This is a genomic window from Psychrobacter sp. TB55-MNA-CIBAN-0194 (genome assembly GCF_040309505.1).
Taxonomy (GTDB): domain Bacteria; phylum Pseudomonadota; class Gammaproteobacteria; order Pseudomonadales; family Moraxellaceae; genus Psychrobacter; species Psychrobacter fozii.
This window is the reverse complement of sequence record NZ_JBEOOW010000002.1, coordinates 288,358-346,028: the sequence shown is the minus strand read 5'-3', so window position 1 is coordinate 346,028 and position 57,671 is coordinate 288,358. Positions and strand designations below refer to the sequence as shown.

Sequence of the window (57,671 nt, the reverse complement as noted above, 5' to 3'; positions counted from 1 at the left end):
TATTTTTTGGGAAGTTTGTAAGTAATGCTGATAATTCGGCTTATTAATATGCTTAAATATCAAAGTCTTTGGATTAGTATCTGAGAATACGATATTAAGCGCTGTCCCTAGAACATCGTTATCCCCCCAGTTAAATATGTCTTTGCCTTTAAACTCAGTCGTCTTTATACTTGATTTTTCAAGATTTTTTATAATCAAAGCATTAATAAGTTTACGACTATAATCCCTTTCTTCGGATATTTCACTGAGCTGGCTAATTAAGTAATTACGTTTCTCCGCGGCTGCGATGACTTCGCCTACAGGGTCATATAGAGCAACCATCATAGGTTTAGTATCTTTGAAAATTTTCAATTGATGCTTGTCAGACTCTTCGAATAATTTATCATCCTCGCTATCCCCGTAGCCACTATCTATATATTTCTCGAACTCGCTTATCTTATTATTAATACCCCTTTTCATATTTTTGTATAGCTGAGAAGCCGAACTCATAGCACCATTAGCATCCTTTTTAATGAAATCTTCATCTTCATCTTCATCTTCATTAACAATTTCTTTTGCATATTTTTCATGTACTGTAAGTTTATCACCGATGTCACCGCCCTGCTCTAGCTGCTTTCGTTGATGAAAACTATTTATATAATCTATTTCAGGTGAAAGGAAAGATATCCCATCAGTATTATCGTTATCTGTTAAACGATCAGCAACGAACTGCTGCATACGCTTATTACGTAATGCTGCATCGTAAAAATATTTTTTTAATGTTGCTTTACTTAGCTTGGCATGACTGACCATAAGCCATACTACCTGACCTGGCTCTAAGGTAATATATTTACTATCTAACGTACTATGACTATCTCGATCGCAGGTAGCTGGCTGTACTATTTCATCAAGTGTGTCATCGTCAGACTCATCTATATTTGTTACATCTATCTTATTAGTATCTTCTTTTTTTTCTACAAAGTCCTCTTTGGAATATGTTTTGATATACCTTAGCGCACCATCTTCACCGGTAAATATCTCTATAATCGACCACACAGGATTTTTATGTAGATCGATGCTTTTAGATATGTAGTATAAATAGGCCTGTGTAGGTAGACTCGCGATAGCATCATGTTTGGCTGATTCTGAAGACAGCCCATCCCCAAAATAACGCTTGTCCTTGCCACTTACTCTATAATCATCTCGACTAAATACCACAGGTAAAATAGGTATACCTGTCTGTCCACATCCATAGCTACACGCGTCACTTGAGGCAACTACTGTGATTGTGTCTAATGTGGCAGTAGGCGTGCCACCTTCACTTTCCGGTATTTGCTCTGCAGGTGCTGACTCTGCAGGTCTTTCTGGTACATCTAGTACATCTGCTACATCGTCGTTCATTCCTAGAGCACTTGTTATAGAATCCCACAAACCATCACTCATGCCTGTACTCCTTTATTTTTAATTCGCTCTAAGCTTTTGACAATATTTTTAATGGCTTGCTGCTGCGACATTTTACGCTGAGCAATCAGTAGGGCTTGACTGATGATAATCTCATAAACTCGATCATTGATTACCACTTGACCCTTTAATTGCCGTAGTATCATATTTATCCACTCTGTTTGCTCAAGCAGTGCCCACTGCTGCTGACTGAAGCGAAAAGGTAACTGCTTAAGCTGCTCTAGTGCCACTTTCGTATTAGACGGATAGACCTCATTGGGTGCCGGCAACGCTACCTCTGTAAAGGTGTTATTCCAATCTACATAGTGAATACGAGGTAATCGCAATTGATATACTTGCAGCTTTTGTTGATCAGTCCACAGGTGTGTTAATAGCGCTAATACTCTAGGATCCCAATAGCGCAAATAACGACGCTTGTTTGTCCCCATTCCATACGCCTGTCCTATCAGATAGATACTATGTTTTAGCGTTTCAGTGATTGGTTGGTCAAACAGCCATAGACAGACGCTACGTGGGTGCGGGTGACCAGATATATCATAGGTGTTTTCATATAGTGCCAATGCCAGTAGCTGCTCAAGTAGCCGTTGACCTTTACTACTATCTAGTAACATCTCAATAAGTGCCAAATCATCGCTAAAGCTATGATGAATGCGTTTGATGCGCTCAAATGGCAAATCTATGCCGCAGTCTAATAAATCAAAAACGGCTGTGCCGTAAGTATTTAGATCAATAAGGACTGTCAGCGTTTTATATTGATGATCAAAGACTGTTAAATATAAAGCCTTAAGTTGCTGTTGATACTCGTCGGTCGCTTGAATGTCATCGAGAAACTCTACTTTTGGTATTAGCATACCTAAACCGCTCCACCTTTATTGCCAGCACTACCAGTCTTGGCAGCACAGTCGGCAAGCTCGTCTTGAGGCATGGTAATCGTTGGGCTACTACCACCCCCACTACCCCGATCCACCTTACTCGCCTTATATCCCACTTGAGCAGGCGTAATAAACGTCACATTGCCACCTGTTATCTCAATACCACTGCCTGCCGCTTTTAGGGTCAATGTATCAGGCGCGATAATCTCTATACTGTCTCGGCTGTGGATGCGTAGTACTTGCTCACTGTCGAGTCGCATCTCACTTTGATGCGCTTGTATCGTCACATCACCATGAGCGGCGGTATGGGTCTGGGCTTTGTTTGAGTAGTAATGGATGTCCCCTGCCACCAGCTGATTCATCTGCGTTTGACTGTGATGATGGGTGCTATCGGTGGCGTGGCTATGTGTGTTTTCAGTACTGGTATGTTGACTGTGTTGTCCTGTGAGCATGGCAAGGTGGCGCTGAGAGTCGATGAGCAGGTTGGACTGTTGCCATTGTCCGGCATCATCTAGCGCACTGTCATTGGTGTCTTTGCTAAATTGACCAAATGGCGTTTGCTGCTCTCCTCCTTTGCTACTACTTTGACTGCTGCCATCTATGCCGACAGGTTGATGGGTTTCTGCTAGGCTTTGATAGGCTATTTGATGTTGGTCAGCGGTTTGTAGTTTGCTATGACTGTCATGGCTCATGTGAGGGTTTGATGAGGGATCTGACTGGCTACTGCTGATATGAATACCGGTGCTGCCTTGGATGTTGGCAGCCGCTTGGGTCTCGATACTGATACCTTGTCCACGTGCTTGACCACGGGTATGGTCGGTGTGCTGGTAGAGATGACCAATGGTTAGGCTGGACTGATGGCTGCTGCTATAGACGTTGATCTGTGGGCTATCAGGATGGGCGTCAAACATGAGCTGGTTGTAGCCATTAGTGATGCTGTCTTTGGTGGCATCGCCTGTACGACTGCTGTCGATACTTTGGGTTTTGATACCGTCTATGGGGTAAGCATGGCTTTGGTTGATGAACCAAGCTGGACTGGTGGCGTCGATGCTACCTGAGTCGCTAACGATACTATTGTGCTGAGCATCAGAATTGCCTTGTCCGTTATGGGTACTGCCGATGATGATGGGATGGGTTAAGTCACCACCGATGAAGTCGATGAGTACATGCTGTCCATGACGCAAGGGATGGGTCTGTCCCATGTGATCGGCGACGAGGTGACTGGCGATGGGTATCCAGTGGGCATTGTCATGACTATTGTCGCTATTATTATCGCTGCCATTACTGTCATCAGATTGCCAGTGATATCTGATATGAGCGCGGTGGTTACGGTCATGAGTAATAGCACTGCTGTCTGTGTCTATGATGCTGGCACTCATGAGACCTGTGAGACTCGGATGTGGTTGCCCAAGCTCGCTCAGTTGCTGACCAAAGGGAATATGGTGATGATGTGGAAACGGTAGATAGCAGGCATTAACATAATGGACGTTGTTATTATTATCACTGTCGTCATCATTGTCATGACTGGCATTCGGCTGCAAGGTAATAGGATCAAAGGCAACTGCGCCCAACCAGTCTGCAGGTATGTGGTTATTAATGTGCTGATGTATGGAGACCAGACTGAGCGGATCAGTTAAATAAGGATTACCATCGATATAATGGGCACTTGGCAGATTCAGGTGACGGATGTTGCCAGTTAGGCTACCAAGACTGGCAAGCTGCTGTGCGTTCTGCTGGTAGCGGGTGGCAAGCGCGGTGAGTCCGTCATCATTTAGGTGACTATGACTGTGCAAGAAACGACTGTGACCATTGGGGCTGTCCGAGTCAATAGGTTGCTCACTGGTGCTACTGCCAGTATAAGTACCAATTAAGCGGTTGTCATAACGATATAGATCACTCTGCTGAGTATGTTGGGCAACTTGCGGACGAACGGCGGTGATACGGTCTTGTCTGTCAGCGAGGCTCGCTGGGTTTTGACTGAGAATGCTTTGGATATCGTTTGTGTCTGGTCGCAATGCTTCGCCATCATGAGGTAGTAACACCAGCGTGTGACTGTCGGCTTCGTGACGGTAATAGCCAGTAATGCCGTAAAGGGTTAGATACTGCGTTAAGTAAGCCAGATCGGTTTGGTTGTATTGCACGCTGTGCTGAATATGATAGACACTGTCATCACTGAGACGCTCGTCAATCTCAACCTCCATGTCGTATGGGCTAAAAATATCGGTGATCAGCTCGCTTAGACTGAGATGATGATGACGGCGGTTATGACTAGATAGGCGTAATTGATTCAAAGCGGGTTCGCAGATGATACGATAGGCCGCCATACCACTGTTGCTACCTAGAGCGACGACTTCGGTGATGATGCCGTGACGGATCTGACTGGTTAACAGCGCATCGCCAGTATTCCAGTGAATTGTTAAACTCTGCCCTATCCAATCTTTGGTAGCCAGTCCTGCTTGCGGATGCAGTAGCGTAATGCTAATACGATAGCCGCAATAGAGGGCCAGCTGACGCTGCTGATAGGACTGCGCTCGTTGATCTTGATGATAAGGGCTTGGGTAAGCATCAGGCGTTGGCATCAGCGCGGGCTTACTCCACACGCTATCAGGCAGCGGCAAACCAAGCAAACTCTCTATAAGGTCAGCTTGTTGAATAAGGCTAGTAGCAATATCAGGATGGGCACTACTAATTTGCAGATGCCGCTTCGTTTGAGTCCATACCATGACAAGCCCTTCTCTATCAGTCCAAAGGTGTAAACATACATTAAAAATGGCACACAAATTGCCAGTTAAGCCGCAGCCAAATTGACTATTTAGTTATAACTGTCTTCTTAGCTATAACTGTCATCAGATGATTCACGTTTTGGCTGAATACCAATCATGTCTGAAAGATTAGCAAGCTGGTCTTCATTTTTGATGATATGTGTGAGCCATTGATCTAGCGGCATATCAGCCCAATTGATCGCTCGACCGAGTAAAAATGTCACTGGACTGTGCGGCTCATTGGTCGCAAAGTAATCTTGGATTTGACCCAATAATTTAAGCGCTTGCCGGCGATTGCTTTGATGATCGCGATTGTTTGGATTAAAGCTGGTTGATGCGCTTGTTTTTGCACCAATTGCTTGTCCATCATTTAGCACTGCATTCTCAGTAGAAAAACCTTCTTCCATATCGTCAATGCCTTCTTGACTATTACTGTCTACCATATCAGCCTGCTCTGGTATCAATGAGTGCAGGTGTTGCTTCAGTCCAGCCAGCAGCTCTGTCACTGGCGCGAAGACAGGCGCATCGATACCCATGAGGTCATTAAGCTGGTCAGACAATGCCTGCCACTGCTCGGTAACGGTACTCAGAGTCGTCATCAATGCGCGTTGCCATGATTCGCTACTGCTTTTGATGGCTTGGTTATAATCACTAAGCGTCAATTGGCTGGACGATTCGCTATCAGGATTCTGCTGACGCTGCTTGTCATGGTCACGAGCGGTTAGATAATAGTTATAATTATATTTTTCTGTTTTTGTATCAGAGAGCGATAGCTGTTTTAGGTCATCAGTGAGCGCTTTTACAAACCATGACAGTAGCCCTGCCCTAATATCCATGCTGTCTTCTTCACCATCCAATGGCGGATACATGGTGAGCCAGTACTCGTCATTGAATGCTTGCAATACGCTTAGCCCATGACTAATACCTGCCAGATGATTCGTATGACTCAAGGCATCAACGTACCAAAGCGCCAACTTCATGTCCTTACTGGTATGGCTCAGCAACTCTGCACACTGGTTTTTGACAAAATCCCAATCAGCGACTTTTAATTCAGTGACCCAGTTGCCTTGTGCCAGCAGTGGATCGTCCTCTTGACGAGCAGCAACGATGGCATCGATACGTAAATCAAAAGTCAGGTCTTCGCCGACACCATGATGACTGCCATCAATAGGAGCGATAAGGGCATCCATATTGGTGGCTAAAGAGTTATTAGTGTTCATTATAGTAATTCCTCTTTAGCAGGTTTTTTGCGTGCTGTTTTTTTAACTGTTGGCTTTTTAGCAGCAGGCTTTTTGGCCGAAACTGGTTTGCTTGCCGACTTTTTAACCTTATCCTCAGTCTCATCTTCACTGTATTGCGCCATTTGATTCAGTGGCACAACCGCATCAGTATCAAGACGATACGCAAAATTATCTTCATCATCGACGAATACAGTAATTTTCTTTAGCACACTCTGACTGTCATCGTGAGCCAGTAGCTGACCTGCCAGCTGCGGTAGCAAGGTATGACTGATGATGGCATCGGCATTACGTGCACCAGAGTCGACCTCATGACAGCGCGATAAAATGAGCTCAATGACTTCAGGATCAATGACACAAGGCACATCATAATTGTCACGGATGCGGCCAGTAATTTTGTCCAGTTTTAGGCGAATGATTTCTGCGAGCGCGTCATCCGTCAATGGATAGTAAGGAATGACCGTTAGACGACCCAAAAAGGCAGGCTTGAAGGCTTTGTATAAATGCGGATTGATCACCTGCTTTAGGCTATCACTGTCGGGCAAACTAAAATCAGTAACGGCTGGATCAGTATTGATACACGCTTGCATAATCTGCGATGAACCAACGTTACTGGTCAATAAAATAAGCGTGTTTTTGAAATCAATTAAGCGCCCTTCGCTGTCTTCCATCACCCCTTTGTCAAAGACCTGATAAAACAAATCCAACACGTCTGGATGGGCTTTTTCTACTTCGTCAAGCAACAGCACACTATAGGGACGACGGCGGATAGCCTCCGTTAACACGCCACCCTCACCATAGCCAACATAACCTGGAGGCGAGCCTTTTAAGGAGGCAACACTATGCGCTTCCTGATACTCTGATAGATTGATGGTAATAAGATTACGCTCACCACCATACAATACCTCTGATAGCGCCAATGCGGTTTCTGTCTTGCCCACACCACTTGGCCCGACGAGCATAAACACCCCTTGCGGGCGATTGGGGTCATCTAACCGTGCTTTTGCAGTATGAATCCGCTTCACGATAGCAGCCACAGAATGGTCTTGGCCAATGACGCGCGTCTGTAAGGTATCAGCCAAATTCAAGATATGGTCTTTCTCATTCCCCGCCATATCGTTGAGTGGAATACCAGTCCAATCTGAGATAACTTGCTTAATAACTTGTCTGTCTAATACAGGATGAATGAGACGATGTGTCTCTTGTATTTGTTTTAGCGACTGCTCAATGCTTTGGTATTCAGATTGTTTGTCTAAGCGCTCTTTTGCACTGAGCGTATCAGCACCATCAGCCTTACCATTCAACTGCTGATTGAGTGCATCAAGCTGATCATTAAGCTGACGTTGCTCATACCAGCGACTGGTCATGTCAGCGATACTTTGCTGATTGGTTTGACGCTGTTCATCAAGCACGGCAATTTTTTGGCTGACTTTTTCTTTTTCGTCCACACCGCCGATACGCTCAAGCTGTTGACTGAGATTATTGATATGCTGCTCTAATTGCACACCTTTGGCTTGTAATCTATCCAGCTGATTGGGCATGGCTGTCTTCGATAAGCTCACCCGTGCGGCCGCCGTATCTAATACGCTGACCGCTTTATCAGGCAGCTGTCTATCGCTGATATAGCGTGCTGATAGCTCAACGGCTGCTTGCAGTGCATCATCATCTATCAATATGCCAAAGTGCGCCTGCATCTTGGCACTCAAACCACGAATCATCGCCACTGCCGTATCAATATCAGGCTCATCAACTTTAACTACCTGAAAGCGACGTGACAATGCAGCGTCTTTTTCAAAGTATTTCTTATACTCTGACCACGTCGTCGCAGCAATGGTTCTCAGCTCACCACGAGCCAGCGCAGGCTTAAGCAAATTCGCCGCATCATTTTGACCTGCTTGCCCGCCAGCGCCAATCAAGGTATGCGCTTCATCGATGAACAAGATAATCGGCTGTACCGAGGCTTGTACTTCTTCGATGACTTGCTTTAGACGATTCTCAAATTCACCTTTGACACTCGCTCCAGCTTGCAATAGCCCCATATCGAGACTACGTATCGTCACGTCTTTGAGCTGATCAGGTACTTGACCAGCAACTATCTTTTGCGCCAAGCCCTCCACCACAGCAGTTTTACCTACCCCTGCCTCACCTGTCAAAATAGGATTGTTTTGACGACGACGAATCAAAATATCGATCAGCTGATGAATCTCAAACTCACGGCCTATCACTGGATCTATTTGATCGGCACTGGCCTTTGCGGTCAAATCGTAAGTATATTTATCCAACGCAGGGGTTGGCTTAGCTTCAGTTTGCTTAGCGTCTAAAGACGCCTGACTGTCCGTACTATCATCTACACTACCCTCAGCATCTTTATTGATGCCTTTATGATTGGTCGAGCTACTACCCTCGGTGCTGCCGAGACACTGACGCTCATAATCATCTTTTAGCGTAAAACGATCAATATACTGCAGCTGCTCAGGGAGAGTTTTTAATAATGACTGATAACGCTCATACGCCAATAACACCAGTAATATGTGCCCAGAGCGGATTTCTAGTGGACTGTTATTATCAGCGCTTTGATTATGCTGGCTACTCGCTAGCTCCCACGCATCTTCTAACAACGCCATCAACCCTTGGCTAAACACAGGCGTTGAGCCTGTTGCCTGACCAAAAGTATGTAGCAAGTCTGTGATGTCTGCTAATAATGACTGCTGATTAATCTTATTGAATTTCAGTATTTGAGCCACATCATTGTGCGGCGTCGCTATCAATTCATGTAGCAAATGAACAGTATCAACTTCGCGATGACCATTATTGATACAAAGCCTAGCTGCCTGCTGCAAACACTGTCGGCAACTCGGACTCAAGCGGGTAATTACAGCTTTTAACTGGCTCATAAACCTTTTCCTTTGGCATTCTGATTAGACTTAACATTATTTTTATAAAACTGGTGTATGGCTCTTAGGGCGTGTCTTCAATTCACTCGATAGTCATCTAAATGAGCAAGCAACTTATCTATCTATTAACCATAAAACATTTACTGAATAGGCAACGCGTAGCGAGTGTCATCATAATGATGAGTGGCGGGCTGCGATACCAAGAAACCACCTTGCCCCAAGCCGCCAAAACCACTTTCAGACAACGACAAAGGGGTAATATATTGCTTGTCTAACTCCAGTTGCATCTCGACTGCCAAGCAAACACCGCACCATCTACGAATAAAATCAATGATGACTTGATACATATCGCCGGCTGGCAATAGTCTCAAATAACGCTTGGCATCCAACTGGTGAAATACGATTCTAATTTTGCTATCGAACTGTACGACGCGCGCACCGCAAAATGCAGATAAGCCAAGTGCTGCATGTTGTCCACCAAGCGCGGTCTGCTCACTAGCTGGCAAGTCAAACCATTCTGGTACGAACTGCTCCACACTCACCGTGCTATCCAAAAAGTGCGACAGTACATGTGCTAACTGATCAGCGGTCAGACGTCCGGGGGCAATCATGCCAGCATAGGCAATCAAGCTGTCGATGGCAGTCAACTTTTTGGGCTGACGTGCCAGTGCCCGCAAGCTCAACAGGTAGCTGTCTTTTTTATCCTTTAACTCATACTGTAATGGCAAGTTATAAAACCAGCTCGCTTCGACATACAAATCAGTTAAACGATGGTTAAATAAATCTAAGAATGCCGGTGCCGCTTTGTCTTTTGCATGATTGACTCGCGATGCTAGATGGTCGGTATACATAGCGGGCAAAGCCGATAATGGGCCCGTAAGTCCGATAACTGCTGGGCAAACCTCTATCTGTCTGACCATTAACGAACTGGCCTTTATTTGATCATCCTCTACTAAATTGTCACTGCCTTCCATATTGTCTTGGGCAATGAGCGCCATTGACTCAATTTCAGCTTGCGGATATGCCAATGACAACGAGGCACGGTAACGCACTTCGATAGGCGCATGCCCCATGCTAACTTCATGCTGAACCAAGCGCAGCGCTTGCAAGAGCTCATAAGATTGCGGCGCCGCCAGTAAATCCGTTAGATAAGAGGACTGAGACCGCTGCGTGGCTGACATCTGTATATCTCCTCTTTCGTAACGGCATCACTAATGGCAACCTCAACGAAGCTATTCAAGCTAGCGTGATAGCCAAAGACATGAGCCAATAAATGGGCAAACTGGCGGATACTCACTCCAGCAAAATTCTTTTGGTTAATTTGAATATCAATGACCGTACCACGCACAAACCCAGGTTGCGGTAAGCGCTGAATACGCCTAGCCGCAATACTGGTTTCGACAGAAACGATGCCTTCAACTAGCAGCTTATTAGATGCTGATTGGGTAATATCATAAAGCGACAGATACTCTTTCATCAGCTCCGCATCTTGGGCTGCCAATGATAAAAAATTTAGACTAATCAGCGATATCAATCGCCAACGCTCTTCACCTGTGTATTCAAATCGTGCCGTTCTGGTTGGCTGCTTTAATAGTGACAAACTGCTAAATCCTGTCATACCTTCACTAAACAGATCGCCACGGCTTTGACCAAATATTACTTGGGCGGGCAAGTCTCTATTGGTACATAACAAAGAAGCACTCATGCTCACCGCGCCTGACAAGTCTTCACGGTTTTTTTCTACAAACATAATCTGGTATTCAAAACCTTGCTTAAACTCAGCCATGTCTTTATCACGTTTAATATGATAATAACGGCCTTCATCTTGCTGCTCATAGTGATTGAGCGCATAAAACGGATGGTATTCGCGTTGTATCAGACGATTGTCGCTTTGCTTAGACTCTATGACTTTATTGACCTCATAGATTTCATGCTGAAAAAGTGCGCGCGTATCTGGCACCAAATCATAATAGACAGAACGATGGGTCACTTGGATAGGCTTGGCAGCAGCTTTGAATAGATTGACAACAGGCGTGCAAAACAACTTGATACTGCTAGCGCTTAGCTGCTGCAAGTTTTTTAGGCGAATGGTGTTTTTTTTATCAAACTTAAAATAACAGCGAATCTCAAAGCCAGTGCTATCGATTTTTAAATTTGGACAAGCACGGCCAAGATTTAGGCGTAAAAAGTTGAATTTTTCAGGGAAATAAAAATACTCTTTTAATAAAGCAGAGGCGGCATTACTCACACGGTGACTGGGGAGCACTTGCTGTTCAGGGTCAAAACCTATAATCTCAAACGGACTACCCGTTATCTTGTTAACCTGCCTACCATGAAGGTGCGTTTGCTTGACATCACACCATAATAAATCCCAGAGACTGGTGCCCTGACTGGCATCTTCGTCTATATACAAATCTAACGAATGACTTAATAACGCCTGATAGTCAAAGCTTGGGTTCAGAGCCTTAAACTTAATACTGATACAACCATTTAGCAGACCATGCTGATTGTCATAGATTTCTTGGCGAGTCTCAAAGCTGACGCTATCTATCTCTATCGGTAACAACGTCACGTCTTGGGTTGACTGAAACTGGCAAGGCGTCCCATTTATCTTTTGGGTGGCAAATGTGCTCTGTTTCGGTGCCAAGACCGCTTCACTCATCGCGTTGCCCTGCACGCCTAGATTGAACTGTGCGATAGAGACGGATGGAAAGGGTTTGAGATAATCAGGATAAACAACTTCTAATAACGATTCTGTAAAGTCAGAATACGAGTCATCTAGTTTTTTATTGATACGTGCGCTAATGAGAGAAAAAGCCTGTATCAACCGTTCAATATGTGGATCATCTACGGTATCGTGCCCCATCAATAACCGATTGGCTATTTTTGGGTACTTTTTGGCAAACTCTTTTGACTGTTTATTAAACAGGCTAAGCTCATGCTCAAAATAAGGAAGTAGACTGTCCATGATGCCTCAATACGGTTATCGCTGCCAACTCTGTCGGTTAAGCATTGATATGGGTTATTTTATTAAGTAACGTTGAGAGCTTGGCTCAAAGAACGCATCGAAGCTAACAAGCTCTTGTGCTGGATACACTTTCAGTAACGCTTCAATCGAAAAACACAGCTGATTGACATCAACCGCGCCAATATCTAGCGATACTCGAACATTTTTTAGCCGGGTATCTTGCTGTTCAACGGTTGTTGCGATTTGTCGACAGATATAATCGCAGTCAGCAGGGTTAGCACTACTGAGTCCTACAAAATCCAATATGCCAAAATTCAATATTGATGAGCGCACGTGCTGATACTCTTGCAGCTTGCTAGAAACCACACAGCGCGTATTCAATAAAGCCTCAAGATCTCGCGCGACAGAAGACTTTAACTCATCAATATTAAGGCGACGCACCACGAGCTCATGCGCCAAATGACGAGGCTGATCATCAAATAACTGTTCGAACAAATTTGGGCGAAACCCAAGTTCTTTGTTAGAGGCATTAGTAGCGTAGTTCATCGATACGATCATTCCTATTTAGAAAAGTAAAAAAGAAAGGCCTAGATATAAACCTTTCTTTTTCGGTACGATAAGATAGAAAACACCTGATACAGCCTGACTTAGGCAGTATAAGTAGCAGTGTTATTGGCTAGTGACCATTTCTTAGTCACAGCGCCTTTAGCAGTACCATCGATATCTTGCTGGGTGTAAGTCCACTCAACAGCAGCATACTTGATACCGACTTTTTCGATTGGTACGCCTTCTGAACGTACGGTTGGCTCAACACTTGCGATAAGCGCATGCTTAAGCTTCACTTCAAGATATTTAACGCGCTTGTCACCGTTGGCACGATAAAAATCAATTTGAATTTCATCGAACGTGTAACCGGCAGAACAGGCTTCCCATAGCTTAGGACTGGTCGAATCCAAATCTTTCATAAACGTCATGTCAGCATGCTCACAACGCTCAGAAGTGTGACCACCAACGCTACTTGCTGTCGCTGATTTTGGCTGACGGATCAAGTGATCCCAAGTGTTTACTTCAAGCCAACCTTTATGCTCGCTATCACGAGACTCGCCATCAATTTTATATTTACCACGGAACTGAATATAAATATCTTTCATGTCACATACCTTGTTTTGAAAAATTAAATTTAACGTTAGTTTTTAATAAACGATTAGCTGTTGCTAGACTGCGGCAGTTGAGTAACCAGACGCAAAGAAACAGACAATTCGTCAAGTTGAAAGTGTGGTCTCAAAAAGACCACTGACTTGTAGACACCAGGCTTACCCGGTACTTCTACAACTTGTACAGAAGCTTCGCGCAGTGGGTACTGGGCTTTTGCTTCCTGTGAGGCTCCGTCATCTAACAAGACATAACGTGAAATCCAGTCGTTCAAAAACGTCTCAACATTACCAGGTGCTAAGAAACTACCAACCTTATCGCGCATCATCGCTTTTAGATAATGGGCAATACGTGACACAGCCATAATGTATTGAATCTGCGTCGATAGCGCAGCATTGGCATTGGCATCATCGTTTTGATAAGTTTTGGCTTTTTGTACTGATTGCGCCCCAAAAAAAGCAGCGTAATTGGTATTTTTGCAATGGACTAATGGAATGAAACCTAAATCGCTGAGCTCTTTCTCACGGCGATCTGTAATAGATATCTCAGTTGGACACTTGAGTGCCAAATCCCCTTCATCTGTCTTAAAGGTATGGACAGGTAAACCTTCAACCAAACCACCGCCCTCTACACCACGAATAGCAGCACACCAACGGTAATCAGAAAAGGCAGCCGTCAAGCGTGAGGCAAATGCATAAGCTGCGTTCACCCATAGATAATCACTATGGTCGCTACCTGAAACGTCTTCGGTAAAGTTAAATCCTTCGACCACCGTGCCATCTTTAGGATCATAAGGCAGGCGCCCTAAGAATCTAGGCGCAGTCAGTGCGACGTAACGAGCATCCTCTGACTGTCTAAACGCGCGCCAGCGTATATATTCAGCAGTTTCAAATATCTTCGATAGATCACGAGGACGACCGATATCGGTGAACGAATCCAGACCAAACATCTCAGCAGATGCTGCTGATACGAAAGGCGCATGAGCCGCAGCAGCGACATGAGACAGTTGCTCGAGTAGGTACATGTCTGAATTTTGACGAGTAAACTCAAAATCACCAACGATGGCAGCGTAAGGTTCGCCACCGAAGCTACCAAACTCTTCTTCGTAGATCTTTTTGAACAATGTGCTTTGGTCAAAATCGATTGAAGACTGAAAGTCTTTGGTGAGCTCACGCTTGGTGGTATTCATCATGCGGATTTTCAGCATAGACTCTGAGGGCGTTTGACTACATAGATAGTGCAAACCACGCCAGCTAGACTCTAGCTTTTGAAACTCAGGCGCATGCATGACGGTCGTCAACTGCTTAGATATCAGCGCATCAATTTGTGCAATACGAGCATCAATCGAGGCAGCCAAGTTATCTGATAACGTCACAGTACCTTGCATGACTTCGTTGGCAAGCTCGGCGATTTGTGACTTCGCACGATTTTTTTCATCATCGGATTTGGCAACGTTACTTTTATTGACGATTTCTTCAAGCAAGTCGTAGCTTTCACTATTTACTGAATCCGTTGCTATATTCTGCTGGGCTTGGGCACTCATCGTTTAATCCTCACCGTCAATTTGGTTTTGTTCAGCCATTTTTTTGACTTGCTCAGTATTTTTGAGCACATCATCCAATAGATCTTCGAGTTTTTCGTTGGCTGATATCTTATTACGTAGATCTGCTAAGCGATCTCGTGCTTGTACCAATTGCTTTAACGGTTCAATCTGGTCAGCGACAGCTTCAGGGCGAAAGTCATCGATACTATTGAATGCCAAGTCAACGGCAAACTCACCGCCTTTATCACTCAAGTCATTACCGACACGGAAAGTCGCACGAGGTGCTAGACCTGACATCACCTCATCAAAGGTATCCAAGTCCACTTCGACGAACTTTTTGTCTTTGAAGCGAGGTTGCTCAAGTTTAGAATCTCCTGAGAACTCTCCTAGCACACCGACCACGAAAGGGATTTCTTTCGTTTCGATCGCATCACCAACTTCGACGTCATAGGTAAGATGTACACGAGGAGCACGTACTTTTGCGAGTTTCTTTTGCACACTGTCTTGCTTTGCCATAATTAATTACCTCAGCAGTTTCTGGTTTCAACGCAATATATCAAATGGATCAGTAGATACAGGAGTATTGCTTCTAGTAGGGGTAGGCTTTTGAATAACTGGTTTAACGTAAGTTCTTTTTGGTTTCACTACTGTTTTTTTCTTAACAGGAGCAGCTGATTTCTTTGTGCTGCTTGTTTTTTTAGGGACGCTACGTCTTACAACCTTCGGTGGTTTTGGCAAAGACTCATCGTAATTAAACCCGTAAACATCACCAGCTATCTTACTCAAAGCGTGCTGATACTCTTTTTTAAATGCCGCATCGACATTATTTAAGTAACCAGACTGCAATTGTTTTTGAGCAATAATGAGACTGCTATTCAACAAAATATTTTTGAGCTCAGCCGTGCTCTTACCTTGATCAATTACTTCACTAGCAGCATAGACCGCATAGTCATGATAGCCATTGTTATAGTAAATCTGTGCCAAGACTTCCCATGCCAAAGAGTCATTGGGATTAACAGCCAGCCTTTGATTTAAATTTGCAATTAATTGATGCAGCTGTGGTGATTTGGCATCTGCATTTTTAAGCGTGGCGAATTGATTGACAATACTAGAGCCTGGATCTTTTTCTTGAATCACAAGCTCACTGTGTGCAGCACTCATCGCTGAACCCATGATAAACAAACCCGCCAAGAGTGCTTTCGGTAGCTTAAAGCTGACGTTAATACTGCGTTGGATACTGGTCATCGTAAGTCGGTGCTCGTCGTTATTGGTATTAAGTGCGTAAGTACTAGATGGATACTTTTTTACTTTGAGTGTCTTTGCTCTAAAGCTTTTTAATCAAACCAGAGGCTTTAATTAGAAGCTCTAATTAGAGTTTTGTATCAAGGTTGTAATATTGGTTAGCTTGTTCTTAAGCATGGCTTTATCACTACTATCCATTAATGAATCGTTGTGATAAACACTGATATTATTCTCTGTTAATTTGATAGATGAGAGCATGGCTATTTGACGCGCCTCAACTGCTTGCTTATCAAACTTAAGGGCTTCGTTAGCCGCTCTTAATGCCCGCGCATAACTTTTTGAGTCATAGTTGCTTTTAGCGACAGTCATCCATGCTTCAAAATCACTTGGATTGGCATCTGCTAAATACACAAGTGATGGCTGACTCAATGCCTTGACAGTGGCACTTTTTCCTTCTTTAGCAGTCGTGTTACAACCAGTTATTACCATCGAAGCGCTCAGTACTATAGATAGCAAACCCATCGTTTTTAGGTTGGTACGATAAATATGATTCATAGGTGCGGTATCATCACTTAAGTATAAAAGGAAGTATGTTGACGTAAAAATCTAACTAAAGTCTATCAAGTAGAAGAATTAGGTGAGATTGATTATACATACACTTGACAATATTTCAATAAACTCTATACTTTTATTGACAAATAATTCAGCAACAATCCAATTCGGGCCATTTCCTTGGTATAAAGCCAGTAGTAACGGTACCCCTCTCATGCCTTCTAATACCAGTCGCCTACATACAATTACCGTTCATGCCGACAGCTTCACAACCAATGCTTTCTATCCTATTGCATTTTTTGGGGCTAGCGGTGTCAATAAAACCGATATCATTGACATACTAGTGTTCAGTTACGATTTTTTGGACTCGGACGCTTGTTTATCGTTGGTCGGTACGCCTATCTGCTTGACCACGCTATCCTCTAATCGTACGCCTACTTGCCGTACTGGCCTCATACGAGGTATCAGTTATCAGCAGTCTGATGGCGCGATGCATTTTTATGCGTTAGAGGTCGTGAGCCCTGATTGGCAATTGACGCAGTCGATACATACTCGCAGTTTTATCAATCAATCCACCCTCGATATCCTGACCGCTATCCTCGGTGATTATGATATAAAGTGGCAAATTTCTGAGTCTCTTTTGTCATCAGACAGTGCCTACTCAGAGCGCTTGTCTCTACCCTTACCTATACGCACGCAGTCGGATGTCAGTGACTATGAGTTTGTCACTGGTCTGCTAGCGGATATTGGTGTCTCTACTTTGTGGGTATCAGGAGAGTCAGTTGATGACTTGGGGACGTGGTGGTTGGTCAGTGGTTTCGATGAAAATGAGCGACTGCCTCTAACCTATAGCTATGCCCAATCATCAGTACAGTCCGGTCAAGACAGCGTCAATGCACTGCAAATGACTACGCAGCAGCTAGGCAGTCATCTGGTTATGGTACGAGCAGATGGCCTTGCGGCTGATACCATTTATGAAGGTCAAGCCGTCGATGAATCACCGCTTGCGATAGAGGATGCAACTGTATTAATCGGTGCACCATCACGTGTGCACAGCGATGATGCGGCGACTGCGATTGCTGAACAGTGGATCGCGGCCAATCGCTGTCAGCGTGAGACGTATCAAGCGACTGGCGCCATGCGTGGTCTAAGTGTCGGTAGTCCAGTGAGTATCAACAACCTACCCTCCATTGGCAGCTTATCGACGCATTGTACCGCAGTGATATTGATCGGCATTGAACCTGACAACGATAGCGTGTCTTATCACCATCAGGCCTTTATCAAACAGTGGTTACAGCAAACTGTACATCTCATACAACGCCGTACCACAAGCTCGAACCTATTATCAATGCCCGATCATGGCTTTAATATCGCTCGTGATACTGGGGTTTGGGTATCAGCTACGCTACTTGAAGCTACCATCCCCTATCGTCCTTATCCAAGCAGCTTGTCTTTTGCCAGTAGTACTTATCACGGCCTGACGCAAGCGCGTACGGGAGATACGAGTAGCTCGCCTTCTCCTAGTTATGCCTCTAGTATCACTAACGACAATCTACAACAAACCATTACTACACCTGTCTGGTCAGGACTGAGTCCTCATGATGATGGCACTACCCCGCCATTACGCTCATTGCAGTTGTCATCAGGTAGCACTCATGGTTGGCAGTTCGCCCCGCGTATCGGACAGTCCGTACTCCTTAACCACTGGTATGGTGATATTGACAGTCCCGTGATCAGCCGTGCGCTCTTTGACGGTATCGGTATGGGTGATGTGGACGAGAAAGACATCACCACTCAGGATGCAGGTTTATCTAATCGACATAACCTCAAAGGCGGTGCTTCCCCTAGATGGCATGGCGGTGGGCTTGGTCACTCGCAAATCAGTGACGATGATACTCATAGCGGCTGGATCTCTGGTATTGCTCAATACGGGCTGACGGCTGAGTCTGAAGTGGCGATGAGTTTTGATGATACGCCTAACAAGGTCGGTCTACAGTGGACGGCAAATACTGGCACACGCGCCAATGCCGAGACACCAACCATCACTTCTAGCGCTACCTTTGCCCCTGATGAGCATATCGTCGCATTGGGCACGCTACGCCATCGCTTTAGCAATCATCAATCAAGTGATAGTGGTCAAGGCATCAATGTTGCCACCGATCATGGGCTACAAATCACTGGTGATACGGGCGTTCTACTCTCTACCTTTGATATCAGACACACGCAAACCGAGCATGAGTCTGCGTGGGTCAATGATGCAGGACAGCAGCAGCTTAAGTTGGGCGCTGAGCTGAGTGAGACGTTAGCGGAGGCCAAACATGCACATCTGCAATCGACCAAGGCGCTTACTAATGCCCGAGCGTCAATAGAAGGCTTTAAGAGTACAGCACAAATCATTGATGAGACGCTAAACACCGAAGTGCTTGGCGCAGCAGATGTACTGCTAGTAAGCAAATATAGTATCCTCGCATCAAGTAGCAATACGCTGTGGACGGCGAAAACCATCGTCAGGCAATCAGGCAGCACGCAATCAGATATGGTCGCAGGCAATTATGCGCTGACGGCAAATACGATTGACTCACTCTCAGGGGTTGGCGGTCAAGCGGCTCAGTCAGGATTACATATCAGTGCCAATACCAAACCTGTGGCGATACAGGCACAGGGCGGTGAGTTGCAGCTGCACAGTCAGCAAAGTATGACAATCGGTAGTGAGTCGGGACAGGTCAATGTGTCGAGTCCTAAGCGTATTAAGCTGCAAACGTCAGCTGGGGCTTCTATTACGATCGATGACAGTGGTATTAAGCTGGTGTGTCCAGGCACGGTTAAGATTAAAGCGGTGAAGAAGGAGATGGTTGCGGGGGCTAAAATAAATGCGCCAATGATTGCTTTGCCAACTTCAGGGTTGTTTAGTAAAGCGTTTGATCTCAAGAAATTGCTACCGCAAGATTTAATAGATCAGGGTGTAAGCTATAAGCTCATCAATCACTCTAAAGGAACAGATTTTGAAGGAAAACTTAATAAAGATGGTCAGACATTAAGAGTGTTCGGTGATAAAGTTGAGAAGGTTGAGTTGATATTGGATAGTATTTTTATCAGAGAAAATGATAATTTTGAATTAATACCTTTAGATAGCGAATATGATCATGATCACGGTGACTGTGGTTGCTAATCTCTAATAATTAACTATTTAGGAAAAGAACATGCACACTTTTAGTAGCTACAAAAATATTAATATCGAAATTACCATGCCTAAGATAATTGCAAGTTTAGTGTTTCTTACACTTATGCTCCCAATGTATAAAGCCCATGCTCAATTAAATACAACTTTCAATAACTATGTTTTAAATAACTCAGGCAACGTAAAGTTTTTTGAAGTCCAAGCTACAACTTGTTCCAAAAACACTTGGGATTATTGTTTCACACCTGTTTCAGTTACAATAAAAGATAATTTTGATCCTAATTGGCATCAGATGATAAATATTAGTACAGCTACCCCTTCTTTACAAGAAATTAACAAAAGGCTATCTTCAGATACTCGTACTAACAAATATTCTAAATATGAAAGATATACATTTATATTCGGTGATTTTAATTTTGATGGTTATAGTGATTTTGCATATATATCAGGTTTATTAGGGATTTACGGAAGTCCGTCTTATACTTTCTATCTATACAATAAAGATAAAAACACTTATGAACCTAATTTGCAATTTTCTAAATTAACCACTCAAGGTAAATCAGTTCCAGATTTCAATTATCTTCAAAAGGAAATAGTATCCTCTGAAAAAATCGGATCTGGAAACCTTTCAAACTATTACCATGTAAAATCCAACAAACTACAGTTATTTAAAGTTATTAGTCGAGATTATATTAATAAAGCTGATAAAGTTTATTTAAAAACCACCATCAAAATTTTGAATAATAATTACAAATGGACAACTACTAGACGTTACGATGAATATACTGAATAACACTAATTAGGCTAAAAAATGGCTACTAAAAAATTTGAAATCTCAAAATCCGAATCTGTAAGACTTCTTATTAAGACTTGCTTTGAAAATAACGTAACCCAGCATGCTCAGATTGCATGTGTATTAGCTAATTGCCAACATGAGACTCAAAATTTTTTGTATTCAGAGGAAATTGATGGTAGAGAACAAGCGAAGTTATTGGGTTATCGAGGTGGCATTGAATATTTTGGAAGAGGATATATACATCTAACTCACATAGATAATTATGAAAAGGCTGATAGCAAACTTGGTCTCGGTGGAAGATTAACTCGTGATTTAGACTATGCTACTAATCCTAATATAGCAGTTAAAACAGCTGTAATAGGTATGCGAGATGGTTGGTTTACTGGGCTAGGACTCAAACGATGGATTGATGGTGATAAAGGTTGGATTACTGGAGATGGCCTTTCTTACTACTATGCAAGACAAATTGTTAATGGAGATTTTAAAACAACAAGCACTTCAGAAATTGCTAAAGAATGGAGTTTAAAACTTCCTTCAGTTATCAATGATATAGATGGATATTCAGTGTTATCAGTTAACTTAGTTGACATTAGAGAAGCTTCAGTTCCTGGTTCAATAATTGAAATAACAGTTACTGAAAATTCAAGCTTTTCACAAAAATACACAACTAATAAGGAGGGAGTAATTCCATATATATATGCTCCCCTTAATTCCACTTTAGAATTTAAAATTGACAATCGAACTTGTATAAATAAATTAGTAATGGATAAAAAATTAAAATCTATTACTTTGGTTGACTCTAACTGTAATTTTAATACCGACACCAAACCGCATCAAATAGTTAGCAATACAAATGATCAAAAATCTAGTCAGTCAGATAAAGGTAATACTACTTCTAGTAAAGTAATTGAAACTGCAAGTAGTAGCCAATCAAAAGTTGATAGTGTAACTTTCAACATAAAGCTAGTTGAAGGCGATACTGGCAAGCCATTACCAAATACAACCTATCATCTCGAATATAAAAATAATATTAAACCCCATAAAACTGACAACTCAGGTGTCGAATCAGGTATCAAAGCAGATATCAGCCAATCTATCAGCGTCTATCTTGATGATGACGGTGGTAAGAAACAATCTATTTATAGCATGGCATTCCCCGTTACTGGTGATTTAAATGGACAGACTAAAGTACTCAAAGTCCCTGCCGTTACGCTGCAACTGAAATTCGTTGATAAGACTAAAAAGCCTATACCTAACTATCAATTCAAAACAGTGTATCGCGGTCGTACTTCTGAAATTAGAAAAGCGAATGCTAGAGGCATAGCCACTGTCAAAGCACTAGCAGGACAGCAACTAAAAATCATTCATGTAACAGCAAATAAATTTACGAGAAACATTGTCACTGACGGTGCAACTGAATGGACATACAGTACTGACAAGCTAATTGAAGATCCTAGCGGTACTACTAGCCCTACTAGTAATGTGCCATCCAGTACAAACTCTCCTTCGCAAAAACCCAATAATACAAGCGCTACTGACAAAGGTAACGTTATACGCAATGATAAAATCACGCCAAAAGGCCCAACACAAGAAGTTGGTTTAGATAAAGCAAAAATTACTATAAAGTTCGTTGATGAAGTAACCAATAAGCCCCTATCAGGACTGACATATTGGACTCAATCAACTAAGTATGGTAAAAACGCTTCTACTACAGGGAGTAATGGCACAAGAGGTCGTACGCATGACTCAGATGTCGGTATCAGCATTGCGGTGATAGTCAATGAGAATGGTAAGGAAATTAAGAAAGGACCTATCATCGCTAATAGTGATAAGAATGGTATTGCTTATGTTTATAAGGCTAAGAAGCCTGAATTTGAAAAAGATATAATCACCTACAATATCTATGAAGATTATCAAATTATTAAGTACATTCCAAAAAATATATCTCCAAGCAATAAACAAAAATATAAGTATATATATTACGAAAAAAACGGTAAAAAACATAATATTTGTACTGTTAATTGGAATACCACTAAAGAAAAGAGTAAAGGAGAAAAACGCAGTAGCAAACCAGCTAATGCATCTATTTTGTATGATAAAAAAGTTAATCAAGGTCAGACGTCTAGACGAGTTAAGTATAAAAATGGAGATATCGCAGAGTACGGAGTTAACAATGGCGAATATTTTTGGAGGCTATTCAAAGCTTTAGCTGGAGATGTTACTTTAGTTAGAATGCCTGACTCATTGAAGTATAATAATGGTAATGTAAAAATATCGTACACATTTTCAAATACTCAGAGAAGATATACTAGTCCAGGGCATTTAGCATGTTTTATCGGTGCATTAGCTACTACTGGTTTAGCGATACAATCTACAGGTAGTTGTTTTGAGGAAGGAACTGGTTTTCCAAGTACTTCACATAACAACGGTAGAAGTGTAGATACTATTTATTTGACGAATCAAGACCATGAACAAAAATATATTACAGCAATGAAAAATTTTGGTTGCCATACACAGTATCGTGGCCATAGCAAGCCTAAATATAAATGGACTACACCAGCAGCCTATCATAACAGCCATTTACATTCAATGTTCGATGAAAAACGCGTAATAATAAGTAGAGAATAATATGTTTAAATATAGCTTAATACTCGTAATGGCCACACTTTGCTCCTGTAGTGTAGATACAAGTGAAACAAAAACTTCGTCTCCTTTAAATGAAACATTATCTAAAGAACTTAGTTCTACAGATTTACACTCTACAGGTATGGGTATCAGACAAATTTCTGATAAAGAATTTATACCTCTACTAGAAAAATCATGTACAGCTGAAAATCTTTCTTACCCCGAAAAATGCTTATATTACGACAAAGTTAGTAATTATAGTTTTGATAGTATAAACCTTGATAGTTTCTCAGGTGCTAACAGTAAAGTCATGCTAAATACTAGACTGCTCTTAGGGTCAAAGAATGATGATGGTGATTATTCTACTAAAACACTTGAGTTAAATACGAATATTGATGGGTTAGAGGTTGATTCTATCAATATTTATGAATATGAATTTAATGAGTATTCATATAATGAACGTATTTTCTATATGAATCAGGATTTTGAACTATGGATTCTTAATTCAATCATGTTTGAAGGTGTCTTATATATCGTATCTTGGGAAAAATATAATATCGATCCCAAAACTGGGAAAATATCAATTGACTCTACAGTACATTACACTTCAATTCACGAATCGGAATCAATTTACAAAGGGTTGATAATGTAAGTGGTCAAAATAGAATATCAACGTTAAAATTCTATTTATCATAGGATAAACTTTCAATTGAATAAAACTTTATCACCGCTACGTCTCCAACATGCTCAGTCCTCACGATGATGGTACTACCCCGCCCCTACGCGCATTACAACTATCATCAGGGGCAACGCATGTTTGACAGTTCGCTCCTCGCATCAAGTAGCAATACACTGTGGACGGCGAAAACAATCGTACGGCAATCAGGCAGCACGCAATCAATGACAATCGGCAGTGAGTAAGGACAGGTCAATGTGTCGAGTCCGAAGCGGATTAAGCTGCAAACGTCAGGCGGAGCGTCGATTACGATCGATGACAGTGGTATTAAGCTAGTATGCCCAGAGACGATTAAGATAAAAGCGGTGAAGAAAGGGCTAGTTGCGGGGGCTAAGGTTAGTGCGCCAGTAATTGCTTTACCGACTTCAGGGTTGTTTAGTAAAGCGTTTGATCTCAAGAAATTGCTACCGCAAGATTTAATAGATCAAGGTATCAGCTACAGGCTTATCAATCACACAAGCGGTACGGAGATCAAAGGGAGGCTTGATGAAGACGGTCAGACATTAAGAGTGTTTAGTGAGAAGGCTGAATTGTAGATTATTGGCAACGTGAACCATAAAGGAGAGATTAAAGCTATTGAGGTATCAGATCAAACAGAGTGTGATAATCACTCTATTGAAGATTTATTTTTAGATAGTGATAACGACGATAGCTGTGGCTGTTAAACCTCTTAATAAGATTAATTTATAGGACAAGCTATGGACTTATTTAATAATAATAAAATATGCTTTTTTTCAATACTCCTCTTCACGACACCGTTCATCAGTGTAGCTCAAACCACAAACGAAGAAGATTATCAAAGTTATATAGATAGCATACCAGTTGTTCAGCTCAAAATGATTCCTAACTCAAAAAAAGAAGAAGCAGACGAATCTTCTATACAAACGCATGAACTAGATTCAATGAACTATACCGATAAATTAAATAAAGAATTAGCAGATAATAAGGTGCCTTTTCAGTACTTAACTCATGAGTATGGCGATGGAAAATTTACTACATATCCATTTGAGTTAGTGAATGAGAAATTACCAACCGTAGAGGGTATTAACTCTAATTACGATAGTAGATATGACAAAGCATTTCAAAAAATGATTTCTAAACTTGTTAGCCCTATCGATCTTACTAAAAAAGAAATCTATGCAATGGGAACACAACGAGAAGGAATGTACATACAAGATATAGATACTAACAAAAAGTATGTATTTAATAAAATTTGCTTTGATAGTAAATGTGCTATAGGTCAAGTGTTCTATATTTTTGATCCGCAAAACTATGAAATGACAGGGATGCTCTATGATGGTTGTTCGTTTGTTAAAGATAACATAACAGGTAAGGATCAACGCACTAGAGAGCTATTAAAAAAATATATTAATACACAAGACCCTCTAAGTTATAGCTATGCTTCTGGTGCTTGTTGACCTATGCTGTCAAATCCGTACGGTCAAATTTGGGAGATTGTAGTTACGCAGCCTGACGATAAAAACCTTGTTTTGCAATTTTGATGATATGTCAATTCATTAGTGATACCATCAAAAAAGGGCTGCCAATATGGTAGCCCTTTTTTAGTCAATGTTTAACTGGGGATAAGGTAATCAACCAAGACTCCAACGCACATAGGTGCGTATTAAAGTATCGGTCCGTCCCGAGTTAGAAAAGATAAATAAAGTGCAGAGCCACGGTTTCCGCCTGCCCCTATATTATACAGAAGATGCAGCTCATGGCAAAATAAGAGTAATAAAGGGCTGATTTAAATAAGTTATTATTCTGTGCCAATAAATAATTGGCAAAAAGTATCATAATCTATTATTTCAATTCCCGCATATCTTCTTCTTGCTTGAACAACTTCCTCAGGTGATGAGTTTTCCCAACTTCCAACGACTAGTACTAATTTAGGGTTTTTAACTTCAATCCCATACTTTTTTTTTGCAAAATCTGAATTTTTTTGATATGTAAAATACTCTTCATAATTAGCAAGTTGTGCAACACCTTCCTCAACATAATCAATAAACCTACGTCTTTTTCTTCCACCTTTAGTAATATTTTTCTTTGCTAACGCTGCAGTTTTCAAATCATATATATCATAATATCCATCAGAGCGTTTAATCAGCAAGTCAGGATTTATTGCAGTATCATCACATGTCCCATCATGTTCAAGCCACTTTAAATAAGGCTCATATTCAAAGTGTTCTGTTTTAAATGCTTTTTTTATTATTTCAGGGTGTAATTTTAAGAACTCTCCAATTGTAGTTTCATGTATTCCGGGAAGCAAATACATACTTTGCAATTGACCTGCAACAATAAGTTGCTCTTCGCTTTTTCCTTTAACGGTATGAATACCTTTAACTTCTTTTTCACTTAAATTTTTATCAAAAAAATCGATTAATTTCGATTTCATTATAGAGCTTTTGAAAATATATGCTGCCAATATGTTTTTGCAGCGATATAAGTTATCTGACCTATTTACAAGAATACAGTTCTCAATTAAACAAGACTCGAAGTTAGAGCCAAAAGAAATAACACTTCCTTTTCCTCCTGTCCTGCTCAATTTCGAACCATATAGCTCTATAGAAGGAAATCTCTCTTCTACAGCTTTAAAATCAGCCTCTTGTGCCAAACACAAAAATTTAAAACCATTCTCTTTACCATCAAGGTGTACACAAGAATCTGGCTCAGAATCATCAAACTGACTTAAGTAACGATAAATCGATTTCTCTTTATGTATTTTAACTATCAGACCACTGTACTTTTTAACCGCCCCCACAAGTTCTGCTACATAGAATCCAGAACAATTGGTGACTAGTAAAATGTTGGGATATAGGACACTGCCATCGTTTGACTCTAAGTGTCCATTTTCTTGCATTTCAAGAACATATTCAAAATAACTTTCAAATATGTTCTTGACCTCTAAGATATATTTATCAAATAACATCGGGATTTCCACAGATAAAGAATAAGCTAATATTTTATATCGGGCTGACACGTGCTTGTAAGGAAGCAAGCATAACATGAGTAGAAATTTATAAAGCAACATTATTTAGAGCCTAAAAACTAACTATAATTTACAACTGCAAAAAAAAACCCGCATCATAAGATACGGGGTTTTCTTTATTTAAAAACGTTTAGCTTAAATTTCAACCAAGACTAGGTCAACTGAGCGACATTAATTTTATCCGCTTCTTCAGTGTATTCTGACATACGGTCGAAGTTCATGTATTGATACACTTCCTCGCCCATGCTGTCTAGCATACCAGCATACTGCTGATATTCGTCGTTGGTTGGCAATTTACCAAGTACCGCTGCTACTGCTGCAAGCTCTGCAGAAGCTAGGTATACGTTAGCACCTTGACCTAGACGGTTCGGGAAGTTACGCGTAGAAGTAGATACCGCAGTAGACTTCGGTGCGATACGTGCTTGGTTACCCATACATAGTGAGCAACCTGGCATCTCAGTACGAGCACCGGCTTGAGCGTAGATATTGTAGTAACCCTCTTCCATCAACTGACGCGCATCCATTTTAGTTGGTGGCGCAATCCATAGACGAGTTTTTAGACTTCCTGCTGGTACATCTTTTAGCAGTTTACCAGCGGCACGGAAATGACCGATGTTGGTCATACATGAACCAATGAATACTTCATCAATGGTATCACCAGCGACGTCAGCTAGTGTTTTAGCATCATCTGGATCGTTCGGGCAGCATAGGATAGGCTCTTTGATGTCAGACATATCGATAGTCATATCGATCGTGTATTCTGCATCTTCATCAGCACGCAATAGACTTGGGTTCGCGAGCCAATCTTGCATCTGCTCGATACGACGACTGATGGTACGTGCATCGCCATAGCCTTCTGAGATCATCCACTTAAGTAGCGTGATGTTTGAGTTTAAGTACTCAGTCACTGACGCTTCAGATAGAGTGATAGTACAACCAGCAGCACTACGCTCAGCTGAGGCATCAGATAATTCAAACGCTTGCTCAGCAGTCAAGTCTTCTAGACCTTCGATTTCAAGAATACGGCCATTGAATTCGTTGATTTTACCTTTCTTATCGACAGTCAATAGACCTTCTTTGATTGCTTGATAAGGAATCGCATGTACTAAGTCACGTAGTGTGATACCAGGCTGACGTTCGCCAACGAAGCGTACACGGACAGACTCAGGCATATCAAGTGGCATAACACCAGTTGCGGCGGCAAATGCAACTAGACCAGAACCCGCTGGGAACGAAATACCCATTGGGAAACGAGTATGCGAGTCACCACCAGTACCAACGGTATCTGGAAGTAGCATACGGTTCAACCATGAGTGAATGATACCATCGCCTGGACGTAAGCTTACGCCGCCACGGTTCATGATAAAGTCAGGTAGTGTGTGCTGAGTTTCAACGTCAACTGGCTTTGGATAAGCTGCGGTGTGACAGAATGACTGCATCACGAGATCCGCTTGGAAACCTAGGCAAGCCAAATCTTTTAGCTCATCACGAGTCATCGGACCAGTAGTATCCTGAGAACCGACTGTCGTCATTTTAGGCTCACAGTACATACCAGGACGTACGCCTTCTAGACCACAAGCTTTACCAACCATTTTTTGCGCTAAGGTAAAGCCTTTACCAGTGTCTACTGGCTCTTCTGGCTTAGCAAAGATGTCTGAATGGCCAAGACCCATGTATTCACGAGCACGATTGGTCAAACCACGACCAACGATCAATGGAATACGGCCACCGGCACGAACTTCGTCAAGCAAAGTTGGCGAGTTTAACTCAAACGTTGACAATACTTCGTCAGAGTCATGCTTAGTGATTTTGCCTTCATACGGATAGATGTCAAACACATCACCCATGTTTAGGTTATCAACATTCACTTTCTCAATTGGCAATGCACCAGAGTCTTCCATCGTGTTGAAGAAGATAGGCGCGATGTTGTTACCCAATACTAGACCGCCGCCACGTTTGTTTGGCACGTTAGGGATATCATCACCCATTAACCAAAGTACTGAGTTGGTCGCAGACTTACGGCTAGAACCAGTACCAACGACATCACCAACATAAGCCAATTGATGGCCTATTTTTTTCAGCTCTTCGATTTGCTTCATTGGACCAACAACGCCTTCGTCATCAGCATTGATGCCGTCACGAGAGTTTTTGTGCATGGCTAATGAATGCAATGGGATGTCTGGACGGCTCCATGCGTCTTGCGCAGGTGACAAGTCATCGGTATTGGTTTCGCCAGTTACTTTAAACGTTGTATAAGTTGTTTTTTCTGGTACTGCAGCGCGGTTCAAGAACCATTCTGCATCTGCCCAAGATTGAACGACTTCTTTTGCAATAGTGTTGCCCGCTTCTGCCTTTTCAGTCACGTCATTGAACGCGTCAAATACTAGCAAAGTCTTTTTCAATGCTTCAGCTGCGTCTTGTGCAACATCGCTATCATCTAATGCAGCAACCAATGGCTGAACGTTGTAGCCACCTTGCATAGTGCCTAAGATTTGAATGGCTTTTTGCTTGCTGATAAGTGGTGATGATGTTTCACCCTTAAGGATCGCAGCTAAAAATGCAGCTTTAACGTAAGCAGCTTGGTCAACACCAGCAGGAATACGATTTTCTAGCAAGTTCATCAAGAATGCATCTTCGCCTGCAGGTGGCGTTTTTAATAGCTCAACCAACTCTGCTACTTGTTTTTCATTCAGTGGTAGCGGAACCGTTCCTAGCTCAGCACGTTCTTCGACATGTTTACGATAAGCTTCTAACACAATAGTCGTCCTCGTCAGTTGGTGTTTAGCACATTACGTTGGGTAGTCAGTATGACAGCCTGCGTCCATGTACTAGATGGAATAATTATCTGTGCAATCATAGCTCAAAACGCTCTAAATGTTAATGGCTCAGCTTGGAAAAGGCTTAGAATAAGGCCATATTGGACATTTATTATAAAAATAGTACCGTCAACAATACGCTTGAACGGTTATTTATATCTTATATGTCGCTCGCTATGCTCATTGACTGCTTTATGATTTTCAGTTAAATAGAAACTGTGTGACTGCTATACTCTTTTGTAAGATATTATTTTTCAAACATACCTTTTTTCAAATGCGCTTTAGTCATTTAATGCACTCTAGCACAGCAGCTTAATAAAGTAGCACATATCATTAGCATACATATATCATTAGCATACATAGCTAGCACATATAAACCGCCAGTGAGGATAATAAAATGAATGATAAAAAAAACAATGCCAATTATGACAACGGTCTAAAAGTTCGCACCGAGGTAATGGGTGAACAACATGTCAAACGCTCACTTGATAGCGCAACTGGGTTCACTCAGCCATTACAGGATTGGATCATTGAGCATGCGTGGGGTAGTACGTGGCAAGATGACTCAGTACTGCCGCGCAAATATCGCTCATTAATCACTATCGCTTTTTTAATTGCCCAAAAAAGCCCCAATGAGCTAAAAGGACATATTCGAGGCGCTATCAATAATGGTGCTAGTGTCGCTGAGATTCGAGAAGTGCTCATGCACAGCTTACCCTACTGCGGCGCACCCGCTACCCAAGAAGCGTTTCGTGCTGCCATAGAAATCCTGAATGAGTTAGATATTGACATAGATATTTAAAACTATGGTAAAGAGACAAGTCGTAGTAATCTTAACAAGATTGATTAAAAGCTACCCCTTGAATTTCTGTTATAATGTCCTCACTCACAACACATTCTAATAATTCCATAAACCCTTATAAGATAAAGGGTTAAGAGATAATTTTATTATGACAACTGCCGTACAAACCTATGTACCTGCTGCTAAGGCCAAACCCAAAAAAGCCATTCAAGGCGAAAAGCTGCGTGGCTACGATAAAGTTGCCCGTATCCCAATTAAAGTGATCCCGACCGTCGAGGCAAAGAAAAAGCCAGATTGGATTCGGGTCAAGATGTCATCGCCTGCTGAAGTAGCCCGTATCAAAGCCACGTTGCGTGAGCAAAAGCTTTATACCGTCTGTGAAGAAGCGGCCTGCCCTAACCTGCCACAGTGCTTCGCTGACGGTACGGCGACCTTTATGATCATGGGTGATATCTGTACGCGTCGCTGCCCGTTCTGTGATGTCGGCCATGGTCGTCCAAACAAGCTAGATGCTGATGAACCACGCCATACTGCTGAGACGATTGAAGGTCTAAAACTCAAGTATGCAGTCATTACTTCTGTGGATCGTGATGATCTAAAAGATGGTGGTGCCATGCATTTCGTTGAAGTACTCAACGAATCACGTGCGCTTAGCCCGAACTGCTTAATTGAAATATTGGTACCTGATTTCCGTGGTCGTATGGATATTGCGTTGGATTTGCTAACGGAAACGCCGCCAGACGTCTTTAACCATAATATTGAAACGGTACCGCGCCTATATAAAGCGTTCCGTCCGGGTTCTGATTATCAGCATTCACTCGACTTGCTCAAACTATATAAAGAGCGCCGTCCTGATATCGCGACCAAATGCGGCTTTATGGTCGGCCTTGGTGAGACCGAAGAAGAGATTTATGCGCTACTTGATGATCTAAAGGCACATAATGTGGATATGATTACGGTTGGTCAGTATCTACAACCTAGTAAAAACCATGCGCCTGTTGATCGTTATGTCCATCCAGATGAGTTCCAACGTTATATGGACTATGGCAAAAAAATCGGCTTCTTTAATATCTGGGCAGGCCCAATGGTACGCTCAAGCTACTTTGCAGATCGTCAATATTATGGTGAAGACTGCCCTGCACCAATCCGTAGCAAAAAGGCATTGGCGGCAGAAGGCAAGCTTGGCTGCTAATCTGAACATACAGCGAATGTGAAAGCATTCGCTAAGAAAAGCTATTAAGCATACAAAAAGGGTGAATAACAAATTTGTTATTCACCCTTTTTTTGTGACTTGATTAAATATATCGATGTAATAGATATGAATGCCTAAAACTTAGACATTCATATCATTCACAAAAATTTGAGTAGTAAGGAAAACAAGTGCAAGTACTACGTATTGTAGACTAAACGAGTTTGACACAACTAATCAACTTTTTGGGGTTGATACTAGACACTTAACGTCGGTGTCGGTGCTTCACTCGTCTTAATATTAAACACAGCAATACCAAGAACGATGACGGCGCCTGCAACACCAGTGATGATCTCAGGGTAAATCAATAACAATGCGCCAACCACCAAGATGACACGGGTAAGCGTATTCATTCCGCCTCTGAAATATCCTTCAAGCGCAGCGCTTAAGGCGATCACACCAGTGATTGACGTTACTACCACGGTGATAATATCCACAATAGGAGGCAGTGGGAAATCTTTCGCCGTGACTGCCAAACCTGTTGGATCGATCATTAGCATCGTTGGGTTATAAATAAACATAAACGGCACGATGAATCCAGCCAGTGCAAGTTTCAATGACAAGAAACCTGTCTTCATCGGATCACCGCCGGATATACCAGCACCAGCAAAGGCTGCCAGACACACAGGCGGTGTAATATTGGCAAAGATACCAAAATAGAATACAAACATATGCGCTGATAAAATTGGAATATCAAAGCCAGCTAATGCTGGAGCCGCCATTGTCGCCGTAATGATATAGGCAGGAATAGACGGTAACCCCATACCTAAAACCATCGATGCTAGCATGGTTAAAATGAGCGTAAAGAATAATGACCCTGCGCCTAATGTGACAATAGATGAGGTCATCACCGTACCAAAGCTAGTCAAACTCACGACCCCGATGATAATACCGACGACCGCACACGCTGCCATTACCGCTAGCGACTGGCGAGCACCATCTTCTAGTGCGCCTAAGATATCAGACAACCCCATGCGAGTCTCAGCACGTAACATACTGATTACGACGGTGAACCCAATGGTATAAGCCGCTGCATAGCCAACAGGAACATTTTTGATTAATAAGAAAACCAAAAATACAATCGGTAGTAGCATATGACCACGGGCTTTTAATACTTCTTTTACCGCTGGCAAGTTTTCTTTAGCAATGCCTTTTAGATCACGGCGTCCAGCACGGAAATGCACCTGTGCAATCACACCCAGATAATACAAAATCGCGGGCAATAATGCGGCCAACGCAATCGTGCTATAAGGTAAGCCTGTTGTCTCCGCCATAATGAATGCACTCGCACCCATAATTGGCGGTAATATCTGCCCGCCAACTGAGGCACTTGCCTCAACTGCACCGGCAAAATCTTTGTGATAGCCGACCTTTTTCATCAACGGAATGGTGAAGGCACCTGTACTGACCACGTTTGATAACGCAGAGCCGTTGATACTGCCCATAAAGCCACTAGAGATGACCGCTACTTTTGCAGGGCCGCCTTTTTTGTGACCAGCGATGGCCAATGCCAAATCATTAAACAGCTGTCCCATTCCCGAGCGTGCTAAGAACGCGCCAAAGAGAATGAATAGGAAAATGAACGTTACCGACGCGCCAATCGCAACAGAGTATAAGCCTTCAGTTTTTAAAAATAATTGACCAAATATATCACCCATGTCATAAGGACGAGTCAATAATCTATCAGGCATAAAGTCCAAATGACTGACAAATGGATACGCCAAAAATATCCCTGCTAAGATCGGTAAAATCCAACCAGTGATACGGCGACTGCCTTCTAGCACGCAGACCACGGTAATCAGAGAAAATATCACATCGACCTGATTTGCCATGCCGCCACGCGAGGTCACAATATCTTGATATTCATAGATTAGATAGCCCATGCCAGATAACGACAGCGCAAACCAAATCCAGTCATACCATGCCACACTTTTTCGGCTACTTTTTTTGCTAGCAGGGAAAATCAAGAATATTAATGCAAAACCAACACCCACGTGTACAGAGCGTTGTAGCAATGCTGGCATTGGATTAAAGGTGATATAAAGGTGAAATAGCGAATAGAGTATACAAATTCCAGCGATCAAATACTTCACTGGTCCTTGGGTAATATGACGCGTGATTGACTCTCGGTCATATTTTTCCAATACTGCTTTGTTGATTGCCGCAGCTTCAGCGTCGGTATCAACATGAGCGTCTGGCTTGGTAGTTACGCTACCGTGATCCGTCACTTGGGATGTCATGACAAAGGTCCTTGTTAAATCTATCAATGAAACCATACATTTTCGGCATGATCGTTACTTCAGAATAATCTGGCACCAACTGGTGAATTAAAACACGATGGTCGCCATAATCAATCTCACCTTTGGTCAGTCTGGATACCACCCAATTGAGATTAGGTAAACTCTCATTGATTTGGTAACCCAGATAGCCAGGTTTTTGTACAGGAGCAAGCATTTCGGTGGAAGGAGTACCTGCACCGAAAGCTTCAAAATAGGTTGTGGTCAGTAGCAGCTCAGCGGCTTCTGTACTACTGCCGTCTATGCGTTGATACTGCTCCTCCCACCATTGTTTTTCTACAGAATGTATCCATCGCAGTTGAAAGTCAGGCTCAACGAAATAACAAACCGTATCATCAGCGCCCTCTACTTCTGCGACACGCACTTCAACAACAGGCTGGAGAATAACCCCCATCCATAACGTAAAAAAAACCAGCGCGGCAATAAATGCTGCGCCAGCTGTTAGCCCTAATGAATTACTTGGCTGCTTGTTCGTCATAGTATTTTTTAGCACCAGGATGGATTGGAGCGACCATACCTTCACGAGCGGTTGCTAGGCTGATGTCATTGGCTGCTTGGTGAGCGGTTTTTAGACCCTCTAAATTATCAAATAACGTTTTGGTTAACTTATAACCATCAGCTTCAGATAGATCAGAACTAACCAATAGCGCATTCATAATTGCTGCCGTTGGGATAGCGGCTTCGTTACCATACGTGCCAGCAGGAATCTCAAAGGTTTTGAAATAAGGCTTGCTTGCGATGATTTCTTTTAGCTTGTCTTGGTCGATGCTGACAATCTGTAAGTCTAAGCCCTGCTCTAACTCCATCAGAGATGAGTTTGGAAGACCACTACTGAAGAAGGCCGCTTCAATTTTACCTGCTTTCATACCATCAGCGGCTTCTGCAAAGCCTAGATAATCAACGGTGACATCGTCATACGTGATACCAAACCCTTCCAATAACGTGCGAGCATTGACCTCTGTGCCAGAGCCTTGATCGCCAACAGCGATACGCTTGCCTCTTAAATCTTCAATAGTTTTGATGCCAGATTTTTTTGACGTGACGATTTGCACCACGTTAGGGTATAAAACAGCAATCTGTTGAATGTTAGTAATTGGCTTCTCAAAGTTGTTTTTACCTTCGATTGCATCGGTGACCACGTCACTGAGTGCCAATACCATGTCGACTTTACCTTGGGTCAATAGATTGACGTTCTCAACTGAAGCACCCGTGGTTTGTGTCTTTGAGTTTACACCGAAGGTTTTGACATAAACTTCAGATAATGACGTACCAATGATGTTGTAAGGGCCTGACGCACCGCCAGTAGCGATGGTAAGGAACTTGGTATCTAGCTTATTATCAGCAGTGTCAGTCGCAGCGCCATCTGTTGCGGTACTATCGGTGGCTGTAGTATCACTACTTTCTGAACATGCTGCTAGGCCTAACGTAGCGCTTAGCATCGCTGATAATAATAATGGAGACTTGAAAGAGTTGAGCATGGAATTCATCCTTGAAATAATCAATTTAATACATAGAGTCGCATTAACTTACGCTTATTAATGCGTTACAGACTTGTAATAATATAGCAATTTTTACAATAAATAAACCACAGACTGTTTTCTCTTTTGCTTTCAATACCTTATATTTGAAGCTGTTTGAAGGCATGCTAGCGTTTTATCATCAAATCTGAATATACACATAGTTCCTCTATATAGAACCGAGTTCCTATCATCAACTATCTAAGCAAGGTTTGAAGGTATTACAAACCTTTATCAAAACCAGCTATAGATGGCACATACTGCCTATTTGAGGCAGCATCTACTTTAATTGTGACAATATCTCGTTATAGGTAACACATAAAATCTGACCCAGTACTTATTTTTGATTGCTTTCTATTACCACTCAGTTTCTACTATATTTTCTTTGAATATTAATAAGCGCCAATAACAAGAAAATTCTTCTATATTAGCAAGGTTCTCTTTGACAACTAAAATTGGATAATACTTATGACAACCTCTATAGAACAAGCACCACTATCTGCGGATATCGCTATCATTGGAGGCAGTGGGTTGTATCAAATGGATGCCCTCATCAACAAGCGTCATATCACTATTGACACGCCCTTTGGCAGCCCCTCTGATGATATTGTCTTGGGCGAGCTAGAAGGAGTGACGGTTGCTTTTTTAACACGGCATGGTCAAGGTCATAGACTGACGCCGTCTGAAGTGCCTTATCGTGCCAATATTTATGCGTTAAAAACGCTTGGGGTGCGCTACATCGTATCCGTGTCAGCAGTAGGCTCTCTACGAGAATCGCTTAAGCCACTAGATATGGTCATTCCAGATCAAATGATTGATATGACCAAGCAGCGAGTGAGTACTTTTTTTGGCGCGGGTGCGGTCGCTCATGTATCAATGGCCGACCCGCTTTGTCCTGCCCTAGCAGAACTCTTGACGCGTGCCTATGACAATGCAGATATTGCAGAAGGCACCAGTCACTCAAAAGCGACCTATGTCTGTATCGAAGGTCCACAGTTTTCAACCCGTGCAGAGTCCCAGTGGTATCGTCAGATGCAGGCAGACATCATCGGTATGACCAATATGCCAGAAGCCAAATTGGCACGTGAAGCCAGTATTGCTTATGCGACCTTGGCACTGGTGACAGATTTTGATTGTTGGCATCCGACTGAAGAAGCCGTCAGTGCAGACTATGCGATAAAAAATCTTATGAAAAATGCAGATAATGCTCAAAAAGTGATTAAGGAAGCGGTCGCTTTGATTGCCGCTGAATCGCCTGACTCAATTGCACATAATGCGCTTGCTCAGGCACTGGTGACATCAGTAGATATGATGGATGATGCAACCAAAACTCGATTGGCAGCACTACTTCCTAAATATTAATAGACATGTCGATAAATGAGTATCTAACCGAAAATAAATCGATCAAACAGTAAAACGCTATTTCTATAGTTTCTGCCAATACACAAACATCAGCAACGAATGACTCATAAAAAAGGCCATTAAGTGAATTAATGGCCTTTACTAATGTCAATATCTTAGTTTTAACAACAACTACCTAACCCAGAGGTTGGTATCACAGAATGGTTAAATGGCATCAGCTCACCGCAGCCGGCAAAAATACCGTAGTGACGACTGTCATCACCGATAAACTCAAAATGTGGTGCAAAGCGAGACTCTTTTAGCATTCTAAACGTGTTGCCACAGACTGGAAATACTCGACCAGCCTCAATAGCATGATGCTTATCGAGATCAAAACGGTGCGGTGACTGAGCAATAGAGCCTTTGTATATAACCGCTTGACCATGATCTTCGCAAGCATCCTCAAGCGATGCTATTTTAAACAAACGATAAGTGGCAGAGAAAAACTGGATATCGCCAATTTTGGCAGCCAAGGCAGGATCCGTAATTTCAAGCGGACAATCCTCGACTAAACGTACGTCTAAAAACCCTGCGTCTCGTGACAGACGGGTAAAGTCTTTCCAGTACAATGCGCCGCTCAAGCATTCGCCATACAAAACTGGATCATCTATCAGATGTTGAGGGATACGGCGGTCAGCATACACATCAGAAAAATAAAACTCGCCGCCAGGCTTAAGTAAACGCTGCACACTGGCCATGACGGCTGCTTTGTCTGGTGAGAGATTAATCACGCAGTTTGAGACAATAATATCGAAGCTGCCATCTGCAAGATTAAGATCATCTAGCTTTTCGATATAGCCATGTAAAAAAGTCACATTGTCATAACCAAACTTGTCGATGTGATATTGCTGATGCTCTTTGGCAACGGCCAGCTGCTCATCGGTCATATCGACGCCGACCACATGCCCACTCTCGCCCACCAATTGCGCCAATGCATAGACGTCACGGCCTGAACCACTGCCCAAGTCTAAAATTCGGCAACCCTCGAGCAGTGCAGGACACACCAGCCCGCATCCATAATAGCGACTCAGCACTTCATCATGGATATTGGCCAATAATGGCTTGAGCCACTCTGGCATATTGCTCACATCGCAACACGCTGAGGTTTTTAGATCATCGGTACTTTGTAACTCTTTACCATAGTAATTTTGCACGACGTCATGCATAACAATATCCTTATTGAGAGTAAAACCTGGTTAAAATCTGAGTAAACATCATAAAAAATAAAGCAATACGGTATAAATACATCCATGACAAGCGGGTGCCGACCGTCATCTAGTTGTTCGTATGGTCATAGCTATTGAGCAAACTTAAGCCAATCTGATGGCAGATGCTCTAAATCTGCAGGTTCGTCAATATCATGTAGCGGCGCTAACAATGCCAATGTCCAACCCAAATCCGCCACACGCTGCCGGGTCACAGTTGCCACACTAGCTGTACTCCAGACGATATCTGAAAACAGACTGCCATCAACTTGCTTAAACCCGAATAACACATAGCCACCATCAGTCGCTGGGGTCATAACCGCATCATGGTCATCGAGCTGCTGTACTGCTGTCTGAATACGCTCTGCCGTCAGACTGGGACAGTCAGAGCCTATCAATACGATTTTTTGGTGTTTTTTCAGTGCATCTTGACTTGCTGTGATTAAACGCGTGCCCAAGTCGCCATCTGCTTGAGTCGACCACTGCAGTGAGTCAGGCAAATTAAGGGTTTGCCAGCAAGGGTCTGTCACTGCTGGACTGACACATAACTCAACGGTAAAACCAGTAGCGACCGCTTGTTCGATACTATGCAACAACAGCTGCCTTGCCATACGGGCAGCACCCTCTATGCCTAGAGCTGGTTGCAGGCGGGTCTTTGCCATATCACGCGCTGGATATTTGGCAAACAATATGACACAGGTGTCTGGGTGTTGTGCTTGTGCATCAGTTATCGTAAGGGTTGCGTGAGGGCTTGAATGCTCAGTCATGCTAGGGCACATCCTTAATCTAAGGGGTATTAATGTTTATATCGTTGATTCGGTTTAAACGAGCATCAAGGCAATCGAGTGCAAATGTATAGCTTGCACTCGGCTTCCTTTTATCGAAGTCATTTGGATTCAACGATAGTAGCGCTGCCTTAATACTTCAGGGGATACACCGCGCCAATAATCAAATCGTAAATGCCACATCAAAAAAATGGTGCGCCATGTGCCATGCTGTTGCCAACGCCGCGCTGAGGTCGTCACTTTGCTATTCAGACAAACAGGCCTAGCAATACTTTTTAGACGTTTGCATAGCTCAATATCTTCCATCAATGGCTGATCGGCATAGCCATTCATCTGCTCAAACAAAGATCTTTTGATAAAAATGGCTTGATCACCTGTTGCGATACTTACCAGACGTGAGCGTTTATTGATCATCATGGCGACTATTTTTAATAATGGATCACGGCTATTCAGACGCACATCGAAACGTCCCCAGTCATACTGGGTCATTGCCTGTTGAATACTATCTATCGCATCCATTGGCAACAGGGTATCAGCGTGTAAAAAGAGCAAAGCATCCCCTGTTGCTTGCTGAACGCCCGTATTCATCTGTCGAGCACGTCCTGCTACGGATTCAATCACTTGCCAGTCTATAGCAGTCTGCGCCACACTTGATAAATCATTTAATAAACGTCTAGCAATACCAACCGAATCATCCGTCGAGCCACCATCCACCACTATCACTTGTGATGGCGGTGGATATAGACCATTAATATGAGCAATGAGCTGCGGCATATTGTCCGCTTCATTGAGCAACGGAATGATGATAGAGATGTTCAATAAATGCACCATTTTGATGAATCATCATCAGTTTCGCCTATCTTTGATAAAGATCAGCACCTGTATCGACCAAATTCTAGATTTACTTTTTATTTAAGTTCCAATTGTAATCGGTATAACTGATTTTGATTTTGCCTTGCTTCAAATCAGCGGTTTGGGCTTTACTCAGTCCCAATGATGAAGAGTAACGACCCAAAAATCCTTCTAAATCGTTGGTACTACGCCAATTGGTCGCAAAGTCTTCTTTATACCATTTGAAGATTGGCGATACACTCAGCGTATTGCCTTTTAGGCGATTACGGCTACTGTCCCCCAAAAATTTCGAGGTCGCTTGCTCTAATTGCCCGTCCAAACCTTTGCCAGTGAAAGCATCATCTTGTAATGCAGGGCAGCCAATACTGGCACAGTTAACCGCGAAGTGAATGCGCGGATCATTGTAGCGCTTAGAGCCACGGATCAAGGTGTGCTCAATCTCATCTAATGAACGAGTCTTGCCCAATAACGGAATAAACTTTTGCTTCCATGGCGAGCCAAATGTCCCGCCAATGTCTTTGATAGATTTGATATTAGGATATTTTGTTAGGACCAAATCGACTGTCCCAGCGTTATAGACATTGATTAAAAATGCTAACTGCTCGTTTTTGTTCCAACGATTAAATTCAGACTGAGACACCTTACTCGTGGCATCCAAATAGCTTGTGAGCTTGCTACTATCTGCTTTCATGCCAGCATAGTTGACGACCGAGGCTTTGCCGCCGTTAGTCATGGTGACATGCTTGTTGAGCAAACTGTCCCAGCTTTGATGGTTAAAATCAGCATAAGCGGCGACACTGGACAATAGAATTGCTGTCGCAATCACGGGCTGTACCACTAGGTTTTTGACTGAAAAGTTAGATACTGACATAAGATTGGCTCCATTTGAATCGATGATGTTTTACTATTTAATTTTTGTCTGCTTCAATAGTATTTACTGACAAAAACTGTTTATTTATTTTTGTTGATGCTCAACGTGTGATAATTTGATATAAATTATTAAATAATCGTATCTTGTGCTGGGTGATCTATCTCCTCTTCCTCTAACGCGCCACCACAGCTACTGCCCTGTCCTGCGGTGCAGCCATAACAATGATCAGCAATAGCAATGTCATCACCAGAAGGGTTTTGGGTTAACAGATCGTTTAGATGTCGACGCGATTTATTGGGTACGGGTATTTCTAGCTGTTGATTAAAATCACAGTCAAACAGCTCGCCCAGCCAATTGACGCTAATGGTTGATCGGCACATAACCCCAGCTAAATTGGCGGTGACATAGTTGTCTTTGAGCAGTGTCATATAGGGGTGAAATTGATCTTTGGCCAATAGCACTGCCCCAAAGCGCTGGATCGGCATATTGGTCAGTGCAAACAGTTGGTTAAACTCGATATCAAAATGCTCTTTTAGCTCCCGCTTATAGTCGGCTTCAAGCTGCTGCTGATTGGGTGGCAGTGTCGCACCTTGTGGATTGAAGACCAAATTCAGTGTCAGGCTTGAGTCAGGCTTGCCATAGCCCAAACTATTGAGCTTTTGCAATCCCAATATACTGTCATCAAATGCACCTTTGCCACGCTGTTTGTCTACATTTTCTAGGGAATAGCATGGCAATGAGGCCACCACTTCTACCTGATTGTCTGCTAAAAACTGCGCCATGTCCTCATAACCTTCTTCCATGAGAATGGTCAAATTGCAGCGATCTATTACTGTGACGCCGAGTGCACGCGCTGCTTTTACTAAATACTTAAAGTCCTCATGCATCTCAGGCGCACCGCCCGTCAGATCAAGCGTGTCAATATTCTGCGCTTGTAGCACCTTAGGTATCAGCTCAACCAATTCTCGTGACATCATCTCAGTTCGATAAGGACTGGCGGCCACATGGCAATGCACGCACGACATATTGCATAAATACCCCATGTTGACCTGTAATATGGTTAATGTTTGGCGTTTAATAGCAGGAAAGTCCGTATGCTCAAGCAATTCGATAGTCGATTTCATAGTGGTACAAAATCCTTTTAGTTGTACAGCTAAAGAAAATAATAACGTGAACATAAAAAAGCAATGCCGATACGTAAACAATTGCTTTTATGACTATTTCATATTCATACTACCTCATTTATAAATTCCTAACTTTGTCTTTTTTCTAATGAATGGTGGCTGATTATGAATAAGCGCTCACAATTCACCATATGTAATTACACATCTATATAGTGCTTTATAGATGACGTACCGTGCTTTTAAATAAAAATTACATGTCATAGGACTTTACAAATCGTCTGTCAATTTTTTGTTTGAGATACCATACCCAACATCCTTGTAGACTGACCCACCCATTATCTATCGTTTCTAAATCAGTCGATGATGTCCATACCGAGCCAACCAAGTAACATCCCAATGTGGGCATAACCTGCTCCTGCTAGTAGTAATATTTTTTAGACAGGTTCGTCATAGGCTACTTCGTATCAGTCAGTGGTATAGTCAGTTCAGTATAAAAAGAACCTCCGATAATTTTTGAATGGTAAGCATGGCTTAAGTTATTAGCATGGCTTTGACATTCTGTTTAAAAATAACATGGAAATGCAACGGGTTTGAGAATGGTCTGTTGTAAACGTGCGATGACAACATCAATGGCTTGAACCATGCACATTAAACAGTGGTACTTGATTATTCAGTCTCGATAATATTTATGATGTTAAAGCAAGCATGTTACCTACTAGCACCTGCTTACCCTTAGCTGTCCAGTTGATTGAGTTTCAGTTTATAAGTAAAAGAGAGTCAAGGCAGACGATTGCAAATGTAACGGTGATACTTCAGGCGAGGTTAACGCTGTCGCTCTTTTATGGAGGATCGACTATACCATTAAAAATAATCTGTCTGTGTGGGTCACTTAACCTAGCAAAAGCAGGTAAAATGTATCCACGTTTAATGAAACAAACCCTTTAAAGCCCTATAATTATTTGATTTTTTGGCATATCATTTATAGTAACTATACCTTTATAGTCGCTATTAGCATGCTTCAGATACGCTGTCTCTTTATTTATCAGATTTTATTCATCAAAATTACAAATAATGAAAACCCGTCAAGGAATACTACATGAGTACCAGTAACGACCATATTCTCTCCTCAGATAACATTCATTATTTGCATCACGATTTTTTTGAGCCCAGCGATGAAAAGACTGAAGTAAAGGCCACATTATTAATTGTGCATGGTATGGCAGAGCATAGCGGACGTTATGCAGAATTTGCTCAGTTTTTAGCAGATCATGGTGTTGCAGTGGTCACTTATGATCATCTTGGTCATGGAAAAACCATCAAAACAGAAAGGGATTTAGGATTTTTTGGCGAAGAGCATCCTGTTCAATCCTTGTTGAAAGACGTGATTATCATGGCCGATACCCTAAAGAATCGCCATCCTGACGTGCCGCATTTTGTCTTGGGTCATTCAATGGGTTCGTTCATTATCCGCAACGTCCTCAAGCATCATGCAGGCACCTTTTCTGGCGCTATTTTGATGGGCACAGCAGATGCCAATCCACTGACCAAAGTACTACTGCCTGTCAATAAAATACTGGCAAAAGTCGCTTCAAGAAAACAAAATCCTGTGTTTGCGAAGGTGATGAATAAAGTCCTTAATAGCAAGCTTGAAGATCGCATCTCTTCATCAGAATTTGCATGGTTAACTAAAGACCCTGCCGCCATCGAAATATACGAAGCAGATCCATTGACGGGCTTTGACTTTACCAACAATGGCTTTATGACGTTGTTTTCTCTAATGGAAACAGGCTTGAATAAAAACTGGGCGACAACGATTGCCAAAAACTTCCCGATGTTATTCATCAGCGGTGAAGATGATCCCATTGGAGATATGGGTCATGGTATCCGCAAAATCGTCACTCGCTTAAACAACAAAAACTTTAGTAACGTAGATATTCAACTCTACCCTAATATGCGCCATGAGCCACTACACGAAAAAGACCATGAAATCGTTTATCAAGATATCTTGGAGTGGATTGAGAGTAATACGTCGGATAATTAACCTCAATGCCGAGGTTCACAGTGAACTCGTTTGCTAAAAGTTGTTAAATTAGCGACAATACGGCAAGTAAAATCTTAGTCCGAAACTAAGCAAACATTTAACTATAAGTACGATGTATTTTTTAATTACCTTTAACTAATGTTAGGATTTTTTATGTCATTACAACAAACCATCGAACAAGCCTTTGAAAACCGTAACGAATATAGCCCAAGCACTATGCCACAAGACGTACGTGATGCTGTCGAGCAAGTGCTTGAGCAACTAGATAACGGTAGCCTACGTGTTGCAGAAAAGAAAGACGGTGAATGGGTCGTCAACCAATGGGCGAAAAAGGCGGTATTACTGTCTTTCCGCTTAAACGACAACTACGTTCAGGCAGCTGGTGAGCATGTGCAGTTTTATGACAAAGTGCCAACTAAATTTGCTGATTGGACTGAAGCACAGTTTAAAGAAGCTGGCGTACGTGTGGTACCACCAGCCGTAGCTCGTAAAGGCTCGTTCATCGCAGCTGGTGCTGTATTGATGCCATCGTATGTCAATATCGGTGCTTACGTTGATCAAGGTGCCATGGTAGATACATGGGCGACCGTTGGCTCATGTGCACAAATCGGTAAAAACGTCCATCTATCAGGCGGTGTTGGCATCGGCGGTGTATTAGAGCCATTACAAGCCAACCCTACTATCATTGAAGACAACTGCTTCATCGGTGCACGCTCTGAGATCGTTGAAGGCGTGATCGTAGAAGAAGGTTCTGTCATCTCTATGGGTGTGTTCATCGGTCAATCTACCCGCATCTATGATCGCGAAACTGGCGAGATTCATCGTGGCCGTGTACCAGCAGGTTCTGTTGTCGTACCAGGCAGCTTGCCGTCAGAAGATGGTACTCACAGCTTGTATGCTGCTATCATCGTGAAAAAAGTAGATGCGCAAACTCGTGCAAAAACATCAGTCAATGAGCTATTACGCTTAGCCTAGTATTTCTAATACTTATAGTCTCGTACCCAAACAGTACGGACAGCGACAGATCATCTTTATTAAAGACGCTGAAGAAAACTTCAGCGTCTTTTTTGCAGCTTAATAGAGGGTGGTGCGTTATAATCCTTTTCTTTAGTTTGGCTTTATCCAAACGCAAAATCTCCATATCAGAACCCGCCTTTTTATTACGATTGATAGATGCCTAATCGCCTTATCAATCTTTAACTGTATTTGACATATTATGAGTGAATCACTATTACGCACAGCCGCCATCCCTGTCACTGATCCTGAAGCAGGGTTACGTCTGACAGAGATTTTTTATTCCTTGCAAGGGGAAGCCATCACCTCAGGCTTGCCAACGATATTTGTGCGCCTAACGGGCTGTCCACTGCGCTGTGTGTATTGTGATACCGAATATGCATTTACAGGCGGTGAGCGTCAGTCATTAGAAACTATCATGGAAACCATCAAAGGCTATCCATGCAAGCGCATCTGTTTGACTGGTGGAGAGCCATTAGCGCAGCCAAATGCCATCGAGCTGATGAAACGATTGCTAAGCGATGGCTATGAGATATCGCTTGAGACTGCAGGGGCACTCACGGTAGAGAATGTACCACCAGCTGTCAGCAAAGTGATGGATCTTAAAACACCAAGCTCAGGCGAAGTCGATAAAAATCTGTGGTCTAACCTCGACTATCTCACTCAGCACGACCAAATCAAGTTTGTCATCATGAATCGTACCGATTACGACTGGGCAAAAGCTATGTTGACCAAGCATAAGCTACACGAGTTAGTTGGTACGGTATGGTTCTCTCCGATGTTTAACGTTGCAGATGACATCAGTGAAGATGCTAGTAAAAACTTGCCTAGCCCTGAAGTACCGGTACTGGCGCGTGAGCTTGCAGAATGGATGCTGGTGGATGCGCTACCTGTACGCTTCCAATTACAGTTGCACAAAATTATTTGGGCAGATGCCAAAGGCAAATAGCAATATAAAAGTCTAAATAGCTACTTTAAATAACTAGCGAAGCAAGTGTAAGGATAGAGTTATGGTCAAACTCATTTTATTGGGGTTATTATCGGGCGCATTTTTTAGCTCGACGTTTATCCTAAATGAGCTTATGAGTGCGGCTGGTGGACATTGGTTTTGGTCAGCCAGCCTTCGCTATTTATTTATGTGGTTAATTCTCACCGCCATTATCGTTATGCAACATGGCTTTGGACGTATTAGAGAGCTAGCGACTATCTTTCGCCAGCATTGGGGATTTTGGTGCATCACTGGTAGTATCGGCTTTGGTATCTTTTATACCGGCATATGCTACGCGGCCGACCATGCTGCGGGCTGGGTCGTCGCGGCAACCTTTATGTTTACCGTCGTCGCAAGTCTGCTTGTCTTGCTAGTATTTGGCCAGCGGTTTGATAAGAAATTCATCGCTTATGCACTATTGGTGTTTTTCGGTGTAGTGCTGGTTAACATTAGTGAAGGTATACACGCTGCCTCTGTATTGGGTGCTGATGCCGTCCCTATGAAAGACATGCTGCTTTACGGTGCGTTGCCTGCGTTAGTAGCAGCCTTTAGCTATCCCATTGGTAACCAATTGGTTTGGCAGGTCTCTTATAACGCCAAACAGAAAAATACTGAATCACAAGCTCCGATGCAAGCGACCTCTCAAGCAACTGACCAGACGGCGGAAACTGAGTTGCCGCCTTTATCCGCTATTGATACTCACTATCCGGCCGACTCAATCAGTATTGCTCATACGACAGATGCTGTCTTAGCCGAACCAACCCCTTCTCTACTGCAAGGCTTAATTGCAAAAATTCCCGCTATTCAAACCACCTTACTGCAAAATGCTTTTAATAAGGTATGGCTCATGACCTTGGGTACTGTGCCATTTTGGTTGGTATTGGGTCTTATCGTTCATCCTGAATTGCCCGAGACGAAGCAAGTATTTAATACGTTACTGGTTGCTTTATTGGCAGGTGTGGCAGCCACTAGTATTTTCTTATATGCCCGCGAAAAAGCAGAAACCTCAAGCGAAGTCGCTGGTGTCGATGCCACTCAGACAAGTGAGGTGATATTTGCATTGATTGGTGGCATGTTATTGCTCAATAGTAGTCTGCCATCGATAATGGGATTAATAGGTATTGCTCTCATTATTGTTGGGTTGATTCTATTTGCAAAAGACGGTTAAGGTATGTCCGGCTATTTGATGACCAGCGGTTTTATATTCAGCTATTTAACATTCTACTATTTTTGATGATTTAGATTTGGTAATACAACCATGGCCCATGTTTTGATTTTTCCTGATATTTTATTGTACTTGTTGGATATGGTGGGCGTGATTGCGTGCGCGATAGCAGGCACCCTATTGGCACAGCATAAAGGCTTCGATATTTCTGGTTGTATCTTAGTTGCGATGGTCAATGCTATTGGCGGTGGTACGCTACGAGATATGGCGCTAGACCGTCATCCGCTGTTTTGGATGACTGACCTCAATTATGTGATTGTTATCACCGTGACATCCCTCATCTTACAAATATTTTTTCATCTATATCATAAGATTGATAAGGCATTGAAGCTGTTCGATGCCATTGGGCTGGCTGCCTTTAGCGTGATTGGTTTTAAAATCGCGTTGAACCAAGATATGTCGCCTATTATTGCTATTATGATGGGTGTATGGACGGCCATGATTGGCGGTATGCTCCGTGATATTATCTGTAATGAGATACCACTGGTACTACAGCGTGAGATTTATATCACGGCTAGTATTGCAGGCTCTGTTGCTTATTTGATTTTGCAACAATTCGGCGTGTCTTCTGGTATCAATGAATTTATCATGTTGTTTATCATCTTTGCAGTACGTATGTTGGCGCTCAAGTTTGATTGGCACTTGCCTTCTATTCGCTTAGTCGCCTAGCTGCTTAGTTGCTTAGTTGCTTAGTCGCTTGGCCACTTAAAATAAGAATAACTGTAGATTTAGTACTCATCATATCTATTTATCATCATCAGAAACTAGTGAGACTTGCTCATGTTGGCCATCTCTGTGGATCCTAAAGCACTAATTACTACGTTTGATCCACGCTCGCTGATATTTGTGTTTGATATGATTGGTATCATCGCTTGTAGTGTGTCGGGCACGATACTGGCCAAACACAAGAACTTTGATATCTTTGGCTGCTTATTGGTATCAATCGTGACTGCTATTGGCGGCGGTACGGTCCGTGACGTGATTTTGGATCGTCATCCATTATTTTGGATGGTAGATATGAGCTATCTGACGGTAATTACAATATCTTCACTCGTGATGCAAATATTCTTTCACCTCAACTCAAAGCGCGTGGATAAGTTCCTCAAACTCTCAGATACCATCGGATTGGCAGCTTTTACCTTAATCGGAATTAAAGTTGCGGAAAGTATGGGGGCAAATATCCCAGTGTCGTTATTACTTGGGGTTATTACGATTATCGTCGGCGGGATTATCCGCGATATGATCTGCAATGAGATACCGCTCGTATTACAGCAGGAGATTTATATCACTGCGGCATTAACTGGCGTATTTTGCTCTCAGCAACCTGGGCTTGACAGATTGGATTGTAGATATATCCACGATGGGTACGATTTTCACTTTGCGTATGCTTGCAATACGTTATGATTGGCAATTCCCCACGCTGGAATGGAAATACTAAAAGCACCTAATAGTTAAGTGCTTCATCTTTGAGCACTTAACTATTAAGTGCTCATTTTTAAATATGCTGCACATCTTATGTCTTTTCGACGATAGCCAAATCTTTTACCATCAGCTGCAAGCTTTTTTTGCCATTCCACTCATTGATATCTAGCTGAAATAACAAATGCACCTGCTCGGCACGGTAATCCCACACATCGCTATCGAAGTTAAAGTAAATAGCTTCAATTGGATACTGCACATCGGGATAGCGCAATGACAGTTTGAGATGCTTGTCCTTTAACACTTTAAAACTTAGCACTTCGAATATCCCATCAAATATCGGCGGTGCAAAACCATGACCCCAAATACTGGCATCCGCTAAGTGCTCAGCAAACCATAAACTAAAGTCACTCGCCTGCAATGCTCCATCTGTGAATTTCTGCTCAGCAAAAACATCATCATTCATCTCTGCCATGACTTCATTAAATGCCGTCACAAACCCATCGAAGTTGCCGCGCTTAATCGTCAAACCTGCTGCCATCGCATGACCACCAAAATGTGTAATCAATTCAGGGTAACGCTCAGCCACTTGCTCAATCGCATCACGAACATGCACGCCAGCGATAGACCGTGCTGATCCTTTAATCGCATCGTCATTACCTATACGCTCTACATCTGCTGGCGCGAAGACAATGCTAGGCAAATAATGACTTTCTTTTAATCGTCCAGCGACGATACCGATCACACCTTGATGCCAATCGTCTTGATATAGCACAATGCTTCTTTTAGCAGTATCAGGCTTAGTGCTACTAACGGCTTTCTTATCAGGCTTACTTTGGATGATGACATCACTGGCTTCATCTATATCGTTATCGGTCTCCACTGCCAACGCTGCCACAATACTATCTGCTTGCGTCCGCATCTCACCCTCTACCTGACGACGGGTACGGTTCAACTGCTCAAGCTCTTGTGCCAATCGCTGTGCGGTGCTCCAATCTTCCGTCAACAAGCACTCAATACCGATGCGCATATTGTCCATGCGCCCAGCAGCGTTGATACGTGGGCCTAACACAAAGCCAAAGTCCTGTGCATGCAACTGTTTAGGGTCACGGCCTGCTTGTTCTAGCAGTGCTAGGATACCTAGGCAACATCGTCCTTGGCGAATAGCATTCAATCCATGATGTACTAAGATACGATTGTTTTTGTCTAGTACCCCAACATCGGCAATCGTTCCAAGCGCTACCAAATCCAAATATTGACTGACTTGTACGGTAGACTTACCAGCCTCTCGGCGAAGCTTGGCCAAGCGTCCAAGCACATAGAATGCTACGCCCACCCCAACCAGTGCCTTACTGGTAAAGTCACAACCAAGCTGATTGGGATTGACCACAGCCTCGGCAGGCGGCGTCTGTTTAGTCGTCAGATGATGGTCAGTGATAATGACAATGATGCCATCGGCCTGCGCACGAGCCACACCCTCATGACTTGATATACCATTATCCACCGTCACTATCATATCGGGTCGATAAGTCTCGATACCCAACTCGACAATCTCTGGCGTCAGACCATAACCGTATTTAAAGCGATCGGGCACTAAAAAATCAACGACTGCGCCCATCTTTGTGAGCGCGCGCATCATCAATGCGGTACTGGTTGCGCCATCACAGTCGAAGTCACCCACAATCAGGATACGTTGACCATCATCAATGGCAATATCTAACAAGCGCACTGCTTCAGTAACGCCATGTAGCATCTCTGCAGGCAGTAGACCTGCTAGTCCTGTCTCAAGCTCATCGGGCTCAGTGATACCTCGACCAGCATATAGCCGGGCAAGCGTTAATGATTGAGCAGCAAGTGGCTGCAGTGCGGTGGGCAACTCGTCGACGCGAGTGCTGGTATAACGGGGGGTTAAATTTAGCATGGGTGTATTCTACTGGCTTTAGCAAAAGGTCACAATGGTCATTTCTAGCGGAACGGTTTATCATTTTTATGTATGACGTTGCTATAGTTGATTCATTTTAAAAGAGAGTCAAGGCAACCGAATGTTGAGGTAACTGTACAGTTTACTAAAACGGTGCGCAGTGTCTGTATTTTTCTGCATTTTGCTACAAAGCAATAATTGTCTGCCTCTTATAAGTCCATAAAATAGACAGCAATTGAGATATTTGTTATTCGTTAAAACTACAATTCGATATTTTGGAGTGTCGGATTTAAGGGTTTTGTGTGTGGTCGTCGCAATGGGTGAAAATCTTTATTTAAAATAAGGATTTTAGTGTTATTTAACTGAATGAAATAGAGCACATGCTTACGTTAATGTTTACATCCATAACCAAGCGCTCCTGTCCAATCTCTTATCTACGTAAGCAGCTCACAACTTAACGCCTTATCACTTAATAAAAACAAAAAAGTTTAAAACTACATAATTGCCCTACATTTGATAGTTACACTCTTCATCGCTAATTCTTTCTATATATCTGGATCGTGTTGATCTTTGGATTTTTAAATGATGAAAAATACCTATGCCTTTTTACTCAGTGCACTGTGCTGCGTAACCTTAAGTGCCTGCAACGACCAAAGTAGGCAATCGCTTGAACAATCAAACCTCAATGATTTTACGCTAACTAGCTCAGAAGTAAGTGATGGCGGTGACTTGCCTATTACTTATACGTGCGATGGGCAAAGCATTAGCCCTCCACTTAACTGGAGCGGTGCACCTAACGCAACCAAATATTATGCGTTAATTATGGATCATAAAGCACCTGAGGGAATGCATTGGTATTGGACCATGTACAACATTGCCGCCGATAAAACGCAAATTAAAGCGGGCGAAACTCTAGGTGAAGTAGGCTCTAATAGCGTAAACGATTTGAACCAATACGCGCCGCCTTGCTCTAAAGGCCCAGGTGAAAAAAGCTATACTTATACTGTGTATGCGTTATCTGCACCGGTTACCTTTAATAGCAATACAAAAGTAGATCGCTCAGCATTACTAGCCGCTATAAAAGATATTACTCTTGATACTGCAAGTATGACGGTTAAATACTCACGAAGCACTAATAGTGCCGAGCACAAGCCGGATTCAAAACCAACACCAGAGGGGTAATCAACGCCTTATAAATCATATTTCAATGTCTATATAAAACAGGCCATTCTTGGACCATCTCAATGCACTACAGGACAGCCAGTTTACAAAAACGGTGCATAGTGACTGTATTTTTATGCATTTTGCTACAAAGCAATGATTGTATGCCTCTTATAAATCCATAAAATAGATAGCAACTGAGATATTTGTTATTCATTAAAACTATAATTCGATATTTTAGAGTGTTTTGTTTTAATTACTTACTTCAATTATTTATAAGGAACCTTTATGAAAACCACACCAAACGCTGAAAAACTACCAAATACGATAGATCCTAGCTTAGACCTCGAACAAACAAAAAAAGAATGTCAAAAGCTGGTCAAAAAACGCGCTAAGTACTCTGCTGGTGTTGCCATCATTCCTGTGCCTTTCTTTGATGTCGCTGTGGATGCTGGCATGCTTACCCAGCTATTGCCTGATATCAGTGAGCGCTTTGGTTTAATTGAAGATCGTCAGTCAGCTGTTGATTTAGAGTCACGAGCCGTTCATTGGGGTGCTTTAAAAGACCGTACTGTTGACTTCGCAGGTCTGATGGCGACACGTGGTATCGTGAAGAAGACAGTACAAGGTTTCGGTGGCCGTATCGCTGCCAAGCAAGTGACAAAATTTATCCCATTAGGTGGTCAAATGGTTGCAGCAACCATGGGCTATATGATTTTCAAAAAAATCGCCAATGACCATATCAATGAATGCTACAAATTAGCGAAAGAGATTCAACAAAAGCAACATGGTAAGAACGTCTAAAAATAGCTATAAAAACATAATAAAAACCAGCTTAGACTATTTGTCTACGCTGGTTTTTTTATATCAACTTAGCAGCGCATATATGCGTTTGATTTTGCTATTTAATGACAGCCTTTTTCATAATACATCTCCAACTCAGAATAATCTATATCGCTAACTATAATGATGTTATCAGCATATGGACGATACTTTCTGAGCATTATTTGTGCTGTTGGTTGCTCACCCAAGTGAATTACGCCATCTTCAAGCCGGACATAATTATCAAAACCAAATGTATCTCCCATAACTTTTGATCCAAAGCCTTTCCAATGACATTGCTGTATATGATGATCAGACATTACATATATGCTTCTTATAAAAAACAGACTGGGTATCAAAGCAATTAAGACACATAAGATAAGTAACTTACGATTCATATGAGATTTTACCTCTAGTTAAAATCTATCTAGATCAGTATTTTTACTATATTACAAGCACAAAGGAGTGAAGCCTCTACTAAGCACATAAATACTCCATGCAAATTTCATCTACTTTATCTATTCAAATCGTTAAAGTAAGATAAATTTTATGTTGGATTTATGGCATGCTGAGTTTTAGAATAAATATTTATGAGTTCATACTATTGTCAGGCTGCATCATGCTTTTCATTGCCTGTATTTCTGCAGCATTCAATAACAGTTTTGACGACTTTTCATGGAAGCACATCACCACATGGTTATTTATCGTCGGTAGTTTACTAATGATTATTGGATATATTGGTTACAAAGTCTACGCTTATTACCATCCTTATGCGTGGCTGGATTAACATAAAAAGTGGCTTGATTTTTCTTAAGTAAGCATTGATAGTGTTATTAACGTATTTTGCTGATAATATACGAGTTGCTAAAGAGAATACTAATTCTGACTAGCAACCATTAAGTCGTGTTGAACATTCGCAGATAGACACTGTCAGTGATATTGCTGAATAGTCAACACGACCTAATTCGTATCAGACATTAATCTTGAAAAATCATAAAACCTCAAAGGAAAATTCTGTGAAAAAACTTCTAGTTTCGACCGCTATGCTTGCCACTCTTGCTCTAGCTGGCTGTACATCCACAGGTACTGGCACGACTACAGGCACTAGCGCTGGCACAGCCATGACAACTGCAAGTAGTATTGGTATGAATATATTTACATCAGCCATTGATACGCAATGCCGCAGCGAAATTGAAAAACAAAATGCATGGCGCGTTGCTAGTGTTGCGATGACTGATGCGCAGCAAGAAACTGTTAAAACCAATGTCTGTGGCTGCGTCAGTGAGCAAGCACCTCAACAAGTGACCATGATTGAATTGGGTAATGCAGCAATAGACTCAAGCTATCGCACTGAGTTGGTCGCTAACGTGGTCGCTAAATCACTACAAAGCTGCTATACCAGTCTCGTTAAATAAGTCACTTATTAACGATATGTAGACGAATAAAAAAGGGCTAGGTTATCATCGATAACCTAGCCCTTTTCTTATCAATGTTATAAATCATAATAACAATTGAATGATACAAATCAGTTAAAGCCAGTACCTAATATTTATCAGCCTCTGTAATAACGGCATCACTGCCTCCTAATGCAGGCGTAAGAGGCAAGACTTTGCTGCGACGGAAATACTTAGAGTGACTGTCTATAATATCATTTACGTTACCTACCACATCGTCGATGACATCATCATAAATTCCATGATGTAGCTCAGTCGCAAAAGAAGTAAAAGGATGCTTTCGAGCTGCGGCTCTGACGTCAGTGATTCCTGCCTTAGTATAAAAAATATTGACACTACCATCGCTATTTAGCACGCAGGTCAGCTCCCCTTCCTCAACCGTCATCTCTATTAGCTCAGGCTTAAATATATAGTCATCCACATCTAGTAACTGTTTTTCTATGCCCTTTTTAAATAATGCTTTAACGTCCATTATAATTATGTCCTTTTTATTCGATATTTTTTGATCTTGATAAGTCAAAAGTAGCTATACACTGTGTTTGCTTATCCTATTAGAAGGACGGATGTTTGTTAAGGGGTAATGTGTAAAACTGCGTTTAAGGTTGGTAAAAACTAGATGCCAACTAACCGCTTAACCCAATGAGAATCACACCCAACCCTTTTCACGAAATGACTTAAGCACTTCGACGAATACTGCCATTTCATCAGGTCTACCAAGCGTCAAGCGATTGAAACCTGTAATAGGCGCAAACTCACGACCGACGGCAATGCCATGTTCGCGCATTCTATCGATATAGGTTTGTACATCGCCTTTTATTTCATGGAATATAAAGCTGGCCTGCGATGGCAAGTAACGCAGACCTAGCTCATCTAACGTCTGCTCGACCAGCTGACGTGACTGATTGGCAGTACGCAAGCTCAATGCTAAAAATGCTTCGTCGTCTAAAGTTGCCATCGCTGCGACAGTACCCGACAAATTGGTATTATCAATTGATATGAACGCTTCTAGCTTAGCAGTCATTTGTGGGCTAGCAACCGCATAGCCGACACGCATGCCCGCGAGCGCACACAGTTTCGAAAATGTCCGCAACACGACGATATTGTCTGAGTATTGCTTCTTTATCCAAGTAACACCACTCTCAAAGCTTAAGTCAGTGACGTATTCCGAATAAGCCTCATCCAATAAGAAATAATGATGGTCTGGTGCCGCCCCTACCCATTTTTTCAGTTTATTCGTATCAGTAATTGTCGCGGTTGGATTATTAGGATTACACAGATAAAACAAGCTGATACCGTCAAAATCATCGGCCACTTTTTGCATATTTTGTAAATCAAGAGAATGGCTTTCAGGCGTTAGCGGTACTTTTACCACAGCCACATTAATAGAAGTCGCATACAATTCAGCATAGGCAAAGGTTGGGTGCGGTACGATCAATTGGAATTTTTTGCCTTCTCTCAAAGCTTTATTCTGCAGCATCTGTACAACCGTACGGATGTTTTCGCTAGAGCCGCAGCCTAGAGATATTTGGCTTTCTGTCACACCGTTTATATCAGCAATTCGACTAATCAGAGCAACTCGTTGATCGTCTGGGTAACGAAAGCCGATATTTAGGGAGTCGATAACGGCTTGTTTGGCAGAGTTTGCCATACCTAGTGAGTTTTCGTTAGAGTTTAATTCTATTAAATTATTGGTAAGCACAATATAAATACGCCTAGTTAGTACCCATACCAAATATTGAATTCACAGTGTCAGTATCAGACTTGCCAAGTTTATTAGACAATGTGCTTGCGACTGAAAGTTCTTGCGACTGTTTATCACTGCTCTCATTATTTGGAATGATATGATTTATGGATGGAGAGACTCACTTGCATAAGTGCTGATATGGTAAGTGGCATCGATTATTATTACAAGGATTCTGATATCAAATGATGCATAAAAAATGAGCCACAGAATATGTAGCTCATCTTTTCTAACATCGAATAAAAGCTAAATCATACCTTAGATTAAATGTGCTTTTAATTCTAATACTTTGTCACGCGTCTTCGCTGCATCCTCAAACTTCAAGTCACGAGACATCTGTTTCATGAGCTTTTCAAGACGGCTGATTTCTTTGGCAAGCAAATCAGGGCTACGTAAGATGCTGATATCGACATCAGGCAGATTGCTCTTGATTGGAATTACTTGATTGTCATTGGCATTTTGATCGTCACCCGTATCGATTTTATCCGTGATACTACGACGCGCACCCTTCGGCGTGATGTTATGCTCTAGGTTAAACGCCACTTGTTTTTCACGGCGACGGTCAGTCTCGTCTATCGCCTTTTGCATACTGTTGGTAATGCGGTCCGCATATAGAATGGCTTTACCATTGATATGACGCGCGGCGCGGCCAATGGTCTGAATCAAAGCACGCTCAGAACGCAAAAATCCTTCTTTATCGGCATCAAATATCGCAACCAATGACACTTCTGGCATATCCAGACCTTCACGCAACAGGTTGATACCGACCAGTACATCATGCACACCTGTACGCAGCTCATGAATAATCTGCATACGCTCGACGGTATCGATATCAGAATGCAAATACGCGACTTTGACATCATATTCTTTGAGATAACTGGTCAAATCTTCTGACATGCGCTTGGTCAACGTGGTAATCAATACACGTTCATCTTTTTCGCGGCGTTTGGTAATCTCCGATAACACATCATCGACTTGCGTCAATACGGGACGTATCTCAATCTCAGGATCAATCAAACCCGTTGGGCGTACCACCTGCTCGACGACCTGCTCGCTGTGCTCAAGCTCATACAACGCTGGCGTGGCACTCACATAAATCGTCTTTGGCTTGATACGCTCCCACTCTTCAAACTTCATCGGGCGGTTGTTCATTGCGCTTGGTAGGCGGAAACCGTAATTGACCAAGTTTTCTTTACGTGATCTATCGCCTTTATACATCGCCCCAATTTGCGAGACGGTCACGTGTGACTCATCAAGGAACAGCAGTGCATCTTCTGGTATATAATCAAACAACGTCGGCGGAGCCTCTCCTGATGGACGACCAGACAGATGCTGCGAGTAGTTTTCAATACCGTTACAGTAGCCGAGCTGCTGAATCATCTCAAGATCATACTGAGTACGCTCTTTGAGACGCTGTGCTTCAATCAGTTTATTGTTTTCGCGGAAATACTCCAATCGTGGCTCTAGCTCCGCACGTATAGTATGGCTAGCAGCTTCTAGCTTATTACGCGGCGTCACATAATGTGATTTTGGATAAATGGTAATACGTGGCACGCTACGCACGGTCTTGCCCGTTAATGGATCGAACCAAGTAATTTTCTCTACTTCATTATCAAATAAATGCACACGTACGGCCAACTGCTCAGACTCAGCCGGATAGATATCTAGTAGCTCACCACGCAAGCGATACGTACCACGGCCAAAATCCAACTCGTTACGCATATACTGCATTTCAACTAGCCGCTTAATCGTCGCCGTACGATCTATGTTATCGCCCACGACCACATGCAATAGCATTTTTAGATAGCTTTCAGGATCACCCAAACCATAGATACAAGATACTGACGCCACGATAATCGCATCACGACGCTCTAATAGCGCACGTGTGGCTGACAGTCGCATCTGATCGATATGATCGTTGATGGCGCTGTCTTTTTCAATGAAAGTGTCACTCGCCGCTACATAAGCCTCAGGCTGAT

47 protein-coding genes and 1 pseudogene (2 of these 48 only partly in view) are annotated in these 57,671 nt (G+C 42.4%); 19 read left to right on the top strand and 29 right to left on the bottom strand.

Annotated elements, in window-relative coordinates:
- From AAEY75_RS04015 to AAEY75_RS03955, 13 genes are all read right to left on the bottom strand, one after another.
- On the bottom strand, positions 1 to 1,422 hold the start of the coding sequence (locus AAEY75_RS04015; protein WP_352258547.1) for a toxin VasX. Its footprint begins 2,088 nt before the window's first position; 1,422 of the gene's 3,510 nt are visible here — the first part of the coding sequence; the start codon lies at positions 1,420 to 1,422; its stop codon lies off the left edge, out of view.
- The gene (locus AAEY75_RS04010; protein ID WP_352258545.1) at positions 1,419 to 2,291 is read right to left on the bottom strand and encodes a hypothetical protein; all 873 of its coding nucleotides are present in this window, start codon (positions 2,289 to 2,291) and stop codon (positions 1,419 to 1,421) included. Before AAEY75_RS04010 ends, AAEY75_RS04015 begins: the two co-directional genes overlap by 4 nt.
- 2 nt (positions 2,292 to 2,293) lie before the next feature.
- On the bottom strand, positions 2,294 to 5,035 hold the full coding sequence (locus AAEY75_RS04005) for a contractile injection system protein, VgrG/Pvc8 family (RefSeq protein ID WP_352258543.1): 2,742 nt from the start codon (positions 5,033 to 5,035) through the stop codon (positions 2,294 to 2,296).
- 107 nt (positions 5,036 to 5,142) lie between these two features.
- Positions 5,143 to 6,294 carry a type VI secretion system protein TssA gene (gene tssA / locus AAEY75_RS04000; protein WP_197216405.1) on the bottom strand — a complete coding sequence of 384 codons (1,152 nt, stop codon included), beginning with the start codon at positions 6,292 to 6,294 and terminating at the stop codon, positions 5,143 to 5,145.
- Positions 6,294 to 9,206: a type VI secretion system ATPase TssH gene (gene tssH, locus AAEY75_RS03995; protein WP_352258541.1), complete on the bottom strand. Its 2,913-nt coding sequence runs from the start codon at positions 9,204 to 9,206 to the stop codon at positions 6,294 to 6,296. Before tssH ends, tssA begins: the two co-directional genes overlap by 1 nt.
- A 140-nt stretch (positions 9,207 to 9,346) precedes the next feature.
- The gene (gene tssG, locus AAEY75_RS03990; RefSeq protein WP_197216409.1) at positions 9,347 to 10,387 is read right to left on the bottom strand and encodes a type VI secretion system baseplate subunit TssG; all 1,041 of its coding nucleotides are present in this window, start codon (positions 10,385 to 10,387) and stop codon (positions 9,347 to 9,349) included.
- Entirely contained in the window at positions 10,351 to 12,174 is a 1,824-nt protein-coding gene (tssF, locus tag AAEY75_RS03985; protein WP_197216411.1) for a type VI secretion system baseplate subunit TssF, read from the bottom strand. Before tssF ends, tssG begins: the two co-directional genes overlap by 37 nt.
- A gap of 54 nt (positions 12,175 to 12,228) precedes the next feature.
- Positions 12,229 to 12,720 carry a type VI secretion system baseplate subunit TssE gene (tssE, locus tag AAEY75_RS03980; RefSeq protein WP_197100910.1) on the bottom strand — a complete coding sequence of 164 codons (492 nt, stop codon included), beginning with the start codon at positions 12,718 to 12,720 and terminating at the stop codon, positions 12,229 to 12,231.
- A 101-nt stretch (positions 12,721 to 12,821) separates the two neighbouring features.
- Positions 12,822 to 13,325, bottom strand: a complete 504-nt coding sequence (locus tag AAEY75_RS03975; protein WP_025651832.1) for an Hcp family type VI secretion system effector — start codon at positions 13,323 to 13,325, stop codon at positions 12,822 to 12,824.
- 53 nt (positions 13,326 to 13,378) lie between these two features.
- Positions 13,379 to 14,869 (bottom strand): type VI secretion system contractile sheath large subunit, encoded by a 1,491-nt coding sequence (gene tssC, locus AAEY75_RS03970; RefSeq protein WP_110922488.1) that lies wholly within the window; start codon positions 14,867 to 14,869, stop codon positions 13,379 to 13,381.
- Between the two features lie 3 nt (positions 14,870 to 14,872).
- Positions 14,873 to 15,385: a type VI secretion system contractile sheath small subunit gene (tssB, locus tag AAEY75_RS03965; RefSeq protein WP_201551998.1), complete on the bottom strand. Its 513-nt coding sequence runs from the start codon at positions 15,383 to 15,385 to the stop codon at positions 14,873 to 14,875.
- Between the two features lie 27 nt (positions 15,386 to 15,412).
- A complete protein-coding gene (locus AAEY75_RS03960) occupies positions 15,413 to 16,114 on the bottom strand; it encodes a tetratricopeptide repeat protein (protein ID WP_352258537.1) in 702 nt (233 codons plus the stop codon).
- A gap of 120 nt (positions 16,115 to 16,234) precedes the next feature.
- Positions 16,235 to 16,666 carry a hypothetical protein gene (locus AAEY75_RS03955; protein WP_352258535.1) on the bottom strand — a complete coding sequence of 144 codons (432 nt, stop codon included), beginning with the start codon at positions 16,664 to 16,666 and terminating at the stop codon, positions 16,235 to 16,237.
- 211 nt (positions 16,667 to 16,877) lie between these two features.
- Here AAEY75_RS03955 and AAEY75_RS03950 point away from each other — a divergent pair, with 211 nt between their 5' ends.
- From AAEY75_RS03950 to AAEY75_RS03925, 6 genes are all read left to right on the top strand, one after another.
- The gene (locus AAEY75_RS03950; RefSeq protein ID WP_352258533.1) at positions 16,878 to 19,832 is read left to right on the top strand and encodes a contractile injection system protein, VgrG/Pvc8 family; all 2,955 of its coding nucleotides are present in this window, start codon (positions 16,878 to 16,880) and stop codon (positions 19,830 to 19,832) included.
- A 31-nt stretch (positions 19,833 to 19,863) separates the two neighbouring features.
- Entirely contained in the window at positions 19,864 to 20,634 is a 771-nt protein-coding gene (locus AAEY75_RS03945; RefSeq protein WP_197216417.1) for an XAC2610-related protein, read from the top strand.
- A gap of 18 nt (positions 20,635 to 20,652) precedes the next feature.
- On the top strand, positions 20,653 to 23,265 hold the full coding sequence (locus tag AAEY75_RS03940) for a lysozyme family protein (RefSeq protein ID WP_197216418.1): 2,613 nt from the start codon (positions 20,653 to 20,655) through the stop codon (positions 23,263 to 23,265).
- Position 23,266: 1 nt separating this feature from the next.
- A complete protein-coding gene (locus tag AAEY75_RS03935; protein ID WP_197216419.1) occupies positions 23,267 to 23,914 on the top strand; it encodes a hypothetical protein in 648 nt (215 codons plus the stop codon).
- A gap of 281 nt (positions 23,915 to 24,195) precedes the next feature.
- Complete coding sequence (locus AAEY75_RS03930) at positions 24,196 to 24,534, top strand: hypothetical protein (protein ID WP_197216420.1); 339 nt, start codon at positions 24,196 to 24,198, stop codon at positions 24,532 to 24,534.
- 162 nt (positions 24,535 to 24,696) lie between these two features.
- Positions 24,697 to 25,416 (top strand): hypothetical protein, encoded by a 720-nt coding sequence (locus AAEY75_RS03925; RefSeq protein WP_352258530.1) that lies wholly within the window; start codon positions 24,697 to 24,699, stop codon positions 25,414 to 25,416.
- A gap of 341 nt (positions 25,417 to 25,757) precedes the next feature.
- Here the strand turns inward: AAEY75_RS03925 and AAEY75_RS03920 are convergent, their stop codons facing one another.
- Both AAEY75_RS03920 and acnB read right to left on the bottom strand, forming a co-directional pair.
- Positions 25,758 to 26,927: a Shedu anti-phage system protein SduA domain-containing protein gene (locus AAEY75_RS03920; RefSeq protein WP_352258528.1), complete on the bottom strand. Its 1,170-nt coding sequence runs from the start codon at positions 26,925 to 26,927 to the stop codon at positions 25,758 to 25,760.
- A 212-nt stretch (positions 26,928 to 27,139) separates the two neighbouring features.
- Positions 27,140 to 29,743, bottom strand: a complete 2,604-nt coding sequence (acnB, locus tag AAEY75_RS03915) for a bifunctional aconitate hydratase 2/2-methylisocitrate dehydratase (RefSeq protein ID WP_352258526.1) — start codon at positions 29,741 to 29,743, stop codon at positions 27,140 to 27,142.
- A 457-nt stretch (positions 29,744 to 30,200) separates the two neighbouring features.
- Here acnB and AAEY75_RS03910 point away from each other — a divergent pair, with 457 nt between their 5' ends.
- Both AAEY75_RS03910 and lipA read left to right on the top strand, forming a co-directional pair.
- Positions 30,201 to 30,605, top strand: coding sequence for a carboxymuconolactone decarboxylase family protein (locus tag AAEY75_RS03910; RefSeq protein ID WP_352258524.1), 405 nt, complete (start codon positions 30,201 to 30,203; stop codon positions 30,603 to 30,605).
- 148 nt (positions 30,606 to 30,753) lie between these two features.
- Positions 30,754 to 31,797, top strand: coding sequence for a lipoyl synthase (lipA, locus tag AAEY75_RS03905; protein WP_110922474.1), 1,044 nt, complete (start codon positions 30,754 to 30,756; stop codon positions 31,795 to 31,797).
- Between the two features lie 254 nt (positions 31,798 to 32,051).
- Here lipA and AAEY75_RS03900 read toward each other — a convergent pair whose 3' ends face one another.
- From AAEY75_RS03900 to AAEY75_RS03890, 3 genes are read right to left on the bottom strand one after another with little or no spacing between them, the layout of a single operon-like run.
- Positions 32,052 to 34,094 carry a TRAP transporter permease gene (locus tag AAEY75_RS03900; RefSeq protein WP_201590347.1) on the bottom strand — a complete coding sequence of 681 codons (2,043 nt, stop codon included), beginning with the start codon at positions 34,092 to 34,094 and terminating at the stop codon, positions 32,052 to 32,054.
- Entirely contained in the window at positions 34,066 to 34,629 is a 564-nt protein-coding gene (locus tag AAEY75_RS03895; protein ID WP_194197060.1) for a DUF1850 domain-containing protein, read from the bottom strand. Before AAEY75_RS03895 ends, AAEY75_RS03900 begins: the two co-directional genes overlap by 29 nt.
- Positions 34,607 to 35,629: a TAXI family TRAP transporter solute-binding subunit gene (locus tag AAEY75_RS03890; protein WP_197100893.1), complete on the bottom strand. Its 1,023-nt coding sequence runs from the start codon at positions 35,627 to 35,629 to the stop codon at positions 34,607 to 34,609. The genes AAEY75_RS03895 and AAEY75_RS03890 overlap by 23 nt, the downstream gene beginning before the upstream one ends.
- A gap of 507 nt (positions 35,630 to 36,136) precedes the next feature.
- Between AAEY75_RS03890 and mtnP the strand changes: the two genes are divergently transcribed.
- Positions 36,137 to 37,030 carry an S-methyl-5'-thioadenosine phosphorylase gene (mtnP, locus tag AAEY75_RS03885; RefSeq protein WP_352258520.1) on the top strand — a complete coding sequence of 298 codons (894 nt, stop codon included), beginning with the start codon at positions 36,137 to 36,139 and terminating at the stop codon, positions 37,028 to 37,030.
- A gap of 161 nt (positions 37,031 to 37,191) precedes the next feature.
- On the opposite strand, the gene AAEY75_RS03880 is transcribed toward mtnP, so the two are convergent.
- From AAEY75_RS03880 to AAEY75_RS03855, 6 genes are all read right to left on the bottom strand, one after another.
- Complete coding sequence (locus AAEY75_RS03880) at positions 37,192 to 38,235, bottom strand: methyltransferase domain-containing protein (RefSeq protein ID WP_352258518.1); 1,044 nt, start codon at positions 38,233 to 38,235, stop codon at positions 37,192 to 37,194.
- Positions 38,236 to 38,366: 131 nt separating this feature from the next.
- Positions 38,367 to 39,041 (bottom strand): TIGR04282 family arsenosugar biosynthesis glycosyltransferase, encoded by a 675-nt coding sequence (locus AAEY75_RS03875; protein WP_352258516.1) that lies wholly within the window; start codon positions 39,039 to 39,041, stop codon positions 38,367 to 38,369.
- Between the two features lie 129 nt (positions 39,042 to 39,170).
- On the bottom strand, positions 39,171 to 39,890 hold the full coding sequence (locus AAEY75_RS03870) for a TIGR04283 family arsenosugar biosynthesis glycosyltransferase (RefSeq protein WP_352258514.1): 720 nt from the start codon (positions 39,888 to 39,890) through the stop codon (positions 39,171 to 39,173).
- A 70-nt stretch (positions 39,891 to 39,960) separates the two neighbouring features.
- Positions 39,961 to 40,782, bottom strand: a complete 822-nt coding sequence (locus AAEY75_RS03865) for a DUF547 domain-containing protein (protein ID WP_352258512.1) — start codon at positions 40,780 to 40,782, stop codon at positions 39,961 to 39,963.
- 128 nt (positions 40,783 to 40,910) lie between these two features.
- Positions 40,911 to 41,906, bottom strand: a complete 996-nt coding sequence (arsS, locus tag AAEY75_RS03860; protein WP_352258510.1) for an arsenosugar biosynthesis radical SAM (seleno)protein ArsS — start codon at positions 41,904 to 41,906, stop codon at positions 40,911 to 40,913.
- Positions 41,907 to 42,156: 250 nt separating this feature from the next.
- Positions 42,157 to 42,312 carry a hypothetical protein gene (locus AAEY75_RS03855; protein ID WP_352258508.1) on the bottom strand — a complete coding sequence of 52 codons (156 nt, stop codon included), beginning with the start codon at positions 42,310 to 42,312 and terminating at the stop codon, positions 42,157 to 42,159.
- 690 nt (positions 42,313 to 43,002) lie between these two features.
- Between AAEY75_RS03855 and AAEY75_RS03850 the strand changes: the two genes are divergently transcribed.
- The 6 genes and pseudogenes from AAEY75_RS03850 to AAEY75_RS03825 all read left to right on the top strand — a co-directional run bounded on the left by AAEY75_RS03850 (position 43,003) and on the right by AAEY75_RS03825 (position 48,612).
- Positions 43,003 to 43,947, top strand: coding sequence for an alpha/beta hydrolase (locus AAEY75_RS03850; protein ID WP_352258506.1), 945 nt, complete (start codon positions 43,003 to 43,005; stop codon positions 43,945 to 43,947).
- 153 nt (positions 43,948 to 44,100) lie between these two features.
- Positions 44,101 to 44,922, top strand: a complete 822-nt coding sequence (dapD, locus tag AAEY75_RS03845) for a 2,3,4,5-tetrahydropyridine-2,6-dicarboxylate N-succinyltransferase (protein WP_194363938.1) — start codon at positions 44,101 to 44,103, stop codon at positions 44,920 to 44,922.
- Between the two features lie 241 nt (positions 44,923 to 45,163).
- The gene (locus AAEY75_RS03840; protein ID WP_352258505.1) at positions 45,164 to 45,910 is read left to right on the top strand and encodes a radical SAM protein; all 747 of its coding nucleotides are present in this window, start codon (positions 45,164 to 45,166) and stop codon (positions 45,908 to 45,910) included.
- Positions 45,911 to 45,971: 61 nt separating this feature from the next.
- Positions 45,972 to 47,117, top strand: a complete 1,146-nt coding sequence (locus tag AAEY75_RS03835) for a multidrug resistance efflux transporter family protein (RefSeq protein WP_352258504.1) — start codon at positions 45,972 to 45,974, stop codon at positions 47,115 to 47,117.
- Between the two features lie 90 nt (positions 47,118 to 47,207).
- Complete coding sequence (locus AAEY75_RS03830) at positions 47,208 to 47,843, top strand: trimeric intracellular cation channel family protein (RefSeq protein WP_352258502.1); 636 nt, start codon at positions 47,208 to 47,210, stop codon at positions 47,841 to 47,843.
- A gap of 111 nt (positions 47,844 to 47,954) precedes the next feature.
- A pseudogene (locus AAEY75_RS03825) lies at positions 47,955 to 48,612 on the top strand (trimeric intracellular cation channel family protein).
- Positions 48,613 to 48,687: 75 nt separating this feature from the next.
- On the opposite strand, the gene recJ reads toward AAEY75_RS03825, so the two are convergent.
- A complete protein-coding gene (recJ, locus tag AAEY75_RS03820) occupies positions 48,688 to 50,514 on the bottom strand; it encodes a single-stranded-DNA-specific exonuclease RecJ (RefSeq protein WP_352258500.1) in 1,827 nt (608 codons plus the stop codon).
- Between the two features lie 582 nt (positions 50,515 to 51,096).
- On the opposite strand from recJ, the gene AAEY75_RS03815 reads away from it, so the two are divergent.
- Together AAEY75_RS03815 and AAEY75_RS03810 are read left to right on the top strand one after the other, a co-directional pair.
- Positions 51,097 to 51,696 (top strand): YbhB/YbcL family Raf kinase inhibitor-like protein, encoded by a 600-nt coding sequence (locus AAEY75_RS03815; protein WP_352258498.1) that lies wholly within the window; start codon positions 51,097 to 51,099, stop codon positions 51,694 to 51,696.
- A 267-nt stretch (positions 51,697 to 51,963) separates the two neighbouring features.
- Entirely contained in the window at positions 51,964 to 52,479 is a 516-nt protein-coding gene (locus tag AAEY75_RS03810) for a hypothetical protein (protein ID WP_352258496.1), read from the top strand.
- 101 nt (positions 52,480 to 52,580) lie between these two features.
- On the opposite strand, the gene AAEY75_RS03805 is transcribed toward AAEY75_RS03810, so the two are convergent.
- Positions 52,581 to 52,817: a hypothetical protein gene (locus AAEY75_RS03805; RefSeq protein WP_201552019.1), complete on the bottom strand. Its 237-nt coding sequence runs from the start codon at positions 52,815 to 52,817 to the stop codon at positions 52,581 to 52,583.
- Between the two features lie 299 nt (positions 52,818 to 53,116).
- On the opposite strand from AAEY75_RS03805, the gene AAEY75_RS03800 reads away from it, so the two are divergent.
- Complete coding sequence (locus AAEY75_RS03800) at positions 53,117 to 53,284, top strand: hypothetical protein (RefSeq protein ID WP_201552020.1); 168 nt, start codon at positions 53,117 to 53,119, stop codon at positions 53,282 to 53,284.
- 229 nt (positions 53,285 to 53,513) lie between these two features.
- Positions 53,514 to 53,912 carry a hypothetical protein gene (locus AAEY75_RS03795; RefSeq protein WP_201552021.1) on the top strand — a complete coding sequence of 133 codons (399 nt, stop codon included), beginning with the start codon at positions 53,514 to 53,516 and terminating at the stop codon, positions 53,910 to 53,912.
- Positions 53,913 to 54,039: 127 nt separating this feature from the next.
- Here the strand turns inward: AAEY75_RS03795 and AAEY75_RS03790 are convergent, their stop codons facing one another.
- The 3 genes from AAEY75_RS03790 to uvrB form a co-directional block, all read right to left on the bottom strand.
- Positions 54,040 to 54,423, bottom strand: coding sequence for a hypothetical protein (locus tag AAEY75_RS03790; protein WP_227669259.1), 384 nt, complete (start codon positions 54,421 to 54,423; stop codon positions 54,040 to 54,042).
- A 174-nt stretch (positions 54,424 to 54,597) separates the two neighbouring features.
- Positions 54,598 to 55,650 (bottom strand): pyridoxal phosphate-dependent aminotransferase, encoded by a 1,053-nt coding sequence (locus tag AAEY75_RS03785; RefSeq protein WP_352258493.1) that lies wholly within the window; start codon positions 55,648 to 55,650, stop codon positions 54,598 to 54,600.
- 300 nt (positions 55,651 to 55,950) lie between these two features.
- A protein-coding gene (gene uvrB, locus AAEY75_RS03780; protein WP_352258491.1) for an excinuclease ABC subunit UvrB crosses the window boundary here: on the bottom strand, positions 55,951 to 57,671 show its 3' portion. It continues 391 nt past the right edge of the window; the window shows 1,721 of its 2,112 coding nt (coding positions 392-2,112); its start codon lies off the right edge, out of view; its stop codon occupies positions 55,951 to 55,953.

Excerpts from the sequence above, each read along its gene's own strand:
- AAEY75_RS03910 (WP_352258524.1), top strand. The coding sequence starts at position 30,201 with ATGAATGATAAAAAAAACAATGCCAATTATGACAACGGTCTAAAAGTT.
- AAEY75_RS03925 (WP_352258530.1), top strand. The coding sequence starts at position 24,697 with ATGGACTTATTTAATAATAATAAAATATGCTTTTTTTCAATACTCCTC.
- AAEY75_RS03840 (WP_352258505.1), top strand. The coding sequence starts at position 45,164 with ATGAGTGAATCACTATTACGCACAGCCGCCATCCCTGTCACTGATCCT.
- tssC (WP_110922488.1), bottom strand. The coding sequence starts at position 14,869 with ATGAGTGCCCAAGCCCAGCAGAATATAGCAACGGATTCAGTAAATAGT.
- AAEY75_RS03850 (WP_352258506.1), top strand. The coding sequence starts at position 43,003 with ATGAGTACCAGTAACGACCATATTCTCTCCTCAGATAACATTCATTAT.
- AAEY75_RS03975 (WP_025651832.1), bottom strand. The coding sequence starts at position 13,325 with ATGAAAGATATTTATATTCAGTTCCGTGGTAAATATAAAATTGATGGC.
- arsS (WP_352258510.1), bottom strand. The coding sequence starts at position 41,906 with ATGAAATCGACTATCGAATTGCTTGAGCATACGGACTTTCCTGCTATT.
- AAEY75_RS03940 (WP_197216418.1), top strand. The coding sequence starts at position 20,653 with ATGGCTACTAAAAAATTTGAAATCTCAAAATCCGAATCTGTAAGACTT.
- AAEY75_RS03935 (WP_197216419.1), top strand. The coding sequence starts at position 23,267 with ATGTTTAAATATAGCTTAATACTCGTAATGGCCACACTTTGCTCCTGT.
- AAEY75_RS03945 (WP_197216417.1), top strand. The coding sequence starts at position 19,864 with ATGCACACTTTTAGTAGCTACAAAAATATTAATATCGAAATTACCATG.
- AAEY75_RS03955 (WP_352258535.1), bottom strand. The coding sequence starts at position 16,666 with ATGAATCATATTTATCGTACCAACCTAAAAACGATGGGTTTGCTATCT.
- AAEY75_RS03830 (WP_352258502.1), top strand. The coding sequence starts at position 47,208 with ATGGCCCATGTTTTGATTTTTCCTGATATTTTATTGTACTTGTTGGAT.
- AAEY75_RS03875 (WP_352258516.1), bottom strand. The coding sequence starts at position 39,041 with ATGACTGAGCATTCAAGCCCTCACGCAACCCTTACGATAACTGATGCA.
- AAEY75_RS03855 (WP_352258508.1), bottom strand. The coding sequence starts at position 42,312 with ATGCCCACATTGGGATGTTACTTGGTTGGCTCGGTATGGACATCATCG.
- AAEY75_RS04010 (WP_352258545.1), bottom strand. The coding sequence starts at position 2,291 with ATGCTAATACCAAAAGTAGAGTTTCTCGATGACATTCAAGCGACCGAC.
- AAEY75_RS03950 (WP_352258533.1), top strand. The coding sequence starts at position 16,878 with ATGCCTTCTAATACCAGTCGCCTACATACAATTACCGTTCATGCCGAC.
- lipA (WP_110922474.1), top strand. The coding sequence starts at position 30,754 with ATGACAACTGCCGTACAAACCTATGTACCTGCTGCTAAGGCCAAACCC.
- recJ (WP_352258500.1), bottom strand. The coding sequence starts at position 50,514 with ATGCTAAATTTAACCCCCCGTTATACCAGCACTCGCGTCGACGAGTTG.
- tssG (WP_197216409.1), bottom strand. The coding sequence starts at position 10,387 with ATGTCAGCCACGCAGCGGTCTCAGTCCTCTTATCTAACGGATTTACTG.
- mtnP (WP_352258520.1), top strand. The coding sequence starts at position 36,137 with ATGACAACCTCTATAGAACAAGCACCACTATCTGCGGATATCGCTATC.
- AAEY75_RS03900 (WP_201590347.1), bottom strand. The coding sequence starts at position 34,094 with ATGACATCCCAAGTGACGGATCACGGTAGCGTAACTACCAAGCCAGAC.
- AAEY75_RS03835 (WP_352258504.1), top strand. The coding sequence starts at position 45,972 with ATGGTCAAACTCATTTTATTGGGGTTATTATCGGGCGCATTTTTTAGC.
- AAEY75_RS03895 (WP_194197060.1), bottom strand. The coding sequence starts at position 34,629 with ATGACGAACAAGCAGCCAAGTAATTCATTAGGGCTAACAGCTGGCGCA.
- tssF (WP_197216411.1), bottom strand. The coding sequence starts at position 12,174 with ATGGACAGTCTACTTCCTTATTTTGAGCATGAGCTTAGCCTGTTTAAT.
- AAEY75_RS03815 (WP_352258498.1), top strand. The coding sequence starts at position 51,097 with ATGATGAAAAATACCTATGCCTTTTTACTCAGTGCACTGTGCTGCGTA.
- AAEY75_RS03865 (WP_352258512.1), bottom strand. The coding sequence starts at position 40,782 with ATGTCAGTATCTAACTTTTCAGTCAAAAACCTAGTGGTACAGCCCGTG.
- tssB (WP_201551998.1), bottom strand. The coding sequence starts at position 15,385 with ATGGCAAAGCAAGACAGTGTGCAAAAGAAACTCGCAAAAGTACGTGCT.
- AAEY75_RS03800 (WP_201552020.1), top strand. The coding sequence starts at position 53,117 with ATGCTTTTCATTGCCTGTATTTCTGCAGCATTCAATAACAGTTTTGAC.
- AAEY75_RS04005 (WP_352258543.1), bottom strand. The coding sequence starts at position 5,035 with ATGGTATGGACTCAAACGAAGCGGCATCTGCAAATTAGTAGTGCCCAT.
- AAEY75_RS03880 (WP_352258518.1), bottom strand. The coding sequence starts at position 38,235 with ATGCATGACGTCGTGCAAAATTACTATGGTAAAGAGTTACAAAGTACC.
- AAEY75_RS03920 (WP_352258528.1), bottom strand. The coding sequence starts at position 26,927 with ATGTTATTTGATAAATATATCTTAGAGGTCAAGAACATATTTGAAAGT.
- tssE (WP_197100910.1), bottom strand. The coding sequence starts at position 12,720 with ATGAACTACGCTACTAATGCCTCTAACAAAGAACTTGGGTTTCGCCCA.
- AAEY75_RS03790 (WP_227669259.1), bottom strand. The coding sequence starts at position 54,423 with ATGGACGTTAAAGCATTATTTAAAAAGGGCATAGAAAAACAGTTACTA.
- AAEY75_RS03810 (WP_352258496.1), top strand. The coding sequence starts at position 51,964 with ATGAAAACCACACCAAACGCTGAAAAACTACCAAATACGATAGATCCT.
- dapD (WP_194363938.1), top strand. The coding sequence starts at position 44,101 with ATGTCATTACAACAAACCATCGAACAAGCCTTTGAAAACCGTAACGAA.
- tssH (WP_352258541.1), bottom strand. The coding sequence starts at position 9,206 with ATGAGCCAGTTAAAAGCTGTAATTACCCGCTTGAGTCCGAGTTGCCGA.
- AAEY75_RS03805 (WP_201552019.1), bottom strand. The coding sequence starts at position 52,817 with ATGTCTGATCATCATATACAGCAATGTCATTGGAAAGGCTTTGGATCA.
- AAEY75_RS03890 (WP_197100893.1), bottom strand. The coding sequence starts at position 35,629 with ATGCTCAACTCTTTCAAGTCTCCATTATTATTATCAGCGATGCTAAGC.
- tssA (WP_197216405.1), bottom strand. The coding sequence starts at position 6,294 with ATGAACACTAATAACTCTTTAGCCACCAATATGGATGCCCTTATCGCT.
- AAEY75_RS03960 (WP_352258537.1), bottom strand. The coding sequence starts at position 16,114 with ATGACCAGTATCCAACGCAGTATTAACGTCAGCTTTAAGCTACCGAAA.
- AAEY75_RS03870 (WP_352258514.1), bottom strand. The coding sequence starts at position 39,890 with ATGGTGCATTTATTGAACATCTCTATCATCATTCCGTTGCTCAATGAA.